Source organism: Streptomyces sp. NPDC029292 (assembly GCF_055569295.1).
The window spans coordinates 499,053-555,388 of the sequence record NZ_JBVHXR010000001.1 but is presented as its reverse complement, the minus strand read 5'-3'; the positions used below and the strand labels follow the sequence as shown (position 1 = coordinate 555,388).

Below are 56,336 nucleotides of genomic sequence, written 5' to 3'. Positions count from 1 at the left end.
GCCCCCACGCCGCGGCGCAAGCGGATTTCGGTGCGTCGGGAGCGCTCTCACGGCCCGAGCGACCGCGCGGTTATCCTGATCCGCAACCGCCGATGAGGAGCCCAGAGGTGACCGAGACAGCGTCGCGCCCCACGTTGGAGGCCGTGGCCGCGCGGGCCGGGGTCTCCCGGGCCACCGTGTCGCGCGTCGTGAACGGCGGGGACGGGGTGCGGGAACCCCTCGTCGAGCGGGTGAGGCGGGCCGTCGAAGAGCTCGGATACGTGCCGAACCAGGCCGCGCGCAGCCTCGTCACCCGGCGCCATGACGCGGTGGCCGTGGTGATCGCCGAACCGGAGACCAGGGTCTTCGCCGACCCGTTCTTCGCGCTCCAACTCCGCGGCATCAGCAAGGAGTTGACGGCTCACGACTCGCAGCTCGTACTGCTGCTCACGGAGGGCCGCGACGACCACGTCCGGGTCGGCCGCTATCTCGCCGGCGGTCACGTGGACGGCGCGCTCGTCTTCTCGCTGCACCTCGACGACCCGCTGCCCGGCCTGATCCACGGTGCGGGCGTGCCGACCGTGTTCGGCGGCCGGCCCGGCTGGGGCGACGGCGCCCGCAACTCCGTACCCACGGTGTACGTCGACTGCGACAATCGGGGCGGGGCCCGCGAGGCGGTACGTCACCTCGTCGGACTCGGCCGTACGCGGATCGCCCACATCACGGGCGCCCGGGACCAGACCTCCGCCGTCGACCGGCTCGACGGGTTCCGGGACGTGATGGTCGACGTCGACCCGGGGCTCATCGCCGAGGGCGACTTCACGCCCGCGGGCGGCGAGCGCGCGATGCGGGAACTCCTGGCGCGCTGCCCCGACGTCGACGCGGTGTTCGCCGCGAACGACCTGACGGCCGCGGGAGCCCTGCGCGTGCTGCGCGAACAGGGGCGGCGGGTGCCCGACGACGTCGCCGTGATCGGCTTCGACGACATGCTGCCGGTCGCCGAGCAGACCGACCCGCCCCTCACGACGGTCCGTCAGGACATAGAGGAGATGGGCCGTTTGATGGCCCGACTGCTGCTGCGTCGCCTCGACCGAGGGGCCGGCGAGGACGACCTGGGAGGCGCACCTTCCAGTGTGGTGCTGCCGACGACGCTCGTGCGACGGGTCTCCGCCTAGGTCACAGGGCTCCCCTCAGCCTCGGTGCGGGCCCAAGTTCCCCAGCACGTCGCCGAGTTGGGCCGGGGTGAGAGAGGGCTCGGGCAGCCGCGCGGCGGCGGGCGAGGCGCGCAGGCCGTCCAGGAGGAGCGCGAGCGCACGGCGCCAGGCGTCCGGCGCCGTGGCCGTGAGCGCGGGGACGGCGCGGCAGAGCGCGGCCAGCGCGAAGAGGAGGTCCTCGGTGGTGAGATCGCCGCGCACGGCGCCCTGTTCGCGGCCACGGCGCAGCAGCACGTCCACCGTCTCCCTGTTGTGGGCGTGGACGGCCTCCAGTGAGGCGACGCCCTCCAGGCGCGTGGTCATCAGGTCGATCGCGCCGCGGTCGGCGACCAGCCCCGCGAAGACCGCCTCCATGTAGCCCACCAGGCCCGTCCAGGCGTCCTCCGCGGTCCGAGCCCGCTCCCCGGCCGCCATGGTCTCCGCCAGTGCGTCCCGGAAGACTTCGTCGACGAGTGCGGCACGGGTCGGGAAGTGCCGGTACAGCGTGGCGTTTCCCACCCCGGCGCGGCGGGCGATCACATCGAGCGGCGCGTCAAGACCCTGCTCGGCGAACACCTCACGGGCCGCCGCGGCGAGCCGCTCGCGGTTGCGCCGGGCGTCGCGCCGCCGCCGTACCGGATCCGGGCCGCCCTCGCCGATCGTCACGACCTCACCCTTCCGTAGTACCGGGGACCACTCCCCAGTACCGATGCTATCGTCGGAGCCCGAAACGGGGAGTACTCCCCATTTGAACGGGGAGGGCGGACGATGGCGGACACGGCACTGGTGCTGGGCGGCGGCGCGGCGGTCGGCGGAGCGTGGATGGCCGGGGTGCTCGCCGGACTCGCCGAGGCCGGAATCGATGTGGCCCGCGCCGACGTCGTCATCGGCACCTCGGCCGGGGCGATCCTCGGCTCCCGACTTGCCTCCGGGGTCACCGCGGCCGAGCTGTACGAGCGCCAGCTCGCCCGAGCCGACGCCCTCGACGTCGCCGTCACCCTGGGGCAGACGGCCCGCTTCCTGTGGGCGGCATTGGGCTCCCGGAACCCGCGGCGCTCCGTCGAACGCCTTGGCCGAGCCGCGCTCGCGGCCCGTACCGGCCCCGAGTCGGAGGTCTTCGACGCGGTCGGCACCCTGCTGGGCGACGTACGGCAGTGGCCCGAACGGGAGGTGCGGATCACGGCGGTCGACGCCCGGACCGGGAGCCTCGAGGCGTTCGACGCGACCTCGGGCCTGACCCTCCTCGAAGCGGTCGCGGCGAGCTGTGCGGTGCCCGTGGTCTGGCCGCCCGTCACCGCCGGCGGCCGCCGCTGGATGGACGGCGGCAGCCGCTCGACCACCAACATCCACCTCGCCCGCGGGCACCGTCGCATCGTGGCGATCTCACCGATCCCCAAGGCCGTCGGCCCGCACCCGAGTGCCCCGCGGCAGGCCGCCGAACTGGCGGCGGCCGGGGCCCGCGTCAGCCTCCTCGCCCCGGATGGCGCCGCCCGCCGCGCGATGGGCCGCAACATGCTGGACGACACCCGCCGTCCGGCCGCCGCCCGCGCCGGCCACGCCCAGGCCACCGCACTCGCGGAGTCCGTTGCCCAGGTGTGGCACGGCTGACGCCCGTACGGACCGTACGAGCGGATGCGAGGCTTTACGAGCCGACGGTCACCGTGAACCGTCGTGGGTTGCCGTCGTGCGCCGCGCCGGACACGTCCGGCTGGTCGTCGGGGCGTACGTCGTCGTACGGGAAGGCGTACCCGATGGGGGAGTTGGCGTGCACGACGCGTGCCCAGTGGTTGGTGGTGTCGCCCTGGTAGTAGTCGGCTGTGGTCGTGCCATTGGGCTGGTCGGGGTGGGTGAGCATGATCGAGCGGTTGAAGCCGGCGGCGAGGCGGGCGAGGAGACCCTTCTTGTCGTCGGGGTCGCCCGGGTTGTTGGCGAACGGGCCGTGGTTGCAGGTGAAGACGTCCTTCGAGGCCGGCTTGGCGAAGGTGTGGCCGCCGGTGAAGGTGAGGGTGTCGCCGCTCACCCGGCCGGTGAACACGCCCCGGCCGCCCTGGAGGTCGATTCGCAGATCGGTGCCCCGGTACTTCTCCCACACCTGGTCGATGTAGCTGTCCCAGACGGTGCGGAACGGCATCTGGTCGGGCCGGTCGAAGTACGGGGCCATCAGGTTCTGCGGGGAGATCACGCGGAGCACCTCGCCCCCGTCGCCGCGGATCACCAGCTTGTCCCACGGCTGACCGTCCTTGGCGGCCTGCGCCGTGAGGTCCGAGGCGATCTTGTCCACGGCGCCGTCGGGCAGCGGAGCGACGGTGTGGGTGGCGTCGCCCTCCAGGGTCAGCCCGATCGGCAGGGCCGTCACCAGGTCGACGTAGCTGATATTGGCGTACAGCTGGTCGGAGTTGAAGGTGAACTCGCAGAACGACCACGTCTTGCCGTAGTTCGGGTCGGCGGCCGTGGCGAACGCGGGCTCGACCAGTGACGGGCCGGGGTTGAGGAGGAAGTCCAGGGTGTCGTCGCGCACGAAGTAGACCCGGGCGCCGTACATCTGAGGGAGCGTCAACACGGTGGCCGCGGAGCCGGCCGGGCCGAGCGGGATGGCGCAGTCGACGGGCAGCGGGGTCCCCGGGGCCGAGGGGGAGTCGGGGCGGTAGACGGTGCCGTCGGGGCGCAGCAGGACCCAGTTGCCGGTCGACTGCTCGTGCCCGGTGACGTAGGCGCGGACTGTTCCGGGCAACGAGGCATTTTGCAGGGCGAGTTGACAGGTCGCCGGTGCCGCCTTGGCGCCGGGGCTGAGGGCGCTTCCCCAGACGGGATAGGTCGCGGCGGTGGCCGCGGCGGCGGCTCCGGTCAGGAACGTTCGGCGGGATATCACAGAAGGACTCCTGGGGTGTGGGGGACGCAGGAGGAAGCCGTTGCCTGTGGGGGGTCGGCTCCTGCGGTGCACCACTGTTCCCAGGGGGAGTTGAAGCGTCAAGGGTTATGACTGAGAGCGCTCTCGAAATGTTGTTGCGTTCAAGAGTTGGCGATGGGCGAGAGCTGGCGATGGATCGGTAGTGGGTGATGGGCCGGTGGTGGGTGAGGGACCGGTAGCGGGTGACGGGCCGGTATGGGGTGCCGGATCGGCAGTGGGCGATGGATCGGTAGGGCCCCGCGCGCCCGGGGCCCTACCGATCGGGGCCTCGGCCCGCCGCGTCTCAGCTCTGCTGCGGCGCGCTCTTGATCACCGCGAAGCGTGCCCCGTACGGGTCGGCGAGCTTCGCCATACGGCCCACGCCCTCCAGGTCCGTCGCGGGCATACGGACCTTGCCGCCCAGCTCCTGGGCCTTGCCGACCACGGCGTCCGTGTCGGTGACCTCGAAGTACGGCAGCCAGTACGCGCCGGACTCGGCCTCGGTCGGGTCGTCGGCCAGCGGGACGACTCCGCCGAACATGTCCTGCTGCTCGGCCCCTGCGGGGTTGATGCAGGTGTAGGTGCCGCCGGGGAACGGCACGGCCGAGGTCTCCCAGCCGAACACGGAGTTGTAGAACGCCGCGGCCGCCGCGATGTCCGGGGTGTAGAGCTCGACCCAGCACAGTGAGCCCGGGTCCCCGGCCACGTCCAGGCCCTTGGTGCGGCCCGGCTGCCAGATGCCGAAGGGCACGCCCGCCTCGTCGCCGAGGATCGCCATGTGGCCCTCGCCCATCACGTCCATGGGCTGCATGAGCACGGTGCCCCTGGCCTGCTCGACCGCCTTGGCCGTGGCCTCCGCGTCAGCGCTCTGGAAGTACACGGTCCAGGAGGGCGGGCCCTGCTCCGCAGTGGTCTGCATGCCGCCTGCGACGGTCTTTCCGTCGAGCTGGAAGAAGCCGTAGCCGCCGGCGTCGGGCCCCGCCGACTGGAACTGCCAGCCGAAGAGGCCTCCGTAGAAGGAGATGGCGCCGTCGATGTCGGATGTGCCGACATCCAGCCAGTTCGGGGCGCCGGTGACAAAGCGGGTGGTGAGCATCATTGCCCTCCTTTGAGGGGTCCCGTTGTCTGCACTGCCGAGTCTTGCACCGCCCACTGACAATCGCTGCCGGAGCGCTGCCGTCGGCCTGAGCGACCGTCGCGGTTACCCGGGGTGACCAGGAGAGTCCTCCTTGTCGTCAACTTTCCCGCGCGCCGCCGTGCGCTTCCGTGTGTGCCGGGGTCATCATCAGTGGCCGCCCGAGGTCTCGGAACGTGGCGTTGATCGCGCGTTGATCGAACGTTTTTCGCCGCAGGGCACGATCTCGCCCATGCACATCGAAACGATCACTCCGGCCGACATCAGCTGGCAGGAGCAGGCGCTGTGCGCGCAGACAGGGGCTGACTTCTTCTTTCCCGAGCCGGGCAGCTCGGTGCGGGAGGCGAAGCGCATCTGCGGCATGTGCGAGATGCGCTCCGCCTGCCTCGAGTACGCCCTGAACAACGACGAGCGCTTCGGGGTCTGGGGCGGTCTCTCCGAGAAGGAGAGACTGAGCCTCACGCGTACGACACGGTGAACTGCCACGTCCCGGCCGGTACCTGCACGTCGTTCCCCGTCACCGCCAGCTGCCGCCCATCGGCGGACGCCGACCGCACCGCGCCGAACCGGCACGGATAGACGAACCGCACCCGCTCGGGCGCCTGTGTGATGTCCACCGTCACCATGCGCCCGACCGGATCGTGCGTGAGCCGGTACCCGAACGGTTCCCCGAAGAGCGTGGGCGCCGCGTCCACCGCGACCCTTTCGCCTTCCGGCACCCAATGCGGACGCACGCCCGGCGCGATGTACACATGCGGATCGCGGTCCTCGTCGGCCTCGAAGAAGAGGATGTCGCGGATCAGCAGCAGATACTCGGCGGCCGCCCAGCCGTGCGGCATGTCACCCATGTACCAGTGCCGGTACGGGACTTCGGCGAAGTCCGAGGCGATGGGGAACGCGTGCTGTTCGTTCCACGCGCCCAGCGCGGCGGGCCGCCCCGCCGTCACCGGGAAGCCCGCGCCGACCACCCAGCCGAGCAGCGCGTCCATCCGCTCCGGATCACCGGCGAGGAGATAGGCGTGCGCCAACTGCATGGTCAGATAAGGCCCGTACGCGTTCCACGCCGCCTCGTGCCGGTAGCCGCCGGTCACGAAGTGCGCGTACATCGTGTCGAGCGTGAAGCGTGCCGCGCGGTCCACGTCCTCGCCGAGCTTGCTGCCCATGTGCAGCCGCAGCGGATGGAAGTACGCCGCCGCGCCGATCAGCGTCGAGTCGAGCCGCCCGACGTCGTCGGGGCCGGTCGGGATGTACGTCTCCCACGCGCCGCGCGAGCGCTGCTCGCCCAGCACCCAGCGGACGGCGTCGACGGTGGCCTGCTTCAAGTCGTCGAAGGCGCCCCAGAGCTCGGGGATCTCGGGTGCCCCGATCCGCTCGGCGAGGCGGGCCGCCTCGTACAGCCCGGCCAGCGCCCAGAAGTCGTCCCAGAAATGGCGCTTGTCGCGTTCGCCGAGGTGTTCGGCGCTCCAGCCCTGGTGCAGCAGACCGTATCCGTCACGGTTGTCGCGGATCCAGCGCGCGGCGTCGCGTACGTAGGGCACGTACAGCTTCGCCCCGAAGGACGTGGCGGCCCCGCTCGTACGGTCGAAGCGGCCGATCGCCCACAGCGCCTGGCCGTTGCTGTCCCACTCGCGGTCGTCCTTCTCGTGCGGCCCGCCGTAGAAGCCGTACTCGGCGCACGGCCCGATCCGTCCGCCGCCCCGGTTGAACTTCATTGGGTAGTGCGTGCCCAACTGCCGCTCCGCCAGGGCCGAGTCACCGACCAGCGAGCACGCGGTCGCCTCCACCGACGAGTCGCGGATCCAGAACGAGTCGTACACGGTGGGGCCCGGGTGGATCTCCCCCTGGTCGGAGAGGATCAGCAGCTGCGAGCGGGCCTGCCGGAAGAGGTCGGTCAGATGCCCCACCGGGCGCGGGAGTTGGGGTTGCAGCCCCTGCCTCATCAGCTTCGCCGTCCAGAAGTCCCGGTTGGCCGCCTCCAGTTCGCCCGCCGGAGTCGCCCGCAGCTCCGCCAGGTCGGCCGGTCCGCTGTACAGGTCCACCGGCAGGCGTACATCGATCTCGAAGACCTCGTCCTCCGCCACCCGGAACGGCCAGGCGAACACCGCGCTGCACAGGCCCGCCACTTGGTCCTGCGCCTCCGCCGCGCCGTTCAGCTTCCCGCCCATGACCAGGTCGTGGAACGGACTGTGCGAGACATACGCGTCCGGGTCGAACGAGAAGTCCGGATTGCCGTACACCCCGTACTGGTCGGGCGCGGTGTCGAAGACCGGCCCCCAGCCCGAGTTGGTCTCCACGCGCTGCTCGTCCGGCAGATGGCGCAGATAGGTGAGCCTTCGGTCGGTGATCTCGCGGCCGTTGCGGTCGTGCCGCTGGAAGCCGCTCGGCCCGGCCGGCATCAGCGCCGCACACAGCAGCCCCTCGCGCGGCTGCCCGGTCGGACTGCCCACCGTCACCCGGGTGACGACCAGGTCGCGTTCACGCGGGCCGACCGTCGTGGCGAAGGTGCGCTGCACGAATTCCACGTCTTCCGGCGTACGGAAGGTCGTCAGCACGACCGGCAGATGCGGTGCCTCCATACGCTGTTCGACGCTTCCCGCGTCGGGCAGCTGAGGCAGCCGCAGCGCACCCGTCGCCGGGTCGTGGAGGAAGAACGAGAGACAGTCCTCCGTGCTGGGGCGCATGCCGCACGGCGGGCCCGTCCTTCGTGCCCGTAATTCGGTACGGCGGTTCGGTGGGCGTGTGATTAAGATCCGGTGGCGCACCCGGGCGTTGAGCCCCGTTCGGGGGCCGGGAAACAGGGTCCTGTAGAGCAGAGGCAGACTCGCCGCCTTGCCAAGGCGGATACGCCGGTTCGAATCCGGCCGGGGCCACAGCGGTGCACACGCGGGGCGGGGACATGGGTGAGGGTGGCGGGATCACGGAGGGCGAACTGGCGGCCTTCCACCGTACGGTCGGAAAGCTGCGGGCGCTGCCCGTGGACGACCCGGTGCGGCTGCGGGCCGAGCAGGTCGCCGCGTCCTTCGCGCGTGACGGGCGGCTGCGCAGGCGCAAGGCGCGCGGCTCCGAAGTATCCGCCGCCGACGCGGCCGCGATGGCCGCGACCGCGACCGGCGCGCTCGACCGGCGGGAGGACGCGCCGCTGGCCCACCCCGGAGCGAGGGGCGTCTTCGCGAAGCCCCGCAGCTGCTATGTCTGCAAGACGCCCTATCGACAGGTCGACTCCTTCTATCACCGGCTGTGCCCGGACTGCGCCGCCGACAACACCGCCCGGCGCGCGCTCAGTACCGACCTGAGCGGCCGCCGCGCGCTGCTCACCGGTGGCAGGGTCAAGATCGGCTTCCAGCTGGCGCTGATGATGTTGCGCGACGGCGCCGAACTCCTGGTCACCAGCCGGTTTCCGCACGACACCGTGCGCCGCTTCCGCGCCGAACCGGGGAGCGGGAAGTGGCTCGACCGGCTGACCGTCCTGGTCGTGGATCTGCGCGACCCGCGCCAAGTCCTGGGACTGTGCCGACAGCTGACGCAGGAGGGCGAGCCGCTCGACATCCTGGTGAACAATGCCGCGCAGACGGTGCGGCGCCCTGTGGAGTCCTACGCGTTGCTGGCCGCGGGGGAGTACGGCGAGCTTCCCGAAGGTGCCCGGCAGGCACCGGGGTTCACGCCGATGCGGGCACTGGAGGGCGGCCCCCCGGCGCTGCCCGCGCTGCTGCGCGAGGCCGACGAGGCCGGGCTGCTCCCCGACCCTTCTCCGGACAACTCCTGGTCGGCCCGCCTCGGCGCACTCGACCCCGCCGAGGTCCTGGAGACGCAGTTGGTCAACGCGCTCGCCCCGGCGCTGCTCTGCGACCGGCTGCTGCCGCTGCTGCTCGCCTCGCCCCATCCCCGCCGCTATGTCGTCAACGTGACGGCCGTCGAGGGCCGTTTCGCCGTCCGCAACAAGACGGCGGGCCATCCGCACACCAACATGGCCAAGGCCGCCCTCAACATGCTCACCCGCACCAGCGCCGCCGAACTGGCCGAGCAGGGCGTGCACATGTGCGCCGTCGACACCGGCTGGATCACCGACGAGAACCCCGCTCCGAAGAAGGAGCGCATGGCGGGTGCCGGATTCCGTACGCCGCTGGACATCGTCGACGGGGCGGCCCGGGTGTACGACCCGATCGTGCGGGGTGAGGCCGGCGCGCCCGTCTCCGGGGTGTTCCTCAAGGACTACCAGGAGGCGGAGTGGTGAGCGAGTCCGGCTTCGCGGCGGGCACGGCGCCGCCCGAGGACGGCTGACCGCCCGGCAGGCCGTACTCAGCGCCGCATCCCCACGAATATCTCCGTCCAGAACCGCTGCTGGTCCTCCGATGCCCCCACCAGATACGTCGCCCGCAGCTTCGGCGGCAGCAGGGGTACCAGGCGGGCCACCACCGCCCGGTGCTTCTTGAGCTGGGACAGCTCGGCGTTGGCGAGGATCTGGTGGACCACGTCGCTGTCGTCGGCGCCCTCGTCGGAGTGCTCCGCGGCGCGCCGCAGCCGGGCCTCCCAGGCGTCCGCCTCGCGGGCGAGCTCGCGCAGGCCGGTCACCGGGCGATCACTCAGCCGGTCGACGAGTGCGGTGAGCGGCACCGGGGCGTACTCGCCGTCGCCGAGGTAGACCGTCGCCATCTCCAGCGGAAGCCCGCGCCGGTGCAGCTTGATGAGCCGCTCCAGGGTCCGCTTGGTGATCCAGGCGCGGCCGTCGTCGTCGATGTCGTGCTTCCACCACTCGAGGACGGTCTCGGCGTCCGCCCCGTACTGCGCGAGCAGCCACTCATTGGCCGGGATGTCCTCGGGCTCCACCGTCAGCGAGGCCGTGAAGCGGGTCGCCTGCGCGATGTTGTTCCGCGAGACCAGGAGCTTGCGGCCCAGGTGGTACGGCGGATTCTGTACGGCTATCTGCGCCCGCAGGTTCTCGATGCGCCGACCCGCCAGTGACCACTCCTGGGTGATCTCCATCAGCTTGGCGAACGCGGCCTTGTCCTTGGGCCGGTTGTACTCGTCCCAGACGATCACCTTCGGCTCGGGACCGGTGAAGTTCGCCGCGAGCAGGTTGTCCAGTGTGCCGTCGGCGGACGGGATCGGCGCGCACAGGTCCTCGACATTGGTCACCGGCAGCGAGAAGTACAGCGGCTCCCGGCCGAGACCCTCGCGCACCGTCTCCCGTACGAGCTCCGTCTTGCCGCAGCCGGGCGGGCCCTGGAGCAGCACCGTCCAGCGATTGCGCAGGGCGGCCCGTACGACCTGGCGCACCGGATCGGGAAGCGTCGACGGATTGGACACGCCCACGTACTCGGCGATCCGGTTCAGGATCTCGGCCGTGCGGTCCTGTCCGGGCTTGCCGTCCGGGCGGGGCTCGACGAGCCGCAGCCGCTCGCCGCCCACCAGCGGCAGGCCCCAGCGCAGCGGGAACCCCTCCCGGGCGTTGGCCAGGACGTGGTCCAGCGTGCGCGGCGACAGCAGCTCGCGCAGGGTGGGGGAGAGGGACGCCCACAGGGAGAAGACCGGACTCAGGTCCCATGCACGGTACTTGGCCGCCAGGTGCCGACGCCACGAGGTGTCGTTCGCCGTGATCCGCATCGTGACCATGCGGTCCAGGAGGGCGAGGTCGCTGCGCCGCGCCGAGGTCTCGGAGAGCGACTCGTTGTCGGTGAGGAAGACGCCGATGCAGCCCAGGGGGCGCAGATCGTGTTCGCCCAGCGTCCAGTTGCAGGCGATCTGCATCAGCTGCGACTGGATCGTCTCGCCCGCCTGGAGCGAGTCGTCGATGAGCAGCACGAACGGCGTTCCCGGCTTGAGCTGGCTCATCACGAGCTGGCGCAGCACGAGTTCGCCGGTGTGCGGGTCCCGTACCGGCGCGTTGACGAGCAGGTCGTCCGGGGTGAGATTCGCGGCGGGCACATAGACCAGCGCGGCGTCGGGGTGGGCGCGCGCCATGTGCGAGAAGAACGTCGCCGTCTTGCCGATGCCGTGCTCGCCGAAGATCTGGCCCGTCTGCCCCATGTCGATCATCGCGTCGATGAACGACTCGAGGCGGGAGGGCTCGGGGAGGGGCCGGTCGGTGCGGCTGGGGTCGGTCGCGGTGGTCATCTGTCCTGGTCCTGGGGTGGCGTGGGCGGTTGTCCGGCGCGATCGTGCGGTGACGTGAGACGCATCAGTGGTGGTCCCGCGGTGACGTGAGGGGCGTCGGTGGTGGTCCCGCGGTGCTGCGGGCGGTCATCTATCGCGATCCCGTGGTCACGCGATGGCAGTCCATCGCCGGTATGTGCGTTTCGGGCCACTCGTGGCCGCCCTCCGTGATCAGCCAGATCCACTTGTCGGGCTCGGCGGGCGTGATGGGTGGGGCGTATCCGTCGGTGAGCATCACCACCGCGTCCGGAGTCACCTCGCAGCGGCGGCCGTTCACCTCGGTGCGCCCCTCCACATAGTCCGCGACCGCCTGGAAGCTCGTGCCGCCTCCGCCGTAGACCCGGCCGCCCTGTTCGAAGGGCATCACCTCGGCGTCGAAGGACAGCCAGTGCGCCTCGACCCCGTCGATCCGACCGACGAGTTCGGTGAGCCAGTCGATCACCCGGCTGGGCATGGAGCCCGAGGTGTCGTAGGCGATGACGAGCGCCTTGTCCCGCACCGGGCCGCGCCGCGCGAGCATCGGGTCCTGGCCGAGCGCGGCGAGCAGCGCACCCCGCTTCTTCGGGTACACCAGGCGCTCACCGTCGCGCAGCTTCGAACCGAGCACATCCACCAGCCAGCGCTGCCACCAGCCGACCGTCCGGGTCCGCGCGGTCTCGCCGCGCAGCACGCCGGCGCCCAGCCGCCCCCAGACCTTCGCGGCCCGCGCCGAGGCGTCTTCGGTACGGCCCATCAGGTCCAGCAGTTCCTGCTCGGCCCCGGCATGCCCGCGACGGGCCGCGAGCAGCGCGTTGAGCAGCGCGGAGGAGGCCACCTCGTCGACGGTCTCCTGGTCGGCGGGCACGTCGGACGTCAGATGCACGCACAACGGCCGTGCGGGGACCGGCGGTCGGCGCATTCTCTTCAGCTCGCCGTACACCGTCATGTCGGTGTCGGTGAACTCGTCGTACGCGACCGGCTCCAGCCCCTGCGCGAGCAGGTCCTGCCGGTACATCTCGTGCACCTTGCGCGGATCGACGCCGGTGGGACGGCCGTCCAGCAGGGGCAGTTCCTTCCTGCCGAGGCGCACCAGCGCGACATGGTTGATGGACACCTCGGTGGCCACCTCGAAGACCGGGTCGGCGCGCAGCTCGGGGTCGGCGAACAGATGCCGCTGCACCAGGTGCCGGGCCTCGTGGAACAGGACGAACTTCACGCCGTCCAGGCCGAGTCGTACGAAAAAGTCCGGGTTGTAGAGCAGCAGGCAGGAGCCGTCACCGGAGGCCACCACGGCGGCCGTGTCCACCGCTGTCGTCGCCATCTGGTGGTGGCACTTCGCGTACAGCCAGGAGGCCACCGCCGACTCCGTCAGTCCGAAGTCCAGCAGCGCTGCCTCCTTGAGCCGCCGCGCCCGCTCGATCACCTCGGGGTCGGCCGGGCGGAACCGCTCCAGCGCCCTGCGGTCCGCCGACGCGACCACGGGCCGCCGCCCCCGCTCTCCGTACCCCATGTCCCGCCCCCCGTGTCGCGTCTCCCCCATTGCCTCTTTGGTACCAGGCCCCACTGACATCGGCCCAAGGCATTACGCTCGGCCACAGGGCGGGGCCGTAGCGCAGAGGCAGGCGCACCGGTCTCCAAAACCAGAACACGCTGGTTCGAATCCAGCCGCCCCGCCCGCCTTTCCCCTGCGCCTTTTCCCTGCCGCTTTGGGGGAGAAGTCTCTCAGGCGATCGCTCCCGCGGTGATCACCAGCTCCGGAACCGTACCGTGGTACGTCCCGAGCAGCTGGGCGAGCACTGCCCAGGCCTCCTCGCGGCCGCCCAAGTGCTCCCGTACAAGCGGCCGGAGCGCGTCCTCGGCCTCCCGGACACGGGCCGGGAACATGGTCCGGCCCAGGGACAGCACCTGGAGCACCCGGCTCGCGGGGCTCCATCCCGTCGCGTACGGTGCGGGCCCGTCGATGACGCCCGCCTGCCGCACCCGGTGCGTGAACTTCGTGTGCGAGCCGAACTGGGCGCGCAGCGCGGGCGGGCAGTCGGGGCGCACGGCCAGTGCCCACCGCATATAGCCAGGCAGCGGACGTTCCTCGTCCGCTCGGGCGACGGACTGCCAGCCGGGGCGTCCCAGGACCATGGACGAGGCCTTCTTGGCCAGCTCCATGGACGTGGCGGCCCGCAGCGCGCCGATGAGTCCGTACCGGGAGAAGTGCTCGGGCACCGGCGGCTCCTGGTCTGGGCCCAGCGGCGTCGCCACCCGTACGGCACCGGTGCGGCCGGGGCCGTAGGGGACACCGCGCACGATGGCGCGGCGCATCGCGTCGTCCGTCGACTTGTGCCGCCACACGACGGCGTTCAGTTCCGGATCGTCCTCCTGCAGAACCCACAGCAGCACGGAGGACGGCACGGCGGTCTGCGTCCACCAGGAGAACAGCTTGCGCCGCGTGTCCAACGACTCCTCGGCCGGGAGCGGTTGCAGCCCGATCCGTCGACGCGCCCGCTCGGCGTCGTCGGTCTCGATCAGGCCCAGCAGGAAGCCGACCGCCCCTGCTGACATGCTGTTGTCATGCATGGCGGCATGATGCCGCAGGGAACCGGCGGCCCGCACCGGCAAATCGCCGCGTCGGCCCGCACCGAGAAATCGGTACGCGGAACGGCTGTCAGCAGGCACAATCCCCGCATGGCCCGCACCCCCCAGCAGTACGCCGAGAGTCTGCTGAACGCGCTCGATCCGCTTCCGTTCCCGCAGCGTATGCGCGAACTCGCCCTGCGAGTGGGAGAGATGACGCCCCTGCGGCCGGTGCTGGAAGTGCTTGAAGCCCGTGGTCCCTACGAACGGGGGATCGCCGTCGTCGCGGCTGCCGTCGGGCGCGACGCCGAGTGGATCGCGGACCGCATCGCCGACCCGGACAGCTTCGTACGAGGGCACGCGCTGCGCGTCGCCGACAGCCTCCAAGTACCCGATTCCGTCTATGAGTCGGCGCTCGACGACGCGCCGGAGGCGATCCGCAGAGAGTTGCTGCGCGCGATCGTCGCGGGACGGCGCACCGCGCTCGCCGACCGGCTGGTGGACGGGCTGCGGCGCGACTGGGGCGACGCGGAGGCGGCGCGTCTGCTGCCCGGCTGCGCGCCGGAGACGGTCGCCGGGCTGCTTCCCGGGCTTTTCCACGCCGTCACCGGCTGGAAGACGCTCGCCAAGCGGCATCCCGGCATCCTTCTCGACGTGGCGGAAGGGGAGTTGGCCGCGCTGCCCGAGGCCCTGCGCGGCACCTGGTGGGGCCGGTACGCGCCGGGCGTGACCGCCACCGTCGGAGCGGAACCGCTGCGCGTGCTCGACCTGCTCGAACGCTTCGGGCCCACGAGCCTTCCGCACCAACTCCACGACCGATTCGGCGAGTTCGCCGCGGCCGACGCCGGTCGGTTCCTGAGGCTGCTGCTCACCCAGGCCGGATTCGCCGCGCGTCGCAGCCGGGCCCTCAGCCCTGGCGTGCTGCGCAGGCTGGCCCGCTCCGGGGCGCCCGAACTCACCGAGTACGGACGGACCTTGTCCGAGTGGGGTGATCTCGCGCCGCTGGTGAAGGCGCTGCCGCCCGCGCGGCGGCACTCCTTCTACCGGGCTGTTCAGGAAGGCCGGGGAGCGGGCCATGTGACCATCGATGCGGTCATCCTCGACGTACTGCCCCGCAGTTGTGTCGCCGAGGAGGCCCGACGGATGGCCGCCGCGGCGCGCGAACGCGGCGCCTTGTGGAACTCCCTGCTGCTCGCCGAATCCTTCCTGCCCGTCGCCGAGGTGCGCGCACGGATCGTCGAGGCCACCCGGCGCCCGGCCGCCGAAGACCGCGCCGAGGCCTGGCCGTTGCTCATCCGCAACGCCGCCCGATCCGGCGATCCCGCGGCCGTCACCTCCGTACTGGAGGAGATGGAACGGCTGCGCAATGAACAGGACCCGGTGCGCTCGGCCGCGCTCGGCGCCCTGTCCGGGGTCCGGCCCGCGCTGTTCACCGAGGACGCCGAGCCGCACCTCGACCGGATCGCGGTGGACGCCGTCGAGGCCCGCGACTCCTCGCCCGCCACCCGGCAGAACCTCAGCCGACTCGCCCTCTCCGTCCTGCGTGAGCACGCGGCGGGCGGGCGACGGGAGTTGGTGAACTGGGCACTGCGCACCCTGGTCCGGATATCCGGCAACACCGGCGGCGCCGACCTCGGCCGGCTCGACGCGAGGCTGCGCCGCGGCCAGGAGCACCAGGTGTACGAGGCCCTGCGCCCCTGGATCGAGGCGGGCGCCGAGAAGGCCGACTACAGCCTCGCCTTCGCGCTCGCCCGCGCCGTGGGGCGCCGTGCTTCGGGCATGCCCGAGCTGCAGGAACTGCTGTGGCAGGCCATCCGGTACGGCAGTGACGTGACCGTGCGCGCCGCGGTGGAGCTGTGGCTGGAGCCGCCCGCGACACGGGACGAGCGGGTGGCGCGGATCCTCGCGCTCGAACCGTCCGCGGGTGCGCTGTGGCCCGTCCGCCAGGTCGTCACCCGGCGCCGCACCGATCTGCTCGACCCGCTGCTGTCCGAGGCCCCGCCGTACGGCCGTTTTCTGACCAAGGGCACGCCCTGGGCCGTACCCGTGGACCGTGACGTACGACGCTGGGTACCGCGCCAACAGCTCGCCGTGACACGGCAGTTGGCGAGGCAGGCCGAGGACGCCGGGTTGCCGCTGTACCGGCGGGCCGCGGCCGTGGCCCGCGGCGCGCTCGTCCCGGGCACAGGTGCCGGTCTGGTGCTCCGCTGGGCGGGATCCCCGGACGTGGTGCTCGCCGAGGCGGCCCTCGCCGCGCTCGCCCGCACCGACCGGCCCGCCGACGCGCTGCCCGAGCTGCTGGCGCACGCGGGCGGCGACCGGGCACGGGTCGCCGTGTACGCGGCCACGCAGGCGTCCCGCTACGCGGCGCCGTCACGCCTTGCCGAGCAGCTGCGCGCGGTGCTGCTCGCGCCGCGTGCCAAGGTGACCAGCCGCAAGGAGGCCGCCCGGCTCGGCGCCGTGCGGCTCCCGGTCCCGCGAGCGGCGGCGCTGCTGACGGAGGCGTACGCGGCGCCGGGCGCCCACGTCGACGTGCGCGCCGCCTGCGTGGCCTTCGCGGGCGGCCTGCTCGCCGAGGAAGCGGTCTGGGGCCTGCTGCGCGACGCCGCCGGCGCCGAGCCGGTACTCCGCACCGCGGTCCTGCGCGCATCCCCGCTGGACCTGCCCGAGCCCCACCGCGAGCGATACGCCCGCCTGGTCCGCGACGTGTGCTCCACCGACGACCCGGAGACCGCCACCCTCGCCTTCGACGCGCTGGCCCGCTGGGCGCCCTGGTCCCCGGACGCCCCGACGGTCCTCGCCGACGCCACCACCGACCTGTCGGAACGCACGAGCTGGCGAGCGGCGGCCAACGGCCTGGTGACCGCGGCGGCGGGATCGCCACGAGGCGCCGCTGGGCTTCAACGGGCGCTGCGGACGCTGGCGGAAGCGGAGGCGGGGGCCCGGTGCGGGGATCCTGCCGCCGAGTTCGGCGGTGAGGCACGGCACGAGGCCGGTGCAAGGGGCGTGGACACCGGGTCCGGGCCCGTCGAGGCGGGTGCCTTCCCGGAGCGGACCGAGACCGTCGCCGCAGCGGAAACGGTCGGCCGCGCCGACGCCGACCGCGACGCCGACGCCGACGCCGACGCCGACGCCGAGGAGCGTCGCGACCGTCCGGCCCGGCAGCGTGTCGGATACCTCGTCGCCCGCCTCGCCCAGCAGGCCAGGACGGCGCCGGGACCCATCCGCCCCGCGGCCCTCGCCGCCGGCGAGTTGCTCGCCGGGTACGACGCCTTCGTACCGCAGGCCGCCGAGATCACGGCGTTCCACCTGGACCTGGACGCGGAGCCGGGGCGGCTGGATCGCCTGGCGACTCTCACCGAAGGCCGCCCGGCGCTCGCCGCCCGGACGGCCGCGGAGCTCGGGGCCCGGCTGGAACGGCAGGCGCACGAGGGCGATCCGCAGGTCCTGCTCGAAGCGGTCCGGCGGCTGACCGCGCACGGCGGGCACGGCGAGGGGCTGCTCGCCGTGGCCGTCACCGAGGCGATCGGTGCCCGTACGGGCTGGGCCGCGCCCTGGCGGGAGCGGCTGAGAGCACTGCGCCGCCACCCGGTGGCCGACGTGCGGGACGCGGCGTTGGACCAGGTGACGGCGTACGAGTGAGACGAGCGCCTGTCTCTGTCTGCGGGGCGCCTGTCTGAGAGGCGCGTGTCGGAGGGGCGCCCGTCTGAGGGCGCCCTTCTGAGGAACTACGCGCTTGCGCGCGCCGCCATCCGCGCCTTGCGCGCGGCGAGCTTCTCGTCGAACTTCGAGGCCTCCGCGTCCAGGCCGCCCATGAAGAAGCCCAGCTCCTCCTGGGCCTGGAGGCCCTCGGGGCCGAGGCCGTCCATCTCCAGGACCTTGAGGTGGCGCAGCACCGGCTGGAGCACGTCGTCGTGGTGGATGCGCATGTTGTAGACCTCGCCGATGGCCATCTGCGCGGCGGCGCGCTCGAAGCCGGGCATGCCGTGACCGGGCATCCGGAAGTTGACGACGACATCGCGCACGGCCTGCATGGTCAGGTCGGGGGCGAGCTCGAACGCGGCCTTCAGGAGGTTGCGGTAGAAGACCATGTGCAGGTTCTCGTCCGTCGCGATGCGCGCCAGCATGCGGTCGCAGACCGGGTCGCCCGACTGGTGACCGGTGTTGCGGTGCGAGATGCGGGTGGCGAGCTCCTGGAAGGCGACGTACGCGACCGAGTGCAGCATCGAGTGGCGGTTGTCCGACTCGAAGCCCTCGCTCATGTGCTGCATACGGAACGCCTCGAGCTGGTCGGGGTCCACGGCGCGCGAGGCGAGCAGGTAGTCGCGCATCACGATGCCGTGTCGGCCCTCTTCCGCCGTCCAGCGGTGCACCCAGGTGCCCCAGGCGCCGTCACGGCCGAAGAGCGAGGCGATCTCGTGGTGGTAGCTGGGCAGGTTGTCCTCGGTGAGAAGATTGACGACCAGAGCGATCCGGCCGATCTCGGTAACCTTGGACTGCTCCTTGCCCCAGGCCTCGCCGTCCTCGAAGAGGCCGGGGAAGTTACGGGCGTCGCTCCACGGCACGTACTCGTGCGGCATCCAGTCCTTGGCCACCTTCAAGTGACGGTTGAGTTCCGTCTCGACCACTTCTTCCAGCGCGTACAGCAGCCGAGCGTCGGTCCAGGCGGCGGACGGGCTGCCGAGGTGCGGAGAAGTGATCGTCACAGGTGCTCCAGGGGGGACGTGAATGCCGAGCGGGGGAGAAACCTACGGCATCGTAGGCTACGTATCCGTAGGTTACGAAACCGTAGGTTAAGTGTGCTGTAAAGACCCCCTGATCAGCGGGGGTCTCCCAGGGGATCCGCGCACCCGTGCCGCGCTCGGCCGGGGTCGCCCCGGACCCCCAGGTCCCAGCGCCGAACGAGCGTCTCGGCCACTCGTTCAGACGTACAGCTCCCGAAGCCGGACTGAGAGGCATGTCACACAGCCTTCGAGTTTCTCGAATTCGCTGATGTCGACGATGACCGGCTCGTGGCCGAGGTCCGCGAGCAGCTCCGCCGTCTTCGGGGCGCTCGCCGCCATCAGCAGTTTTCCACCGCCCAGGAGCACCACGTGCGCGCCGGACTCCTCCGGCACCGGCAGGAAACGCGGGAACAACGACGGCGTGTCCACCTGGGGAATGTGTCCGAGCACAGTCCCGTCCGGCAGCGCGGTGACCGCCGACTTCAGGTGCAGCACCTTGCTCACGGGTACGGCGACGACGCGCGCCCCGAGCGGTTCGAAGGCCGCCCGCAGCTGCTGGACCCCGGCCGCGTTGGTGCGCCCGCCGCGGCCCACGTACACCGTGTCGCCGACCTTCAGGACGTCGCCGCCGTCCAGGGTGCCGGGATCCCAGATCCAGTTCACCGAGCAGCCCAGGCGTGCCACGGCCTCCTCGACCCCGGCGATCTCGCCGCGCCGGGACTCGGCGCCCGGGCGGGAGATCAACGCGACATTGCGGAAGACGACCACCGTGTCCTCGACGAACACCGAGTCCGGACAGTCGTCGGCCGGGTCCACCTCGACGGTCTCCCAGCCGTGCGTGCGCAGCGCCTCCGCGTACGCCTCCCACTGCTCGACCGCCAGGTCGACGTCCACCTTCACGCGCTCGACGTGCGTCACCAGCCCCTCGGCTAGACGGGGGCTGGGTCGTCGGATGAGGGCCTTCTGGCTGGGCACGTGCGGGTCTCCGAATCGGCAGGGTGTGTCGGCGGACATCATGCAGCGCGGGTCCACACGCACGAAAGCCCCCGTCGGGGAGCCGGGCGGCGCCCGTGGCTGTGCCGGGTGGCCCGAGGGGCGTTGCCGGGTGGCCTGAGGGTGCGACGCCGGGTGGCCCCGGCGGGGTCTTTGGCGTGGTGTCGGGCGGGTTTGTGTGTCGTGGCCCGGCGGCCTTCGGTCAGACGTTGGGTGGCTTCTGGGCGCGATGGCAGGTGGCCTGGGGTCTCGTGCCGGCGAGAGGGGGTCTCGCGTCGGGCGGGCCCGGGTCTCGCTCCCGGCGGCCTGCGGGCGCGATGCCGGGTGGCCCCGGCCGCAGGTGCTGAGCGGGCTCCCAGGTCCTGCGCGGGGCGGGCCCGGGCCTCACGCGGGGCAGCCTCCGGGCGCGGCGCCAGGCCGTCCTGGCCCCCAGCGCCGGGCGAGCCTCCGTGTCCCGCGCCAGACGCACCCGGTCTGGCGCCGAGAGCGGCTCCGTATCTCGCGTGAGGCGCACCGGGGCCTGGCGCTGAGGGGCTCCGTGTTTTGTGTCAGGCGCACCCGGGCCTGGCGCTGAGCGGCCCCATGCCCTGCGGCAGGCGGCCCCACGCCCTGTGTCAGGCGCGCCCGGGCCCGGCGCCGAGCGGCCCCACGCCCCGCGCCAGGCGGCCCCGGCCCGGCGAGGTGTCGGCCCCGAGGCCCGAGGCCCGACGCCCCCGGCACCTCCGCCCGACAGTGACAGTCCCGAGGTCCTTCGACAGCCCCTCGCCGAGCCCCGCCACCGCCGCCGCTAGGCCGGATACCGGACAGCCTCTGGCGTGACTGCCTTCAGCTCGCCTCCCTCCAGCTGCAGCCAGCGTGTGATGCCGATCGACTCCAGGAACGGCACGTCGTGGCTGGCGACGATCAGGGCGCCCTCGTAGGACTCCAGCGCCGTGGTGAGCTGCCGGACGCTCGCCATGTCGAGGTTGTTCGTCGGCTCGTCGAGCATCAGGAGCTGCGGCGCGGGCTCTGCCAGCATCAGTGCCGCGAGCGCGGCCCGGAAGCGTTCGCCGCCGGAGAGGGTCGCCGCGCGCTGATCGGCGCGCGCCCCCTTGAACAGGAAGCGGGCCAGGCGCGCCCGGATCCGGTTGTTGGTGGCGGCCGGCGCGAACCGGGCCACGTTCTCGGCGACCGTGAGCTCGTCGTCGAGGACATCGAGCCGCTGCGGCAGGAAGCGCAGCGGCACATGGACCCGCGCGTCGCCGGACACGGCGTCCAGCTCTCCGGCGATCGTCCGCAGCAGCGTGGTCTTGCCCGATCCGTTGCGCCCGATCAGCGCGACCCGTTCGGGTCCGCGCAGGTCGAACACGCCGCGCACACGCGCGCCGTACTTCAACTCCAGGCTGTCGAGGGTGAGTACGTCGCGGCCCGGCGGCACGGCCGTGTACGGCAGGTCGACGCGGATCTCGTCGTCGTCCCGTACGGCCTCCACCGCGTCGTCGAGCCGCTCCTTGGCCTCGGCGAGCTTCTCCTCGTGCATGATGCGGTGCTTGCCCGCGGACTCCTGCGCCGCCCGTTTGCGGGCACCCATGACGATCTTCGGCTCGCGCTTCTGCTCGAACATCTTCTGGCCGTACCGCTTGCGGCGGGCCAACTTCACCTGGGCGTCGACCAGTTCGCGCTTCTGCTTCTTCAGGTCGGCCTCGGCGACGCGCACCATGCGCTCCGCCGCCTCCTGTTCACCGGCGAGGGTCTCCTCGTACGCGGAGAAGTTCCCGCCGTACCAGGTGACCTCGCCGGAATGCAGATCCGCGATCTGGTCGACCAGGTCGAGGAGTTCGCGGTCGTGGCTGACCACGACCATGACCCCGGACCAGGCCTCGACGGCCGCGTACAGCCGTCGCCGCGCGTACAGGTCGAGGTTGTTGGTCGGTTCGTCCAGCAGGAGTACGTCGGGTCGGCGCAGCAGGAGCGCGGCGAGCCGCAGCAGCACCGACTCGCCGCCCGACACCTCACCGATGGTGCGGTCCAACTCGATGTGGCCGAGTCCGAGTTCGGCGAGCGTCGCGAGCGCCCGCTCCTCGACGTCCCAGTCGTCGCCGACCACGTCGAAGTGCTCCTCGGCCGCGTCGCCCGCCTCGATGGCGTGCAGCGCGGCGCGGGTGGCGGCGATGCCGAGCGCCTCGTCGACCCGCAGACCGGTGTCGAGCGTGACGTTCTGCGGCAGGTAACCGACCTCGCCCGCGACGCGGACCGTGCCGTCAGCAGGGGTGAGTTCCCCGGCGATCAGTTTCAACAGGGTTGATTTCCCTGATCCGTTGACGCCGACGAGCCCGGTCCTGCCGGGGCCGAAGGCGACCTGGAGGTCGTCGAAGACGACGGTGCCGTCCGGCCAGGCGAAGGAGAGGGAGGTACAGGTGATGGAGGTGGGGAAGGTAGTCATAAAGGCCTCGCGGTTGCTGGGTGCGGTCAGGGGCACGCGTTCGGGACACCGCGAGGTGACGACAATCCAGGGTCCGAGGCGGATCCAGGTCCGGGAGGAGCGGAAAAGCCCCGCACCGGAGGACGGCTCGTACGCCGAGGTCGCACGCTGCGCACACAAAGGCCAGGAAGAACTGGCTGTGTGTGACGCGGTGTCTCAGACCTCAGACGAGCAACGTCCTTCTCCAATCGACGGCAACAGGACCGCTATACACCGTAGGGACGGCCCTGAACGCTGTCAAAGGATTAACGTGGCCCCCGACGACGCGAAGGAGACCCCGTGCCGAACGGCTCGCTCTCGCTGCCCGCCCGGCTCTACCTCCTGGCCTGGGACACCGCCGAGCTGAAGGTCACCGGAGCGCCCCATCTCCACCACTTGGTGCGCGCCGGCGCGCTCACCGAACTCGCGCAGCGCGGCCTCCTGACGGACGTGGAGGGCATCGCCACCCCCGTCGACATCGACGCCCGCACGGGGGATGTCGTCCTGGACGGGCTCCTGGAACTCGTCGAGGAGTCCCGGCCGCGGAAGTGGAAGGCATGGGTGACATTGCGGGCGCGCGTCACCCTGGACGCCGTACGCGCGCAGCTCGCGGCGGAGGGATATCTGCGGGCGGAGAAGAAGCGGGTCCTCGGGCTCTTCCCGTCCGTGGAGTACGAGCTGGAGGGGGTGCCCGTCGTCGACGGACTGCGCGCCGAGGCCCGACGGGTGCTGGAGGGGCCGCTGCCCGTCGCGGAGGTCTCCGACCGCGACGCGGCCCTCGTCGCCCTCGCCGCCGCGGCCGAGCTGCGCACCCTCGCAGGGGCCAAGGACCGCAAGCTCCACAAGGACCGCATCGAAGAGCTGACCGAGCGCGGCGGCGCGGCGGCTCCGGCCCTGAAGAAGGTCATCCATGAGGTGCGCACGGCGGTGATCGCGACGGTGACCACAGCATCGGCGGGGGCGGCGACGGGGAGCTGAGGAGGCGACCACACCTCGACGCTTCACCGCGGGAGTACCTGGGCCCTCCCCGACGGTCCCTCGCCTCACGTCTCGCCGCGGGCGTGCGCGGCCCCCCACCAACCGCGAGCATGCTCGTACCCCCTTCTCCTCGAACCGTCGCCCGCCCCTCCCATGTACCTCACGTGAACGTCGATTTTTCGCCAGACTCAACTCCCGCCCACTGCTTGGCTCGTCCCCATGACGAACCCGAGCCACCTCCAGGAAACCGCCCTCGCCTTCCGTGCCCTGCACGTGCCAGGCCGTCCGCTTGTCCTGCCGAACGCCTGGGACACGGCGAGCGCGCGGATCGTCGAGGAGGCGGGGGCGGCCGCCGTGGCGACCACCAGTGCGGGGCTCGCCTGGGATCTGGGTACGGCGGACGGGGACCGGCTCGACAGGGAGCGGGCGCTCGGTGCCGTGGGGCGGATCGCCGCCGCGGTGCGGGTCCCGGTCAGCGCGGACCTCGAGGGCGGTTACGCCGAGGACGCGCGGGGCGTCGCGGACACGATCCGGGCGGTGATCGCGGCGGGCGCGGTCGGCGTGAACATCGAGGACGTGCGGTACGACGGCGCCGCGCCGTTGCGTCCGGTCGCCGAGCAGGCCGAGCGCATCGCGGCGGCCCGCGCGGCAGCGGACGCGGCCGGGGTGCCGCTGTACGTCAACGCCCGCGTCGACACCTACCTGCGGCGCGCGGGCGGGATCGAGGAGACCCTGGAGCGGGCGGCCGCCTTCCTCGCCGCCGGGGCCGACGGTGTCTTCGTCCCCGGAGCCGTCGATCCGGTGACCGTCAAGACTCTCGTCGCGGGCGTCGATGGCCCGCTGAACGTGCTGGTGGGCCCTGGCGCGCCGGCCGTCGCCGAGCTGGCCGCGCTCGGAGTGGCCCGGATCAGCGCGGGTTCGAGCATCGCGCAGGCCGCGCACGCCGTGGTCCGTCGCGCCGCGCGGGAGCTGCTGGGCGCGGGGACCTACGACTCACTGACCGACGGGCTCGACTACACCGAGCTCAACACCCTGATGGACAACAGCCGCTGAGAGCGGGGGCACCGTTCAGCAGGTGCCCCGCATGAGCTCGGCCAGATCGTGGTCCAGGTCCACCTGGAGGTGCTCAAGGCCGACGGGCACCAGCTCCGTGGTGCGCTGCAAGAAGCGCCGCACCTCGCCCGAGCGCACATGCACCACGGCGGTGCCCTCAGGGGCGTGGAACTCCAGAACGGTGCGGTCGAAGCCGTACGGCCGCACCCGTACGTCGCCCCAGCCCACCGACTCCTCCAACCCGGACGCGAGCAGGTCGCGCGCGAACGTCCAGCAGACCTCCACGCCCTCCAGGGTGGCCGGGGCGGGGAAGGTCATACGGACGGCGAAGGGATCGCTTCGGTCGTAGTGGAGCGTTGCGGGAATGCTCGGCATCCGCGGCGCGGCGGCGACGAGGCGGGCCTCTACGGGCTGCTCGATGACGGTGGACAACGCCTTGCTCCCTTGTGACGGCTGAACGAACTCCGGGCGGATGAGGCCGGTCAATTGAAGAGACGAGAAAATGAGCCAATCCGTGCACCTGAGATCCGAGTGACCTCTGTCACCGAGACCATTCACTGTGGTGATCGATTTCACGTCCCGTCGTGCCGGGGATACCGGAGAGGACACCAACCACCGTCTCCGGGTTCCCGGAGAACGCCATCTGGACGGCACCGGGGGAGTGGGCTAGCTTCGCCCGCCATGAGGGGCTTGGGGAAGTCGAGACGTACGAGTCGGATGGTCACCGTGGGACTGTGCGCGGCCGCGCTCGCCGCCGCGCTGACGGCACCCGCGCAGGCACAGGAGGCGGGCGGGTCGCCCCACTGGGAGCTGAAGGACAGCGGCACGGACGGACGGTTCCGCGGGCTGTCGGCCGTCAGCCGGGACACCGCCTGGGTGGCCGGTTCCAAGGGCACCGTGCTGCGCACCACCGACGGCGGCGCGCACTGGCGGAACGTCTCGCCGCCCGGCGGTGCGGAGTTGGAGTTCCGCGACATCGAGGCCTTCGACGCGCGGCGCGCCGTGGTCCTGGCCATCGGCGAGGGCGAGGCCTCCCGCGTCTTCAGGACCGAGGACGGCGGCGCGACCTGGACCGAGTCCTTCCGCAACTCCGACGCGAAGGCCTTCTACGACTGCCTCACCTTCTTCGACCGGCGCCACGGCCTGGCGATGAGCGACCCGGTGGACGGCAAGTTCCGCATCCTGTCGACCAGTGACGGCGGGCGGTCCTGGAAGGTGCTGCCCAGCGACGGAATGCCAGCGGCGCAGGACGGCGAGGCGGGCTTCGCGGCGAGCGGGCAGTGCCTGGTCGGCTCGGGGCCGCGTGATGTGTGGCTGGCCACCGGCGGAGGGGCCCACGCGCGCGTGCTGCACTCCGCGGACCGGGGACTGACCTGGACGGCCGCCGACACACCGATCCCGGCCGGCGACCCGGCGCGCGGCGTCTTCGCCCTCGCCTTCCGCGACCGCACCCACGGCCTCGCCGTCGGCGGCGACTACCGCGCCGACCAGGCCTCACCCCAGGCCGCGGCGCTCACCCCCGACGGCGGCCGCACCTGGACGCCCGCCGACCAGCCCCCGCCCGCCTACCGTTCCGGCGTCACCTGGCTGCCGCACAGCCGCACCGCCGCGCTCGCGGTCGGCCCGACCGGCACCGACCTGACGACGGACGGCGGCCGCACCTGGCGGACCGTGGACACCGGCTCGTACGACACCGTGGACTGCACCCCCGACCTGGCCTGCTGGGCCTCCGGTGAGAAGGGTCGCGTGGCGCGCCTGGAGGGATGACGCGTGCTGTGTATGCCCTGCAGCGGGGTACTCGTTTCGCGCAAGGCAGTGATCCGCGAAAGGGAGTGATCAGCCATGCCACGCGGTGCGAGCCCCAAGCGGGAACGCCAGTACGAACACATCAAGGAGAGCGCACTCGACAGGGGCGAGAGCAGGCAGCGCGCCGAGGAGATCGCCGCGCGCACGGTGAACAAGGAGCGCGCCCGGTCCGGTGAGTCGAAGACGGCCAGCCGTACGTCCATCGAGGACATGTCGTCCGGCAAGCGAGGCGGTCAGCGCTCGCACCAGGGCTCCCAGGGGCCCACTTACGACCAGCTGTACGAGGAGGCCAGGCGGCGCAACATCCACGGCCGTTCGGAGATGAACAAGCAGCAGCTCCAGCGCGCACTCGGCGGCAAGTGAGCACAGACGCCGACCCGAGCGTCCCGGCACCGCTCGATCATGATCACGAGACCTGCCCCTGGCCGTCGGGCCCGCGCCCTGGGCCCTTAGGCTCGTCACCACCATGACGACCGTAAGGATCCCGGCGGGCTGGCCCGCCACCGAAGAGCAAGCCCGCGCCGTGCAGGACGAGTTGCGGGGGCGGGTGGTGCTCGACGAGCCGGGGCCGCGGCCCGGCACCGGCCGGGTGACGGGGGTCGACGTCGCCTACGACGACGAGCGCGACGTGGTCGTGGCCGCGGCCGTGGTGCTCGACGCGGCGACCCTCGACGTCGTGGCGGAGGCCACCGCGGTCGGCCAGGTCTCCTTCCCGTACGTTCCCGGGCTGCTCGCCTTCCGCGAGATCCCGACCGTCCTGGCCGCGCTCGACGCCCTGCCCTGCGCACCCGGCCTCGTCGTCTGCGACGGCTACGGACTGGCCCACCCGCGCCGCTTCGGCCTCGCCAGCCACCTCGGCGTCCTCACCGGGCTCCCCACGATCGGGGTCGCCAAGAACCCGTTCACCTTCTCGTACGAGGAGCCCGGCACCCGGCGCGGCAGCGCGTCCCCGTTGCTCGCGGGCGAGTCCACAGGCGCTGAGGAGGTCGGCCGCGCGCTGCGCACCCAGGACGGCGTCAAGCCGGTGTTCGTGTCGGTCGGCCACCGGGTGAGCCTCGACAACGCCTGCGCGCACACGCTCGCGCTCACCCCGAAGTACCGCCTCCCGGAGTCCACCCGAAGGGCGGACTCCCTCTGCCGACGCGCCCTTCAGGAGGCAACTCCCCGAGGGGCCGGACGCGTTGACTGAGTACGCGGTCTGAGTACCCGTACGGATGTGGCGGCACCGCCGTGATCGGCAGGCTGTGCCGCATGACGACGCACCGTGCCCCGAAGCCCGCCGCCACCCCCGCCCAGTCCACCCAGCCCGTCGAGCGCGCGGTGACGGCCGCCCTGGTCCTCGCCGTGATCGCCGGGCTCGCCTGGATAGGCGGGATGATCTACACAGTCACCGGGTGGTCGATCTGAACTCTCAGAGGTCTGAACTCTCAGAGGTCTGAGAGTTCAGAGGCCCGAGCTCTCAGCGGGAGGCCGCCACCCGGAACGTGATCCCCGCCTTCTGGAGGCGCTGCGTGAGTGCGTCACCCATCGCCACCGCCGTTGTGACCTGCCCGGACGTCTTCGGCAGGTCGTCGAAAGCGAGGGCGAGCGCAGACTCCGCGAGTATCTTGGCGGTCTCGTCGTAGCCCGGGTCACCGCCCGCGACCTCCGTGAAGACGCGGCGTCCGCCGCCCTCGCCCACGAACCGCACCGAGAACCAGCTCTTCGCCCGCCGTGCGGCGCTCGGCCCGTCCCCGGGCTTGACCCGGTCGGACAGCCAGCGGCGCGCGGGCGGCAGTTGGGCCGCCGCGAAGACCGCGCTCACCGCGGCGACCCCACCGAGGGCGACGGGCAGTCGCTCGACGGCGGCGTAGTGGCGGTAGCGGAAGTCGGGCCCGTACCGCTCCAGGACCCGCGCGGACCGCTGCACCACCTGAGCGTCGATGGTGGGCAGCGGCAGCGCCCACGCCCCGACCTCCTTGGCGAACCGCGGCGCGCTCAGCGGCGCCTCGGCCCGCCGTCCCACCAGCCGCGGCTCGTGCCGCTTGCGGTCCCGCGCCGCGGCCAGCATGTGCCGCCCGCGCGCGAACTGGTTGAGCGCCGAGGCGAACGTACCGCCCGAGAACATCGCCTGGGAGCGCACGAATCCGTCGACCCTGAGCGGCACGCCCTCGGGCAGCTGCCGCACCGTGAAGTACGCGCCCAGGTCGTGCGGAACCGAGTCGAAACCGCAGGCGTGCACGAGCCGTGCCCCGGTCTCCCGCGCGCGTGCGTCGTGCCGTACGTACATCAGGTCCACGAACTCGGGCTCACCGGTGAGATCCACATAGTCGGTCCCGGCGTCCGCGCAGGCGGCCACCAGCTCTTCGCCGTACGTGATGTACGGCCCGACGGTCGTGGCCACCACGCGCGCGTGCCGGGCGAGTTCGCGCAAGGAGTCCGGATCGGACACGTCCGCGTGGAGCACGCCGGGGTCACCGGCAAGCCGCTCCCTCAGCCGCTCCAGCTTCTCCGCGCTGCGCCCCGCGATCGCCCACCGCAGCCCCTCGGGCGCGTGCGCGGCGAGATACTCCGCGGTGAGTGCCCCGACGAAGCCGGTGGCTCCGAAGAGCACGATGTCGTACCTGCGATCCGTCCCGTTCATCCTGCTCATGACACTCCCCCACTCTCGGCTGCGCTCGAGCGGGTGGGGCCCCACTGCCGTGCGCGAAGCGCCGTTGTCGGTGGCTGAGGCTAGCGTGAGGTACGAGCAGGCGAACGATGAGGTCGGACGAAGAGGTCGGAGGTAGCCGTGGCCGTGCCGAAGAACGCCCTGAAAAAGTGGGAGAAGGTGCGCGAGTTCGCCCTCGGCCTGCCGGGCGCGGCCGAGGAGTTCCCCTGGGGCGAGGCTGTCGCCAAGGTCAACAAGAAGGTGTTCGTCTTCCTCGGTATGGACGACGGCAGCCATCCGCTCGGCGTCACCCTGAAGCTCAAGGACGAGGCCGCGCACGCGCACGCCCTCACCTCACCGGGCGCCGAGCCCGCCGGATACCGCCTCGGCACGTCCGGCTGGGTGCGCATACCCCTGGCGGAGCGGGGCGCTCCGGCCGCGGAGCTGCTGTGCGACTGGGTCGAGGAGAGCTACCGGACGATCGCGCCGAAGAAGCTGATCGCGGAGCTGGACGAGCGCTGAAACGGCCCGTTCTGGACCGTTTCGCCCTACTCTGTCGACCGGAATTTAACTAAGCGCTTGCTCGTTCAGGGCTTGCCCGACGTGGAACACGTTCTTAACATCGCTGATGTCACATCAGTAGTGTCACAGTGCTGGGGGCTTGATGGCAGTGGCAGGGACGCCAGGGCACGGCCCGCTGTCCGGGGTGCGCGTGGTCGAGCTGGCGGGCATCGGCCCCGGCCCGTTCGCCGCCATGCTCCTCGCCGACCTGGGCGCGGACGTCGTCCGCGTGGACCGGCCCGGCGGCGCCGGGCTCGCGATCAACCCGGAGTACGACATCACCAACCGCAACAAGCGGTCGGTGGTGATCGACCTGAAGGCCGAGGACGGGCCGTCCCGCGTCCTCGACCTGGTCGAGCGCGCGGACATCCTCATCGAGGGCTACCGACCCGGTGTCGCCGAGCGCCTCGGCGTCGGCCCCGAGACCTGTCACGCCCGCAACCCCAAGCTGGTCTACGGGCGGATGACCGGCTGGGGCCAGGAAGGCCCGCTCGCCCAGCGCGCCGGGCACGACATCGCCTACATCGCCCTGACCGGCACCCTCGGCATGATCGGCAGGCCGGACGAGCCGCCGACCGTCCCCGCCAACCTCGTCGGGGACTACGCGGGCGGCTCGCTGTATCTCGTCGTCGGCGTCCTCGCCGCGCTCCACCACGCGCGCGCGACCGGCGCCGGACAGGTCGTGGACGCGGCCATCGTCGACGGCGCCGCGCACCTCGCCGCGATGATCCACGGCATGCTCGCCGCCGGCGGCTGGCAGGACCGGCGCGGCGCCAACCTTCTGGACGGCGGCTGCCCGTACTACGGGACCTATGAGACGGCCGACGGGCAGTACATGGCGGTGGGCGCCCTGGAGCGGCAGTTCTACGAAGAGTTCTGCGAGCTGCTCGGCATCGAGGAACTGTCTTCCGCCCGCAAGGACCTGGCCCGATGGGGCGAGCTGCGCGAGACCGTCGCCGCCCGCTTCAAGACCCGTACGAGAGACGAGTGGACCGCGGTCTTCGAGGGCTCCGACGCGTGCGTGGCACCGGTCCTGTCGCTCCGCGAGGCCCCCGCTCACCCGCATCTCGCCGCCCGCGGCACCTTCGTCGACCACGGCGGCATCACCCAGCCGGCCCCCGCGCCCCGCTTCTCCGCCACCCACACCACCGTCCGCGGCGGTCCCGCCCAGCCGGGCGCCGACACCGAGGCCGTGGCCCGCGACTGGGGCGTACCCCGACTGATGAAGGACGACGACTGATGGAGCTCTCCCTCCCGCTCGACTACGCGGGCGACCCCCGGCAGGCCGCCGACGACGTGGCCGCCCTGGAGTCCGCGGGCCTGGACGCCGTCTGGGTCGCCGAGGCCTACGGCTTCGACTCGCCCACGATCATGGGCTACTTGTCCGCCCGCACCGAGCGCATGAAGATCGGCGCCGCGATCCTCAACGTCTACTCGCGCACGCCCGCGCTGATCGCGCAGACGGCCGCCGGGCTCGACGCGATCTCCGGAGGCCGCGCCATCATCGGCCTCGGCGCCTCCGGCCCGCAGGTCGTCGAGGGCTGGCACGGGAAGCCGTACGACAAGCCGCTGGGCCGGACCCGCGAGGCCATCGAGCTGACCCGCCGTATCCTGCGCCGCGAGGTCATCGACCACCACGGCATCACGGACATGCCCCGCCCCGGCGGCCTGGGCAAGCCCCTGAAGATCCTCACCAAACCCGTACGCCCCGAAGTGCCCCTGTACGTCGCCTCGCTCGGCCCCGCCAACGTCCGCATGACCGCCGAACTCGCCGACGGCTGGCTGCCCACCCTCTTCATCCCGGAGAAGGCCCACCAGGTGTGGGGCACGCCCCTGGCGGAGGGCGCCGCACGCCGGGACCCGGCCCTCGGCCCGCTCCGGACCGTCGCGGGCGGGCTGCTCGCCATCGGCGAGGACGCGGCGGCGGTACGGGACCTCGCCCGCCCCAAAATCGCCCTCTACGTAGGCGGCATGGGCGCGCCCGGCAAGAACTTCTACAACGACCTCGCGGTGGCGTACGGCTACGAGAAGGAAGCCCGGCTCATCCAGGAGCTGTACCTCTCCGGGAGGAAGAAGGAGGCCGAGGCCGCCGTACCGGACGAGTTCTGCGAGCTCATGTCGCTGTGCGGGCCGGAGAGCTACGTCCGCGAGCGCGTCGAGGCCTTCCGGGAGGCCGGGGTCACGATGCTCAACGTCATTCCCGTCGGCCCGGAACCGGCCAGGCTGATCGAAACCGTCAAGGGCTGGCTCTAGAAAGGCGTTTCCGCATGAACTGCAGGAGGGCGTTTCCCGCATGAAGCGGCAGATCTTCACCGCCGAGCACGACGCGTTCCGCGAGACCGTGCGCACCTTCCTCGCCAAGGAGGTGCTGCCCCACTACGAGCAGTGGGAGAAGGACGGCATCGTCTCCCGCGACGCCTGGCGGGCGGCCGGGAAGCAGGGGCTGCTCGGGCTCGCCGTGCCCGAGGCGTACGGAGGCGGAGGCGACACCGACTTCCGCTACAGCGCCGTACTCGCCGAGGAGTTCACGCGTGCGGGGGCCGCCGGACTCGCGCTGGGGCTGCACAACGACATCATCGGGCCGTATCTGACCGGCCTGGGCACCGAGGAGCAGAAGCGGCGCTGGCTGCCCGGCTTCTGCGACGGTTCGCTGATCACGGCGATCGCGATGACCGAACCCGGCGCCGGATCCGACCTCCAGGGCATCAAGACGCACGCCGAGGACCAGGGCGACCACTGGCTGCTCAACGGCTCCAAGACCTTCATCTCGAACGGCATCCTCGCCGACCTCGTGATCGTCGTGGCGAAGACGACTCCTGAAGGCGGTGCTCACGGGCTCTCCCTGCTCGTCGTCGAGCGGGGCATGGCGGGCTTCGAGCGAGGCCGCAACCTCGACAAGATCGGCCAGAAGGCCCAGGACACGGCCGAGTTGTTCTTCAACGACGTACGCGTCCCCAAGGAGAACCTGCTCGGCGAGCTGAACGGCGCCTTCGTCCACCTGATGACGAACCTCGCTCAGGAGCGCATGGGCATCGCCGTCGCCGGGATCGCGGCCGCCGAGTACCTGCTGGAGATCACCACCGAGTACGTCAAGGAGCGCGAGGCCTTCGGACGGCCGCTCTCCAAGCTCCAGCACATCCGCTTCGAGATAGCCGAGATGGCCACCGAGTGCGCCGTCACCCGCACGTTCCTCGACCGCTGCATCGTCGATCACTCGAACGGGGGACTCGACGCGGTGCACGCCTCGATGGCCAAGTGGTGGGCCACCGAACTGCAGAAACGGGTCGCGGACCGCTGCCTCCAACTGCACGGCGGCTACGGCTACATGACGGAGTACCGCGTCGCCAGGGCCTTCACCGACGGACGTATCCAGACCATCTACGGCGGGACCACCGAGATCATGAAGGAGATCATCGGCCGTTCCCTGCTCGGCTGACCCTCCCAGCCCCGCACAGCCCTCCCAGCCCTCTTGAAAGGCTTACCAGTGAGCACCGAAGCGTACGTGTACGACGCGATCCGCACCCCGCGCGGCCGCGGCAAGGCGAACGGCGCCCTGCACGGCACCAAGCCCATCGACCTGGTCGTCGGGCTCATCCACGAGGTCCGGCGCCGCTTCCCGGGCCTCGACCCGGCCGCGATCGACGACATCGTGCTCGGCGTCGTGGGTCCGGTCGGCGACCAGGGCTCCGACATCGCCCGCATCGCCGCGATCGCCGCCGGCCTCCCGGACACGGTGGCCGGCGTCCAGGAGAACCGCTTCTGTGCCTCGGGTCTGGAAGCCGTCAACATGGCGGCGATGAAGGTCCGTTCGGGCTGGGAGGACCTGGTGCTCGCGGGCGGCGTCGAGTCGATGTCGCGCGTGCCGATGGCCTCGGACGGCGGCGCCTGGTTCGCCGACCCGATGACCAACCTGGACACCAATTTCGTACCGCAGGGCATCGGCGCCGACCTCATCGCCACGATCGAGGGCTTCTCGCGGCGTGACGTGGACGAGTACGCGGCGCTGTCCCAGGAGCGCGCTGCCGCCGCCTGGAAGGACGGGCGTTTCGAGAAGTCCGTCGTCCCCGTGAAGGACCGCAGCGGCCTCGTCGTCCTCGACCACGACGAGCACATCCGCCCCGGCACCACCGCCGACTCGCTCGGCAAGCTGAAGCCGTCGTTCGCCGACATCGGCGAACTCGGCGGCTTCGACGCCGTGGCCCTGCAGAAGTACCACTGGGTCGAGGAGATCGACCACGTCCACCACGCGGGCAACTCCTCCGGCATCGTGGACGGCGCGTCGCTGGTGGCGATCGGCTCGAAGGAGGTCGGCGAACGCTACGGCCTCACCCCGCGCGCGCGGATCGTCTCCGCCGCCGTCTCCGGATCCGAGCCCACCATCATGCTCACCGGGCCCGCGCCCGCGACCCGCAAGGCGCTCGCCAAGGCCGGGCTGACCATCGACGACATCGACCTCGTCGAGATCAACGAGGCCTTCGCGGCCGTCGTCCTGCGCTTCGTGAAGGACATGGGCCTGTCCCTGGACAAGGTCAACGTCAACGGCGGCGCCATCGCGCTGGGCCACCCGCTCGGCGCCACCGGCGCGATGATCCTCGGCTCCCTCATCGACGAACTGGAGCGCCAGGACAAGCGCTACGGCCTCGCCACGCTGTGCGTGGGCGGCGGCATGGGCATCGCGACCATCATCGAGCGCCTGTAACTCCCCAGCGGACCCCAGACTTCCACGGCTTAAACGGCTTCTACGGAGACCCTCCTCATGACCGAGAGCACCACCATCCGCTGGGAACAGGACGAGACCGGCGTCGTCACCCTCGTCCTCGACGACCCCAACCAGTCCGCCAACACCATGAACCAGGCCTTCAAGGACTCGATCGCGGCGATCGCCGAGCGCGCCGAGGCCGAGAAGGACTCCATCCGCGGCATCATCTACACCTCCGCCAAGAAGACCTTCTTCGCGGGCGGCGACCTCAAGGACATGATCCAGGCCGGTCCGGAGAACGCCCAGCAGGCCTTCGACACCGGCACGGCCATCAAGTCCTCGCTGCGCCGCATCGAGACGCTGGGCAAGCCGGTCGTCGCCGCCATCAACGGCGCGGCGCTCGGCGGCGGTTACGAGATCGCCCTCGCCTCCCACCACCGGATCGCGCTCGACGCGCCCGGCTCCAAGATCGGCCTGCCCGAGGTCACCCTCGGCCTGCTCCCGGCGGGCGGTGGCGTCACCCGCACGGTCCGCCTCATGGGCATCACGGACGCCCTCCTGAAGGTGCTGCTCCAGGGCACCCAGTACGCGCCGCAGCGCGCCCTGGAGAACGGCCTGGTCCACGAAGTGGCCGCCACGCCCGAGGAGATGCTCGCCAAGGCCCGCGCCTTCATCGACGCCAACCCCGAGTCCCAGCAGCCCTGGGACAAGCCCGGCTACAAGATCCCGGGCGGTACGCCGTCGAACCCGAAGTTCGCCGCCAACCTGCCCGCCTTCCCGGCCAACCTGCGGAAGCAGCTCAACGGAGCGCCCTACCCGGCCCCGCGCAACATCATGGCGGCCGCCGTCGAGGGCTCCCAGGTCGACTTCGAGACCGCGCTGATCATCGAGGCGCGCTACTTCACCGAGCTGGTCACCGGGCAGACCGCCAAGAACATGATCCAGGCGTTCTTCTTCGACCTCCAGGCCGTCAACTCCGGCGCCAACCGCCCCAAGGGCATCGAACCGCGCCCGGTCCGCAAGGTCGCCGTCCTCGGCGCCGGGATGATGGGCGCGGGCATCGCCTACTCGTGCGCCCGCGCGGGCATCGACGTCGTCCTCAAGGACGTGTCGGCGGAGGCGGCGGCCAAGGGCAAGGCCTACTCCGAGAAGCTCTGCGCGAAGGCCGTCTCCAGGGGCCGTACGACCCAGGAGAAGGCGGACGCCCTGCTGGCCCGCATCACGCCGACCGCCGACCCGAACGAACTCGCCGGCTGCGACGCCGTGATCGAGGCCGTCTTCGAGGACACCTCGCTCAAGCACAAGGTGTTCCAGGAGATCCAGAACGTCGTCGAGCCGGACGCGCTGCTGTGCTCCAACACCTCGACCCTGCCGATCACCGTCCTCGCCGAGGGCGTGGAGCGGCAGAACGACTTCATCGGGCTGCACTTCTTCTCGCCGGTCGACAAGATGCCGCTCGTCGAGATCATCAAGGGCGAGCGCACCGGCGACGAGGCGCTGGCGCGCGCCTTCGACCTCGTACGCCAGATCAAGAAGACCCCGATCGTCGTCAACGACTCGCGCGGCTTCTTCACCTCCCGTGTCATCGGGCACTTCATCAACGAGGGCGTCGCGATGGTCGGCGAGGGCATCGAGCCCGCCTCGGTCGAGCAGGCCGCCGCCCAGGCGGGCTACCCGGCCAAGGTCCTGTCCCTCATGGACGAGCTGACGCTCACCCTGCCGCGCAAGATCCGCAAGGAGTCGAAGCAGGCCGTCGAGGACGCGGGCGGCACCTGGCAGACGCACCCGGCCGAGGCGGTCATCGACCGCATGGTCGACGAGTTCGGCCGTACGGGCCGCAGCGGCGGCGCGGGCTTCTACGAGTACGGCGAGGACGGCAAGCGCGCCAAGCTGTGGCCGGGGCTGCGCGAGCACTTCACCAAGCCGGGCTACGAGATCCCCTTCAAGGACATGCAGGAGCGGATGCTCTTCTCCGAGGCGCTGGACACCGTCCGGCTCGTGGAGGAAGGCGTGCTGACGTCGGTCGCCGACGCCAACATCGGGTCCATCTTCGGGATCGGCTTCCCGGGCTGGACCGGTGGCGTCCTGCAGTACATCAATGGGTACGACGGTGGGCTGCCCGGATTCGTGGCGCGCGCGCGTGAGCTCGCCGAGCGCTACGGGGAGCGGTTCACGCCGCCGGCGCTGCTCGTCGAAAAGGCGGAGAAGGGCGAGAAGTTCAGCGACAAGTAGGGCGAGGGGTGCATCCTCGCGCCACGTGTCGCTGAGTGGTATGCGGGGCTTGCTCCGCGGGGGCGGGCACCGGACGCTGACCCGCGAACCGGTACTCGCCCCCACCGAGGAGCTCCCATGGGTCGCCGCCCCGCCCTCGCCCTGCTGGACATCCTGTGCGGCGAGGGCGTGGACCGCGTCTTCGGCAACCCCGGCACCACCGAACTGCCGTTCCTGGCCGCCCTCATGGATGCCGAGGACGCACCCGAGTACGTCCTCGGCATCCACGAGGGTGCCGTCGTCTCCATGGCCGACGGATACGCCCGCGCCACCGGCCGCCCCGCCTTCGTCAGCCTGCACATCGCGGCCGGGCTCGCCAACGGGCTCATCGGCCTCCTCAACGCCCGCCGCTCACGCACCCCGTTGGTGGTGATGGCGGGCCAGCAGGACCGCCGCCATCTCCAGCAGGACCCCATGCTGTCGGGTGACCTGATCGGACTCGCCGCGCCCGCCGTGAAAGCCACGTTCGACGTCCAGCACGCCCGTGACCTGCCCCTGGCCGTGCGGCGCGCCTTCGCCCTCGCCGTACGTCCGCCCGCGGGGCCGGTGTTCCTCTCCGTCCCCATGGACCTGCTCACCGAGGACACCGAGGTCGACGTCCCGGCACGCACGCCAACACCGCGCACAGGAGCGGCCCTTGGCCTGGAACGCGCAGCCGTCCTGCTCGGTGCCGCCGCCCGTCCCGTGATCGTCGCCGGGGACGGCGTGGGCCGCGACAACGCTGTCCCCGCACTCGTGCGCGCCGCCGAGACCTGCGGCGCGCCCGTCCATCACCAACCGATGAGCGATTGCCTGAACTTCCCGACCACGCACCCCCTGTACGCGGGCATGCTGCCGCCGCGCCACGAGGCGATCCGCGACGCGCTGACGCCGTACGACACCGTCCTGATCGCCGGGGCGCATGCCTTCACCCCGCACCACTACAGCCCGGGTCCCGCCCTGCCGCCCGGTATCACCGTCGTCCAGCTCGACTCCGACCCGGACGAGATCGGCCGCAACTTCCCCGCCGGACTCGGGCTGGTCGGCGGGATCGCCCCGTCGCTCGACCGGCTCGCCGAGCTGCTGCGCGAGCGGGTGCCCGCGCACACCGCGAAGGCCAGGATGCTGCGCGCGGGCGAGCGGCACACGGCCGAGCGCAACCGCGCCGAGGCCGCCGCCCGTGCGGCGTACTCCCCGGCGCCGCTCGCGCCCTGGGCGGCGGCCCACGCCGTGGCGCGCGGACTGCCACCGGACGCCGCGGTCGTCGAAGAGGCCATCACCGTGGGCCTGTTGCTGCGGCGGCTCGTCCGCCTGGACCGGCCCGGCAGCTATACGCACACCGTCGGGGGCGGCCTCGGCTGGGGGATCGGGGCCGCCGTCGGCCGTGCGCTCGCCGAGCCGGGGCGGCCGGTGGTCGCCGTCCTCGGTGACGGGTGTGCGCTGTTCGGACTCCAGGGACTGTGGAGCGCGGCGCGCAGTGCGGCGCCGGTGCTGTTCGTGGTGATGAGCAACGGCGCGTACCGCACACTTCAGGACACCTACGAGGCGATGGGAGGCCACGGGCCCTGTCCCGGGACCGAGTTGGGCGCACTGGACTTCACGCAGGCGGCGCGTTTCTTCGGGATCGACGCGGTGCGAGCGTCGAGTGCGGACCATGTGCGCGAACTCGTTTCCGGGGCGGGTGAGTTGACCCGCCCGATGCTGGTCGACGTACCCCTACGGTAGGCGGCCGCCGACTCACAGTGACCCGCACCTTGTCAACCGGCCCCGGGCGCCCGACCATCGGTCCATGACGGACGGTCCGGCGCCGAAGTCGGTGCTCGCGCGCGGGGCGGCCCTGCTGCGTGCCTGCGGGGACGCCGAGGGCGCGCTGAGCCTCGCCGAGCTGGCGCTGCGCACCGGGCTGCCCAAACCTAGCGCGCACCGCCTGATCGGCGAGCTGGTCCGGCTCGGGCTCGTCGAGCGCACCACCGACGGCCTCTACCGGATCGGGCTCGCCCTCTTCGTGCTCGGCCAGTCGGCGCCGTCCGCCCGGGAGCTGCGGGACGCCGCGCTGCCGTACCTCTGCGACCTGCACGAGGAGACCCGCGAGAACGTGCACCTCGCCGTCCCCGACGGCTCCGACACCCTCTTCCTGGAGAAGATCACCGGCCGCCGCGCCACCCCGATCGTCTCGCGCACCGGGGGCCGGCTGCCGGCGCACTGCACGGCCACCGGCAAGGTCTTCCTCGCCCACGACCCCCGGCCACCGCACCCCTCCCTGCCCCGCCTCACCCCGCGCACCCTCGTCCTGCCGGGGCAACTGGCCCGTGACCTGGCCGCCACACGCGCCCGCGGCTACGGCGTCAACCTGGAGGAGGCCGAGGTCGGCATCTCGGCCGTCGCGGCCCCTGTCTACGAACACGGCCGTGGCCCGCACCCGATCGCCGCGATCTCGGTCACCGGAGGCACCCGCCGACTCGACGTCGACCGCATCGGAGCGAGGGTGTGCGCGGCGGCGCGAGCCCTGACTCGCACGCTGTCGGCGTGACAGAGGGTTTTCGACCCCGCCAGCCCTACCCTCCGCTGCAATCAGCCCGGCCGCGTCACCCCCGACTGCATCGCCACCGCCAGTGCGTGCTCCGTGAGCCGCTCCCCATGCACCTCGCCCACGACCCGCCCGCGCACGAACACCAGCACCCGGTCGCACACCTCGGTCAGTTCCGCCAGGTCGGTCGAGGCGATCAGGACGGCCGCGCCGCCCGCCGCCAACTCGCCGACGATACGGTGCATTTCGGCGCGTACGCCGACGTCGACGCCCCGGGTCGGATCGTCGAGGACGACGATGCGGGGCTCGGTGGCGAGCCACTTGGCGAAGACGACCTTCTGCTGGTTGCCGCCGGAGAGGCGGGCCACGATGTCGTACGGGCCGCCGCGCAGCCGGAGCCGTTCGGTCAAGTCGCCGGTGCGGCGGACCAGTTCGGCGCGCGACGGAAGCATGCCGCCGCGCCCCAGGGCCAGCCAGCTCACCGCGGTCGCGTTCTCCCACACCATGCGCTCCGCCATCAGCCCGAACCGTTTGCGGTCGCTGGGGACGAACGCGACGCCCGCGCGCACCGCGGCACGCAGCGAGTGCGGCAGGCCCCGGCCGCCCACGTCGACGCGCCCCGCCGAGATCGCCGTACGCCCGCACACCACTTCCAACGCGTCGAGATGGCCCGCCCCTTGGAGCCCGGCGACCCCCACCACCTCGCCCGCGCGCACGGTGAAGGTGACGTCGGCGAGCCGCCCCGGCACGCTCACCTCGGACAGTACGACCGGCGGTGGCCCCTCGGCGACGGAGCGCGTGCGGCGTACGGCCGGAGGCGGCTGACCGCCCAGCATCGCCGTCACCAGTTCCGGCACGTCGACGTCCTCCCGCCGCGTCCCGGCCAGCGCGACCCGCCCGTCGCGCAGCACGGTCACGCGCTGCGCGAAACGCATCACCTCCTCCAGGAAGTGGGTGACGTACAGGACCGCGATGCCCCGCCCCGTGAGGGTGCGCAGCACCTGTTCGAGGCGGTCCACGGCGGTGGCAGGCAGTGCGGAGGTCGGCTCGTCGAGGACCAGCACCTTGGGGCGCCGCAGCAGCGCCCGGGCGATTTCGGTCAACTGCTGGTCGGCCAGCGGCAGTTCCCCGAGGATCGTGCCTGGTTCGGCGTCGAGCCCGAGCTCGGCGAGGACCGGGCGGGCGGCGCGGTCCATGGCGCCCCGGTCCAGCAGGCCGAAGCGGCGCGGCGGGCGGTAGGGGTAGAGGTTCTCGCGGACGGTCAGGTCGGGGAAGAGGCTCAACTCCTGGGACACCACGGCGATTCCGCCCGCCCGCGCCTCCTTCGCGAGCCGCACCGTCCCGTCGTCAGGCGCCACCGTGCCCGAAAGGATCTGCACCAGCGTCGATTTGCCCGCGCCGTTCTCGCCCACCAGCGCGTGCACTTCGCCGCTCCGCAGCCTGATGCCCGCTCCGTCGAGCGCCCTGACCCCGCCGTACGACTTGACCAGGTCCCGGGCCACGAGCATGTCGCCTTCACTCATCTCAGCGCGCGTCCTTCAGGGGCTTGAGCTGGGCTTTCTGGTCGCCGAGCAGCTTGTCGATCGTGGGCTTGTACCAGTCGTACGCCGCCTTCGCGGACTTCTGCCGTGTGATGATCTCGTCGATGTTGGACTGGTCGACGACCCCGCCGGGGGACAGGAACCAGCCCTTGAGCAGCTTGCCGTCGTTGTCGCGCACCGCCTGGATCAGCATCGCGGTCGACAGATAGCCCTTGAGGAAGTGCTGCGGGTCGATGGTGACGAAGTTCGAGCCGTCCTTGACCGCGTCGAGGGTCTTCGGGTCGACGTCGAAACCCGCCGTGAGCCAGGTGCCGTTCTCGGCCTTCTTGATCTTCGCGAGGTTGTAGCTGTCCGCGTCACCGACGCCGAGGAAGGCGAGCGCCTTGGGGTGCGCGTTCACCTGCGCCGACCAGGAGCTGTAGTTCTGCCCGGGATCGCTGTACGTCTGGAAGGGGCCGAGCACCTTCACACCAGGGGCTTCCTTCTTGAAGGTGTCGGCGATGCCCTTGGCCCGGTTGTCGAGCACGGGCGTCCCGGGGTTGGGCACGCCGATGACGATCTGCCCCTGCGGATCCTTGCCCAGCCGCTTCAACGCCTCCTTCGCCATCAGCTCGCCGAGCGCGTAGTTGTCGTTGCCCACATAGAAGTCGACCTTGCTGCCGTCGGTCGGCGAGGTGTCCAGGGCGACGATCGGAATGCCCTGGTCGACGGCGCGCGCGGCGGGCCGGGTGAAGATCGGCGGGTCGAGGTTCTCCAGGACGATGCCGTCCTTGGCACGGGCGGTCAGATTCTGGAAGAGCTGCACCTCGGCGGGCCCGTCCGTGTTGGGCGGCCCGACCGCCTTGAAGTTCACGTTCCCCTCGTGGCTCGCCGCGCTCTCGGCGCCGAGGACCATCTCATGGGCGAAGTTGAGGCTGATGTTGGCCACGGCGATACCCATATTGAGCTTGCCGTTCTTGCCGCCGGAGCCGTTCCCGCTGCCGCAGCCGGCGGCGGCGAGCAGGGCCAGCGCGCCGAACGCGGCGGACAGCGTACGCAGTCGGGGGTGCATCACGGCCTCCAAACAGGCTCTGTACAGGGGGACTTCAGCGGCGTCGGCGTCCCGTACGGCGCAGTGCGCTGTCCGCCGCGACGGCGACGAGGATCACCCCGCCCGTGGCGAACGACGTCCAGTTGATGGGTACTTCGAAGAAGACGAGCCCTGAGGCGACGACGGACAGGATCATCGCTCCGGCCACCGCCCCGACCACCGATCCGCGTCCGCCCGCGAGCGGGGTGCCGCCGATGATGCACGCGGCGATGGCCTGCAACTCGTAGCCCTGGCCCAGCGTCGGGTCACCGGCCCCGTAGAAGGCGAGCGCGAGCGCCGCCGCGCAGGCCGTGGTCAGTCCGGACACCGCGAGCGCCTGGATCCGGGTGCGGACGACGGGGATGCCGCTGAACGCGGCGGCGTCGGGGTTGGACCCGATCGCCCGCACCCGCGCGCCGAAACGCGTCCGGGCCAGCACGACCGCCAGCACCACGACCGCGGCGAGCAGCACCCACAGCGCGAACGGAACCCCCGCCGCGTCGCCGCCCGCGAGCGTGAAGAACGAGTCGTCGAGCGGCAGGTCGGTGATCTGCTTGCCGTCGGCGAGCGCGAGCCCGACGCCCCGGTACAGCATCAGAGTCCCCAGCGTCACGATGAACGAGGGCAGCGCGAGCAGCGTCGTGACCAGCGCGTTGAAGACGCCCAGAACGATCCCGGTGACCAGCATCACCGGAACCGCCAGCCAGGGCGCCGTGCCGTCCCGCACCAGCAGGGCCCCGACGACCAGGCACATCGCGTAGGTTCCGCCCACGGACAGATCGACCTCGCGCATGGCCAGCGCGAAGACCATCCCGCACGCCATCAGCGAGATGTAGACGGAGTTGTGGGCGGTGGTGAGCAGGTTGTCGCTGTCGAGGAAGTCCGGGTAAGGGATGCCGATTCCGGCGATCAGCAGCCCGAGGACGATGAGCACACCCAGCTCGTCACGGATCAGCCGCCGGGGGAGGGCCCCGAACTGCCGTCGTCCGCCGCCCTGTTCGCGGGCGCGCTCGGCGTCGTCCACGGCACGCTCGGTCTCGGTCATCGGGCACGGCTCCCGTACGGCTGACGCTGGGCGGTCGCCCCGCAGCGTGGGCCCCGCGAACGCCCGCGGCAACAGGGCCGTTCCGGCGAGTGGAATGCGCTCTTGCCGAGCGCCTGACGGCTCATCACACTCGGCGCATGGAGACACGTACCGCCCTGGTGACCGGAGCGGCACAGGGCCTCGGGCAGGCGTTCGCCGTCGCGCTCTCGGGGCGCGGATTCCGGGTCGCGGGGATCGATCTCGTTCCGCAGCCCGAGACGGCCGAACGGGTGCTGGACTACGTGGAGTTGATCGCCGACGTCACCGACGAGGACCAGATCGGGGCGGCGCTGGAGCGTGTCATCGACCAGTTCGGGACACTGCACGTACTCGTCAACAACGCGGGCGTGTACCCGGAGTCGGCCTTCGAGGACACCACGCCCGAGGAGTGGCGGCGGGTCATGCGCGTCAACCTGGAGGCGCCGTTCCTCGTGACCCGCGCCGCGCTGCCGTATCTGAAGGCGGCGGGCTGGGGCCGGATCGTGAACATCACCTCGGCGGCCGTCCTCACCGCGCCGCCGACGATGGTCGCGTACGTCTCCTCCAAGGCGGGCCTGATCGGCTTCACGCGCGCGCTGGCGTCCGCGCTCGGGCCGCACGGCATCACCGTCAACGCGATCGCGCCGAGCATGGTGCGCACCGCCACCGCCGAGCGGACCGTCGGCGCGGACGGCGGCTTCGAGAACGTCCGCGCCCAGCAGGCCGTCCCGAAGACCCAAGTGCCCTCCGACCTCGTCTCCACCCTCCTCTACGTGGTCGACGAGGGCAGCGGGTTCCTGACCGGCCAGACCCTCAATGTGGCGGGTGGATCCGCCTACTTGTGAGGGTTTCCTGTAGGGACGGCGGGGACGCAACCGGACGTGTCCCTCCGGCGTCCTAGGCTGCCGTAGATCATGATCACGTCAACGGAGGGGCCGTACGTGCGGTGCACCACCAAGCGAGTGCTGCGAGGAGCCGGAGTCGGCGTTCTCGTCCTGTCGCTCGCGCTCACGGGATGCCAGGGCAAGAAGAGCAAGAAGAAGAGCCGGGGGAAGTCATCCACATCCCGCAGCCGCACCATCGGCGGGACGAGCGGCGGATCGAGCAACAAGGGCGGCGGGTCGCTGAGCGGCGCCCAGCAGGCGCAGTCCGTGCTGCCGCCCGCCGACAGCATGCCCACCGCCCTGCGCACGGTCAGCGAGGCGCTCTCCAGCCGCGCCAAGGCACCGACGAGCTGCAAGGAACCGTCCTCGAAGTGCAAGAACGCCGTCGCGCACGGTGACGTCGGCTACCGCGGCACCGCCCTCGCCGGCTTCGAGGTCATCGTGTACAGCAACGCGCGGGCCGCGAAGAAGGCCTTCCGCTCCTGGGACAGCTACGTCCGCAACAGCGCGAGCAAATATCAGGTCCTCAACACGGCGACGTACGACGCCGGAAGCGTCACGTTCCAGTTCAAGTCCGGGTCCGATGCGAATGTCCAGGAGACGGTGATCCTCCAGGGGAAGTTCATCGGCACCCTGGACTACCGCGACGACGCCAACTTGGCGAAGCCGGGCGCCGCCGGCACGCTGACCGGTCTCGCGCAGATGTACGCCGAGCGGCTGCGGCAGATCGCGGCCGACGAGACGCCCACCGCGTCGGCGGCGGGGCTCAAGGTCTCCTAGGCCGTGGGGAGTGGCTCAGGAGTCCTTGAGCCACTCCCGCAGTTCCTCCTTCAGCGAGCGCTGGAACGTGGTGAGCAACGCCTGCACCACCAGCGGCTGCATGTGCGCCGACAGCGACTTCACCGCCGCCACGGACTCGCGCTCGCCCACCGCGTCACGCAGCAGCGTGGACAGCTCGTGGGCCGCCGCGCGCGAGTGCTCCAGCAGGACGGTCCGGGCGGCGAGGATCGTCTCGTGCGCGAGCGGCACGTCGAGGAGCTGTACGCCGAGCCGCAGCAGCGCCGGGTCCACGCGGAACGAGTCCGCGGCCCGCTCTATGACGTTCATCGCGGCGAGCCGGTCCAGATCCTCCTCGCCCAGCAAGCGTCCGGCGCGCCGCTCGAGTTCCTCGCGCGTCACGTCCTCCGCCGCGTCGGGCGCCCAGGAGGCCACCACGGCACGGTGGATGGCGAGATCCTGGGCGCTCAGGCCGGGCGGCAGCTGCTGGAGATAGCGCTCGATCGCGGCCAGCGTCATGCCCTGGCGCTGCAACTCCTCGATGAGCGCGAGCCGGGCGAGATGCTCCTGGCTGTAGTGACCCACGCGCCGGGGGCCGATCACGGGCGGCGGCAGCAGGCCCTTGGTGCTGTAGAAGCGGACCGTACGGACCGTGACGCCCGCACGCGCGGCCAACTCGTCGACCGTGAGCGTCGGCTCCTCGGTGTCCGTCGTCATGGCAGGTCCTCGCCTTTCGGGTCGTGCGGCGTTCGCCCTCCGGGGCCGGCGGCGACGCGGTGCAACAGTATTGCTGTCTCACCAGTGTTGTGAAAGCGTCCGACGAGGCACGCCCAGCCCACGGCGCCAGGAGGCGGTCATGACCACGATCCTGCGACTTCCCGGGGAGCCCGCCGAACTCACCCTCCCCGCCCTGCTGCTGCGCAACGCCGAGGACCACGGAGATCTGCCGGCGCTCTCCTGGCGTACGGGGGACGGCTGGACCACGCTCACCTGGAGCGAGGTGCGCCAGGAGACCGCCGCCCTCGCCGCCGGATACGCGGCGCTCGGCGTCGGACGTGGCGACCACGTCCTCATGATGCTGAGCAACCGACCCGAGCACTGGCTCAGCGACCTGGCCCTGACGCACCTGGGCGCCGTCCCGGTCACCGTCTACGGCACCGCGGCCCCCGAACAGGTCGCCCACATCGCCCGGCACAGCCGCGCCCGCCTCGCGCTGGTGGAGGGCGCGCGTGAACTGGCGCGCTGGGAGCCACTGCTGAGGGATCCCGGCGCGCCTTTGGAGCGGCTGGTCGTGGCGGAGGCGTCCGCGGCGGGACCCCATCGGACGTATGAGTCGCTCAAAGGGCACGCTTTCACAGAGCACGCCCTCACAGAGCACGCCCTCACAGAGCAGGCCCTCACAGAGCGCCCCCTCACAGAGCACTCCGCCAAAGAGCACTTCCTCAAGGGGCACGACACCGTCGACAAGGCCTGGCGCGAGACCCGCTCCACCGACCCCCTCACCGTCGTCTACACCTCGGGCACCACGGGCGACCCCAAGGGCGTACGCATCACCCACCGCAACGTCGTCCTCAACGCACTCGCCCTCGACCGCCTCGTCGAACTCCCCGACCACGTGGAGCACATCTGCTACCTCCCCTTCGCGCACATCGCCGAGCGGATGCTCGGGATCTATCTGCCGGTGTTCCGCGCGTCGCACGTGTACCTGTGCGCGGACCCCGCGGAGGTGGGCGCGATCGCACGGGAGTTGCACCCCGCGCAGTTCTTCGGGGTCCCGCGCGTGTGGGAGAAGCTCGCCTCCGCCGTACGGGCCGCGCTGGCCGGACTCCCCGAGGAGCGGCGCGCGGCGGTGGAGGCCGCGCGGGAGACGGCACGCGCGCGCGTGGCCTGTCGCGAACGCGGCGAGGAGCCGTCCGCGGAGCTGGAACAGGCGTACCGCACGGCGAAGGAACAGGTGCTCAACCCGATCCTCGCGCTCGCCGGATTCGATCGCCTGGTGTGGACGGCGAGCGCCTCGGCCCCGATGCCGCCGGATGTCGTCGCCTTCTGGGCGGGCTTCGGCTTCGCGATCATGGACGCGTGGGGCCTGACGGAGACGATCGGTGTCGCCACCACCAACAGCCCCGGCGCGTTCCGTCTCGGCTCGGTCGGCAAGCCCCTGGACGGCCTGGAGATCCGCGTCGCCGAGGACGGCGAGATCCTGGTGCGCGGCGGGACCGTCTTCGACGGCTATCTGCGCGCGGACGGCTCGGTCGAGGACGCCCGGGACGCCGACGGCTGGTTCGCCACCGGTGACATCGGGCGGATCGACGAGGACGGCTTCCTCTGGCTCACCGACCGCAAGAAGGACATGATCATCACCTCGACGGGCAAGAACGTCTCCCCGGCGCTCGTCGAGAACGCGCTCAAGGAGAACCCCTTCGTCGACCAGGCCTATGTACACGGCGACGGCCGCTCGTACCTGGTGGCGCTGCTCGTCCCGGATCCCGCGGCGGGCGCCGACCCGGCCGCGCTGCGCGAAGGGATCGCCCGCGCCGTGGAAGAGGCGAACGCGCGCCTCAGCCGCACCGAGCAGATCAAGCGCTACCGGGTGCTCGACGCGGAGTGGAGCCCCGAGACGGGCGAGCTGACCCCCTCCCTGAAACTGCGCCGCAGGGCGATCCACGAGCGCTATGGACACGTCATCGAGGAGTTGTACAGCCCCTGATCACCATGTGAGATGTACTGCTATGTGACGTGTGCCACCGCATACGGGGTGATCTCTGGGGGAAGGTGGCGCCTGGGCCTGTGCCGCGTCAGGGGCGGTGCGGACCAAGGCACATCCGGACACCCGCGTACGCCGTGCGTCGGGCGCACCAGAGAGTAGATCCACCCGTGAGCAAGGACGCCGTAGACACGGCCAAGGCCGCATCCCGCACCGATGCGATGCAGACGTCCCCGTCGCCCGCGGACGCGGGCGACGCCGGTTACAGCAAGGACCTCAAGGCCCGTCACGTCAACATGATCGCGATCGGCGGCGCGATCGGCACCGGACTCTTCCTCGGAGCCGGCGGCCGCCTCCACAACGCGGGCCCCGCCCTGGCGATCGCCTACCTCGTCTGCGGCATCTTCGCCTTCTTCGTCGTACGCGCCCTGGGCGAGCTGGTCCTCTACCGGCCCTCCTCCGGGTCGTTCGTGTCGTACGCGCGCGAGTTCCTCGGCGAGAAGGGCGCGTACGTCGCCGGGTGGATGTACTTCCTCAACTGGTCGACGACCGGCATCGCGGACATCACCGCGATCGCGCTCTACACGCACTACTGGAGCTTCTTCACCGACATCCCGCAGTGGGTGCTGGCCCTGATCGCCCTTGCGGTGGTCCTGGCGGTGAACCTGATCTCGGTGAAGATCTTCGGCGAGATGGAGTTCTGGTTCGCGATCATCAAGGTCGCCACTCTCGTCGCCTTCATGCTGATCGGCATCTTCCTGCTGGCCACGCAGCACGAGGTCGGCGGGACCACGCCCGGCCTGAGCGTCATCACGGACAACGGCGGGATCTTGCCGCACGGCATGATGCCGGTCGTCCTGGTCATGCAGGGCGTGATCTTCGCGTACGCCGCCCTGGAACTGGTCGGCGTCGCCGCGGGCGAGACCGCCGAGCCGGAGAAGGTCGTTCCGCGCGCGGTGAACTCGATCATGTGGCGCGTGGGCCTCTTCTACGTCGGCTCGGTCGTGCTCCTCGCGCTGCTGCTGCCGGGGTCCGTCTACTCCGCCGACCAGAGCCCCTTCGTCACGGTCCTGTCGAAGATCGGCGTCCCCGCGGCCGGCGACGTCATGAACCTGGTCGTCCTGACGGCCGCCATGTCGTCGCTGAACTCCGGTCTGTACTCCACCGGCCGCATCCTGCGCTCCATGGCCATGGCGGGCTCGGCCCCCAAGTTCACCGCCAGGATGAACCGCAGCCAGGTCCCGTACGGCGGGATCCTGCTCACCTGCGCGGTGTGCGTGCTCGGCGTCGGCCTCAACTACCTCATGCCGAGCCAGGCCTTCGAGATCGTCCTGAACGTGGCGTCCCTCGGCATCATCAGCACCTGGGTGATCATCATGATCTGCCACCTGGTGTTCGTTCGCCGCGCCAAGGAGGGGCTGGTGACCCGCCCGTCGTTCCGCCTTCCCGGCAGCCCGGTCACCGAGATCGTCACGATCGCCTTCTTGCTCGCCGTGCTCGGCCTGATGTGGAACGACCCCGAGGTCGGCCGCAAGACGCTGCTCCTCATCCCGGTGATCGCGGTCCTGCTGGTCGGCGGCTGGTTCGCGCTCCGCCGCCGGATCTCGAAGGCCGAGGACCAGGAGCTGAGCAAGCTCACGAAGTAGCAGGTCACGGGCGACTGTCAGTGGCAGCGCCTACGGTGGCGTCATGTCGGGGATCATGTATGTCCGGGGTGACGCCACCGTTCCGTCGGTCAAGGGCGTCAAGGTGATCGCCCATGTCTGCAATGACATAGGGGGATGGGGGAAGGGCTTCGTGCTGGCGCTCTCGCGCCGCTGGCCGGAGCCGGAGGCGGCGTACCGCGCCTGGCACCGGGACCGCGCGCACAACGACTTCGGCCTGGGAGCGGCCCAGTTCGTCCAGGTCGACCGGTATGTGTGGGTGGCGAACCTGGTGGGACAGCGGGGGATCCGCACGGGCAGCAAGGGGGTGCCCGTGCGCTACGAGGCCATTGACACGGCGCTCGGATCGCTGGGGGACAAGGCCGCCGAGCTCGGCGCGTCCGTCCACATGCCGCGGATCGGCTGCGGGCTTGCGGGCGGCAGGTGGTCCCGCGTGGAGCCGCTCGTCATCGAGCGGTTGGTGAAACGGGGGATAGCCGTGACCGTGTACGACCACGGGGACTGAGCGCGTTTCGGTCATTTATGGCGACGCGTACTCGACGCCCTCCGGATGTTCACGGCCACGCGCACTTGGCGCGCTCCGGCTGCTTACCGCCACGCGGACTCGGCGCGCTCCCGATGTTCACGGCACGCGGACTCGCCGTGATCCAGCTGTTCACGGCCGTGGCGGCCGAACTCGCCCCCGCTCCTGACCTCCAAGGACAGGCACGCGGGTTTCGCGTTGGCCGCGGCTGACAGTTCTTGCAGAAAGTTTCGTCAACTCCTTGCAGGCGATGTCGATCAGCTGTTTAACTCGGCGCTCGGTGACCGCAGTTGACGGAGACCGGTCCGAGGGCCGGCCGATCCGAGGAGTGTCGTGACGGCGCAGACATCCGTTGTCGAGCCCGGGGTCCGAGGCGACGACAGTGGCTTCACGCTCCATGCACCCGAAGGGATTTCGTACCGCGTAGACCTGACCAAGGACGTGCTCGCCCCTGACAACCCACTGCTGGCCGACTACTGCGAGGGCCGCCGGGTCGTCGCCTTCCTCGGCCCGACCGTCGAACGGCTCTACGGCGAACGGCTCCGGAGGTACCTGGCCGCCCGACTCGCCCCGGGCAGTTGGAGCGTGGTCGTGACCGGCGGTGGTGAGGACCGCAAGACCATGGAATCGGTCGAGGAGATCTGCGCCCAGGCCAAGCTCGCGGGCCTCGACCGGCGTGGCGTGATGCTGGCCGTCGGGGGCGGCGTCACCTGCGATCTGGTGGGCTTCGCCGCCGCGATCTACTGCCGGGGCGTGCGCTACATCAAGGTCAACACGACACTGGTCGGCCAGGTCGACGTCGGTGTCGGCGTCAAAACGGGCGTCAACGCCCTCGGCACCAAGAACATGCTCGGCGCGTACCACCCCGCGCATGCGTCGATCAACGACCCCGGCTTCCTCCATACGCTGCCGTCGCGTCAGATCCGTTGCGGGCTCGGTGAGATAGCCAAGATGGCGATCATCAAGGACGCACGGCTCTTCCGCGTGCTGGAGGAGCGTCCGGACGTCTTCCGGCACTTCGGCCGGAGGGCGGCACACGACGCGCGGGACGTCATGAACGTCCTCGCCATCGACGACGTCGAGGACTACGTGCTGCGCACCGCCATGGCGCTCATGCTGGAGGAGCTCTGCCCCAACCTCCGTGAGCGCGACCTGGCCCGGCTGGTCGACTTCGGGCACACCTTCGGGCCGGTGATCGAGACGGCCAGCGAGTACCGGGTCGCGCACGGCGAGTCGGTCGCCGTCGACATGGCCCTGTCCACCCAACTCGCCCGTGTGCTCGGCCTGATCGACGATGAGGACTGCGCGCGGATCATCAGTCTGATCAGCGGACTCGGCCTGCCGATCCACGACCCCGAAACCTGCACGCCCGAGCTGATGGAGCGAGCGCTCAGAGCCTCCTGGGAGCGGCGCGGCCGCCGTCTGCACCTCGTCGTGCCCGACGGAATCGGCTCGGCGGTGTTCGTGGACGACCTGGAGGACATCCCCGCCGCCGCCCTGACAGAGGCGCTCGCCGCCCTCGCCGCTGACGCGCCGCGCTCGGTGGCAGCCGCTCGCTGAGGCCGGGGGCCACCTCACTGCACGGCCCCCGGCCGTCACCCTCACCCACCGGGGGACGCCAGGCCGCCATGCGTCGGCGCATCACGTGCGCACGCACCAACGCACGCACGGAGCGCACGCACGAGTCCACGCACCGCCGCATGCACCACCGCACGATCAACCCCCGCGCCCAAGAACGATCCCGCACATCGCGACAGGAGCCGCCCGAGATGAGTCCCACAGAACCGCCCCCGGCCCCCGGCCCGACCCGCACCAGGATCTCCAACCTGCACGAGGGCCTGCTGCGCGGGGTGACGGCCGACCACGGCGGAGTCGGCACGATCCTGGCCCACCGGGCCTACCGCCGAGAGGACGCACCGGCCGGCATCGCCTTCATCGACCTGGTGGTCCTGCCGCCGCACACCTCCATCGGACTCCACCGGCACGCCGACGACCAGGAGACGTACGTGATCCTCGATGGCCGGGGTCGGATGACCCTGGACGGTGAGGAGTTCGAGGTCCGCACCGGCGACGTCGTCCCCAACCGCCCGTATGGTGAGCACGGCCTGGCCAACGACTCGGACGGCGACCTGCGCCTGCTGGTCTTCGAGGTCGGCCCGCTGGAGGGCGGCCGATGACCGGTCCCCGCCAACTCGCCCTGCTGGCCCAGGAGTCCGCCCATCTGGCGCCGGGCGCGTCGGAGGAGGCCGAGCTGGGCCGCCGCGTCTTCGTGTCGGGCAGCGGAGCCGTCCTCACCGACCTGGACGGTAACCAGTACATCGACCTCGCGGCCGGCACCCTCACCCAGTCCCTCGGCCACTGCCACCCCGAGGTCGTCGCCGCGCTGACCGAACAGGCCACCCGGCTGTGGAACGTCCACGACTTCGCCACCGTCGACCGCGCGGAGCTGTGTGAGCTGCTGGCCGGCCTGCTGCCGCCGGAACTGGACACGTACTCCTTCTTCTCCACCGGCGCCGAGGTCGTCGAGGCCGCGCTGCGCGCCGTGCAGGCCGTCGCCGAGCCGGGCCGTAACCGTATCGGCGCGCTGCGCCACGGTTTCCACGGCAAGACCCAGGGCGCCCGAATGCTCGTGCACTGGGACATCGGGAACCAGGCCTTCGCCGGCAACAGCGTCCTCGGCTACTCCCCGTACTGCTACCGCTGTCCACTCGAACTCCAGTACCCCTCCTGCGGGGTGCGCTGCGCCTCGCTGGTCCGCAAGCACATCGCCGAGAAGCCCAACGTCTCGGCGCTGGTCTTCGAGCCCGTGCTCGGCGCGGCCGGAGTCATCGTGCCGCCGCCCGGTTACTGGGAGCAGATCGCCGACAGCTGCCGTGAGCACGGGGTGCTGCTGGTCGCCGACGAGGTACTGACCGGCGGCGGGCGCACCGGAACCTTCCTGGCCAGTGAGCGGTTCGGCATCGAACCGGACCTGGTGGCGCTCTCCAAGGGCATGGCCTCCGGATTCCCCTTCGCCGTGCTGGCCGGGCGCTCCTCGGTGCTGCGCCACCCGCAGGCGGGCCGGGCCGGGTCCACCGCCTCCACCTACTCCAACAACCCGCTGGGCATCGCCGCCGCCCGGGCCACGCTCGAAGTGGTGGCCCGCGACACCCTGATCGAGCAGGTCCACGTCCTTGGCGAGCTGCTGGACGAGCGGCTTGCCGAACTGCACCGCAAGTACGAGGTGTTGGGCGACGTGCGGGGCATCGGCCTACTGTACGGGCTGGAGTTCGTCCGCAGTCGTACGACCCGGGAGCCCGCGCCCGACGTCGCCCGCGAGGTCTACCTCGCCGCACTCGACCTCGGTCTGCGCACCTCGCTCGGCGGCCACATCATCCGCCTCGCCCCGCCGTTCACCATCGACCGGGGACTCCTGGAAGAGGGCGTCACCCTGCTCGGCCGCGCCCTGGAACGGGTCACGGGGGCCCACCGGTGAGCGTCGACCGTGTCGCGGAGGGTGTCCGTTGATCGTCGCGGAGAACCTCGTCAAGGAGTTCAAGGTCTACGAGCGGAGGCCCGGCCTGCTCGGCAGCCTCGGCACGCTGTTCAGCCGCGAGCACCGCATCGTCCGAGCCGTCTCCGGTGTCTCCTTCGAGATCCCGGCCGCCACGAAGGTCGCGTACATCGGGGCCAACGGCGCCGGGAAGTCCACCACCGTCAAGATGCTCACCGGCATCATGAGCCCGACCTCCGGCCGCTGTCTGGTGGCGGGCCTGGAGCCGTACCGGGAGCGGCGGCGCAACGCCGCCAACATCGGCGTCGTGTTCGGCCAGCGCAGCCAGCTCTGGTGGGACCTGCCGGTGCCGGACTCCTTCCGGATCCTGCGCCGCATCCACGAGATCCCGGACGCGGTGTACCGGCGCAACATGGCGCTCTACCGCGACCTGCTCGACCTCGACGGCCTTGGCAACACGCCTGTACGGCAGTTGAGCCTCGGCCAGCGGATGCGCGCCGAGGTGGCCGCCAGTCTGCTGCACGACCCGACCGTGGTGTTCCTGGACGAGCCGACCGTCGGGCTCGACCTGGTGCTCAAGGAGGCCGTCCGCGCGCTGGTCAACCACGTCAACGCGGAGCTCGGCACCACCGTCATGCTCACCAGCCACGACATGGGCGACATCACCGCCATCTGCGATCAGGTGCTGGTGGTCAACCACGGAGAGGTGGTCCACCAGAGCACCATGCACGAGCTGCTCCGCACCGCCGACACCCGTGCCGTCGTCTTCGAGCACCAGGGCGGTCCGGGCCCGGAGCAGGCGATCGCCCTGATAGAGCGGGAACTTGACGGTGTATCAGCCACGCAGGTCGAGGGCGGGCGCCTCAAGGCGGAGTACCCGGCCGACCGCTGGTCCGCCCGGCAGGTGATGGGGTTCCTGCTGGAGCACTTCGACCTCACTGACTGCGTCGCCCCGGAACCCGACCTGGAGATGGTGCTCCGCCGTATCTACACCGGCCGGGCCGGGAACCGGGAGGTCGCCGTATGACGGCCGAGGCCTCCCGCGTACCGAGGGCGGCGTCCGCCCTGCGCCGCTACACCCCGTTCGCCGCCTCCAGCCTGCAGAGCCTGCTCCAGTACCGCTCGACCTTCCTGATCAACGCGGTCACCGCGACCGCGGCGGTCGGCGTGCAGATCTTCCTGTGGCGCGCGGTGTACGCCGGCCGCGCCGGTGGCCCGCCCGGCGGCTTCGACCTGCCGCAGCTCACCACGTATGTCCTGCTGGCCCAGGTGCTGGGGCTGCTCCAGGCCAGCCGCGTCGACGAGGAGGTGGCCGGGGAGGTACAGCGCGGTGACATCGCCGTCTCGCTGCTGCGCCCCGTCAGCTACCCGCTGGCCCGGTTCGCCGCCGGCCTCCCGGTCTCGCTCTCCAATGCCGTCCTGGTCGCCGTACCCGTGGTGCTGCTGTACGCGCTGCTGCTGCCGCTCGCCGCGCCGGCCTGGACGGGCGTGCTGCTGTTCGCGCTGTCCACCGGCCTCTCCCTGGTGATCGGCTTCGGCGTGAACCTGCTGGTCGGCCTCGCCGGTTTTGTCACCACGAACATCTGGGGCGTACGGGTGGTCAAGGACAGCCTGGTCGCGTTCTTCGCCGGTCAGGTCGTCCCGCTCGCCCTGATGCCGGGGCCGCTGGCCGCCGTCGCCCACGCGCTGCCCTTCCAGGGCATGATCGACGGACCGCTGCGGCTGCTCCTGGGCCGCTACGACGGGGCCGCCGACGCCGCCGGGATCCTGGCGGGCCAGGTCGCCTGGGCAGGGCTGCTGACCGGCCTCGCCGCCGTGGCGTGGCGCGGGGCCGTACGCCGGGTGGAGGTGCTCGGCGGATGAGCCCCCGACCCGAGGCCGTACGCTCCGACGCCGTACGTTCCGAGGCCGTAAGTTCTGAGACCGTACGTTCCGAGGCTGTACGTTCCACCCTCGTCCGCCCCACCGGTGTACGGTCCACCGTCGTCCGCTACACCCGGCTCACCTGGTATCTGAGCGGCGTCAGCCTGCACCGGCTGACCGAGTACCGGATGGACTTCCTGCTCGGCGCAGGGGGACTGCTGCTGCGCGTGGTGTGCCAGGTCGCCGTGATCGGCATGGTCTTCCGGCAGGTCCCCGTCATCGCGGGCTGGAACTACTCCCAAGTGCTCTTCCTGCTGGGCTTCTCGCTCCTGCCGCGCGGCCTCGACCGGCTGTTCACCGACCAACTGTGGATCCTCGCCAGGAAGTTGGTGCAGAACGGCGAGTTCTTCCGCTATCTGATCCGGCCGGTCCACCCGCTGTTCTCGTTGCTCTCCGAGCGCTTTCTGTACCCGGACGGCTTCGGTGAACTGCTCACCGGAGTGGCCCTCACCTGGTACGCCGCAGACCGCGTCGACCTGGACCTCAGTGCCGGACAGCTCCTGCTCGCCCCGCTGCTGGTGCTGTGCGGCACCCTGATCCTCGCCTCGATCAAGACGCTCTTCGCGTCCCTCGCGTTCTGGACCACCAGCAGCTTCCCGGCCCTGTACGCGGCCAACCAGCTCGGCGACTTCTCCGGCTACCCCCTGGACCTCTACCACCCGTCCCTGCGGTGGCTGCTCACCTGGCTACTGCCGTACGCCTTCACCGCCTATGTCCCCGCGTCCTACCTCCTCTTCGGGCACGCCGCCATGCTGCCGTGGCTGTTCGTCGTGACCGTCGGGCTGGTGACGCTCGCCCTGGTGGTCTGGCACCGGGGCGTCGACCGCTACGAGATGACCGGGAGCTGAATTTGGACACCCTGCTGCTCGGCAGCACCCCGCCCGCCACGGTCCGCCTCCTGCGCGAGGCCCCCTGGATGGACGAGACGGGCCGCCGCACCGGACACTTCGACCTCGTCGACCAGGCCGCCCTCGGCACCGTCCAACTGCTGATCGTCGCCTCGGCCGAGGACCCCTCCGCCCGCTGGTTCGTACCCGTGCCGCACACCGACCCCGGTCGCACCGCCGACCGCACCGCGGAGTACGACCGGTTGGTCGTGGAAGCCCTGCGCGAGGGACTGCGCCTGCCCACCCAGTGCGGCAACCTGATCGAGTTCCGCGGCGCGCCCGCCGCGTACCTGGCACAACTGCCGTACGACTTCGGCTGGTCCTCCAACGCCCTGTCCCTGCTCGACCTCGGCGGCAGCGCCCACGCTCACAAGACCTACCGGCGCATCGGCGTCGGCACCCGGGAACCCGAACTGCTCAGGCTGATGGCGGGAGGCGGCCGGACCCAGCAACCCGTCGGCGACTACACCTACGTGGACTCCACCACCGGCCGGCGCGAACCGCTCGGCGTGCTCTACCGCTACGCCGAAGGGGACGGTCTGAACGTCCCGCTGCGGGAAAGCATCCGGGCCCTGTGGCCGCTGCTGACCGCGGGCGTCGACGTCGAGGCCGCCGTCACCGAGTCGCAGCGCGGCCTCACGGCACCCTTGCGCGAGACCGGCCGCTTTCTGCGCGACTTCCACCGGGACATGGCCGAACGGCTCGGTCCGCAACCGGAGTTCCCGGCCGAGGGCTTCCTCGCCGAGGCCACCGCGCGCATCGACGCACTGCGTCCGCTGATCCTCGCCGACCCCCGCATCCCGCTCCCCGTCCGCCGAGCCGCCGTATCCGGCCTGGACCGCGAGCTCTCCGCGACAGCCACCCTGCCTCCGCAGCCCTGGCCCACCGGCCCCTGCCACGGCGACCTGCACCTCTCCCATCTGCTGCGCCGCGAACACCCCGACGGCAGCTGGGAGTTGTGCGTCATCGACCTCTCCACCCCACGGTCGGACCCGGCCGACCCGGCCACCGCCCAGTCGCCCTGGCAGGACCTGGCCGCCCTGCAGCGCGGCATGGAGATCTTCACCGCCGACGAGTTCTCCGACCATGCCGCGCTCACCCTCGGCATGGACCCGGACGACACCTGCCGCATGGCGCTGCTGCTCGCCTCCGGCGAGGCACCCGACACCCCCGGCTGGACCCCGCACCGCCTCGCCGAACTCGACCGGCTGCGCGCCGCCGCCCGGCTGTGGGCGGCCCGGGTGAGCCAGCTGCTCATCG

The 56,336-nt window shown here is 71.3% G+C and carries 47 protein-coding genes and 2 tRNA genes (1 of these 49 only partly in view); 33 read left to right on the top strand and 16 right to left on the bottom strand.

All coding sequences use genetic code 11. The annotated features are described in order from the left end of the window. The first annotated feature begins 107 nt into the window (after nucleotides 1-107). Nucleotides 108-1,154 carry a LacI family DNA-binding transcriptional regulator gene (locus ACZ4WS_RS02550; RefSeq protein ID WP_467976418.1) on the top strand — a complete coding sequence of 349 codons (1,047 nt, stop codon included), beginning with the start codon at nucleotides 108-110 and terminating at the stop codon, nucleotides 1,152-1,154. A gap of 15 nt (nucleotides 1,155-1,169) precedes the next feature. On the opposite strand, the gene ACZ4WS_RS02545 is transcribed toward ACZ4WS_RS02550, so the two are convergent. Continuing rightward, nucleotides 1,170-1,838, bottom strand: coding sequence for a TetR/AcrR family transcriptional regulator (locus ACZ4WS_RS02545; protein WP_467976417.1), 669 nt, complete (start codon nucleotides 1,836-1,838; stop codon nucleotides 1,170-1,172). A 102-nt stretch (nucleotides 1,839-1,940) separates the two neighbouring features. Here ACZ4WS_RS02545 and ACZ4WS_RS02540 point away from each other — a divergent pair, with 102 nt between their 5' ends. After that, the gene (locus ACZ4WS_RS02540) at nucleotides 1,941-2,780 is read left to right on the top strand and encodes a patatin-like phospholipase family protein (RefSeq protein WP_467976416.1); all 840 of its coding nucleotides are present in this window, start codon (nucleotides 1,941-1,943) and stop codon (nucleotides 2,778-2,780) included. A gap of 34 nt (nucleotides 2,781-2,814) precedes the next feature. On the opposite strand, the gene ACZ4WS_RS02535 is transcribed toward ACZ4WS_RS02540, so the two are convergent. Then, the gene (locus ACZ4WS_RS02535; protein ID WP_467976414.1) at nucleotides 2,815-4,041 is read right to left on the bottom strand and encodes a glycoside hydrolase family 64 protein; all 1,227 of its coding nucleotides are present in this window, start codon (nucleotides 4,039-4,041) and stop codon (nucleotides 2,815-2,817) included. Between the two features lie 322 nt (nucleotides 4,042-4,363). Next, complete coding sequence (locus ACZ4WS_RS02530; protein WP_467977146.1) at nucleotides 4,364-5,155, bottom strand: VOC family protein; 792 nt, start codon at nucleotides 5,153-5,155, stop codon at nucleotides 4,364-4,366. A gap of 271 nt (nucleotides 5,156-5,426) precedes the next feature. On the opposite strand from ACZ4WS_RS02530, the gene ACZ4WS_RS02525 reads away from it, so the two are divergent. Then, nucleotides 5,427-5,672, top strand: coding sequence for a WhiB family transcriptional regulator (locus ACZ4WS_RS02525; RefSeq protein ID WP_467976413.1), 246 nt, complete (start codon nucleotides 5,427-5,429; stop codon nucleotides 5,670-5,672). Here ACZ4WS_RS02525 and ACZ4WS_RS02520 read toward each other — a convergent pair. Next, nucleotides 5,653-7,875 (bottom strand): prenyltransferase/squalene oxidase repeat-containing protein, encoded by a 2,223-nt coding sequence (locus tag ACZ4WS_RS02520; RefSeq protein ID WP_467976411.1) that lies wholly within the window; start codon nucleotides 7,873-7,875, stop codon nucleotides 5,653-5,655. The two genes, ACZ4WS_RS02525 and ACZ4WS_RS02520, sit on opposite strands and share 20 nt — an antisense overlap. 117 nt (nucleotides 7,876-7,992) lie before the next feature. Between ACZ4WS_RS02520 and ACZ4WS_RS02515 the strand changes: the two genes are divergently transcribed. Beyond that, nucleotides 7,993-8,064: transfer RNA gene (locus tag ACZ4WS_RS02515), tRNA-Gly, on the top strand. 26 nt (nucleotides 8,065-8,090) lie between these two features. Further along, entirely contained in the window at nucleotides 8,091-9,425 is a 1,335-nt protein-coding gene (locus ACZ4WS_RS02510; protein WP_467976410.1) for an SDR family oxidoreductase, read from the top strand. Nucleotides 9,426-9,490: 65 nt separating this feature from the next. On the opposite strand, the gene ACZ4WS_RS02505 is transcribed toward ACZ4WS_RS02510, so the two are convergent. Both ACZ4WS_RS02505 and ACZ4WS_RS02500 read right to left on the bottom strand, forming a co-directional pair. Next, nucleotides 9,491-11,305 carry an AAA family ATPase gene (locus ACZ4WS_RS02505; protein ID WP_467976409.1) on the bottom strand — a complete coding sequence of 605 codons (1,815 nt, stop codon included), beginning with the start codon at nucleotides 11,303-11,305 and terminating at the stop codon, nucleotides 9,491-9,493. Nucleotides 11,306-11,435: 130 nt separating this feature from the next. Further along, the gene (locus ACZ4WS_RS02500; RefSeq protein WP_467977144.1) at nucleotides 11,436-12,833 is read right to left on the bottom strand and encodes a DUF2201 family putative metallopeptidase; all 1,398 of its coding nucleotides are present in this window, start codon (nucleotides 12,831-12,833) and stop codon (nucleotides 11,436-11,438) included. Between the two features lie 89 nt (nucleotides 12,834-12,922). On the opposite strand from ACZ4WS_RS02500, the gene ACZ4WS_RS02495 reads away from it, so the two are divergent. After that, nucleotides 12,923-12,998 (top strand) — tRNA-Trp (locus tag ACZ4WS_RS02495). 47 nt (nucleotides 12,999-13,045) lie between these two features. Here ACZ4WS_RS02495 and ACZ4WS_RS02490 read toward each other — a convergent pair. Next, entirely contained in the window at nucleotides 13,046-13,891 is an 846-nt protein-coding gene (locus tag ACZ4WS_RS02490; protein ID WP_467976407.1) for a hypothetical protein, read from the bottom strand. Between the two features lie 108 nt (nucleotides 13,892-13,999). On the opposite strand from ACZ4WS_RS02490, the gene ACZ4WS_RS02485 reads away from it, so the two are divergent. Next, nucleotides 14,000-17,530, top strand: a complete 3,531-nt coding sequence (locus ACZ4WS_RS02485) for a hypothetical protein (RefSeq protein WP_467976406.1) — start codon at nucleotides 14,000-14,002, stop codon at nucleotides 17,528-17,530. An 86-nt stretch (nucleotides 17,531-17,616) separates the two neighbouring features. Here ACZ4WS_RS02485 and ACZ4WS_RS02480 read toward each other — a convergent pair whose 3' ends face one another. The 3 genes from ACZ4WS_RS02480 to ACZ4WS_RS02470 all read right to left on the bottom strand — a co-directional run bounded on the left by ACZ4WS_RS02480 (nucleotide 17,617) and on the right by ACZ4WS_RS02470 (nucleotide 22,027). Next, complete coding sequence (locus ACZ4WS_RS02480) at nucleotides 17,617-18,594, bottom strand: acyl-ACP desaturase (protein WP_467976405.1); 978 nt, start codon at nucleotides 18,592-18,594, stop codon at nucleotides 17,617-17,619. 216 nt (nucleotides 18,595-18,810) lie between these two features. Beyond that, nucleotides 18,811-19,587, bottom strand: coding sequence for a dimethylargininase (gene ddaH, locus ACZ4WS_RS02475; protein WP_467976403.1), 777 nt, complete (start codon nucleotides 19,585-19,587; stop codon nucleotides 18,811-18,813). A gap of 805 nt (nucleotides 19,588-20,392) precedes the next feature. Continuing rightward, complete coding sequence (locus tag ACZ4WS_RS02470) at nucleotides 20,393-22,027, bottom strand: ABC-F family ATP-binding cassette domain-containing protein (RefSeq protein WP_467976402.1); 1,635 nt, start codon at nucleotides 22,025-22,027, stop codon at nucleotides 20,393-20,395. 318 nt (nucleotides 22,028-22,345) lie between these two features. On the opposite strand from ACZ4WS_RS02470, the gene ACZ4WS_RS02465 reads away from it, so the two are divergent. Further along, nucleotides 22,346-23,023, top strand: coding sequence for a GOLPH3/VPS74 family protein (locus ACZ4WS_RS02465; RefSeq protein ID WP_467976400.1), 678 nt, complete (start codon nucleotides 22,346-22,348; stop codon nucleotides 23,021-23,023). A gap of 219 nt (nucleotides 23,024-23,242) precedes the next feature. After that, a complete protein-coding gene (locus tag ACZ4WS_RS02460; protein ID WP_467976399.1) occupies nucleotides 23,243-24,076 on the top strand; it encodes an isocitrate lyase/PEP mutase family protein in 834 nt (277 codons plus the stop codon). Between the two features lie 15 nt (nucleotides 24,077-24,091). On the opposite strand, the gene ssgD is transcribed toward ACZ4WS_RS02460, so the two are convergent. Continuing rightward, nucleotides 24,092-24,508 carry a spore wall synthesis regulator SsgD gene (ssgD, locus tag ACZ4WS_RS02455; RefSeq protein WP_467976397.1) on the bottom strand — a complete coding sequence of 139 codons (417 nt, stop codon included), beginning with the start codon at nucleotides 24,506-24,508 and terminating at the stop codon, nucleotides 24,092-24,094. Between the two features lie 249 nt (nucleotides 24,509-24,757). Here ssgD and ACZ4WS_RS02450 point away from each other — a divergent pair, with 249 nt between their 5' ends. The 4 genes from ACZ4WS_RS02450 (at nucleotide 24,758) to mmpA (ending at nucleotide 27,289) form a co-directional block, all read left to right on the top strand. Then, nucleotides 24,758-25,843 carry a WD40/YVTN/BNR-like repeat-containing protein gene (locus tag ACZ4WS_RS02450; RefSeq protein ID WP_467976395.1) on the top strand — a complete coding sequence of 362 codons (1,086 nt, stop codon included), beginning with the start codon at nucleotides 24,758-24,760 and terminating at the stop codon, nucleotides 25,841-25,843. A gap of 75 nt (nucleotides 25,844-25,918) precedes the next feature. Next, on the top strand, nucleotides 25,919-26,245 hold the full coding sequence (locus ACZ4WS_RS02445; protein WP_467976393.1) for a plasmid stabilization protein: 327 nt from the start codon (nucleotides 25,919-25,921) through the stop codon (nucleotides 26,243-26,245). 103 nt (nucleotides 26,246-26,348) lie between these two features. Continuing rightward, nucleotides 26,349-27,071, top strand: a complete 723-nt coding sequence (locus tag ACZ4WS_RS02440; RefSeq protein WP_467976392.1) for an endonuclease V — start codon at nucleotides 26,349-26,351, stop codon at nucleotides 27,069-27,071. A gap of 62 nt (nucleotides 27,072-27,133) precedes the next feature. After that, nucleotides 27,134-27,289: a morphogenic membrane protein MmpA gene (gene mmpA / locus ACZ4WS_RS02435; protein WP_467976391.1), complete on the top strand. Its 156-nt coding sequence runs from the start codon at nucleotides 27,134-27,136 to the stop codon at nucleotides 27,287-27,289. A 52-nt stretch (nucleotides 27,290-27,341) separates the two neighbouring features. On the opposite strand, the gene ACZ4WS_RS02430 is transcribed toward mmpA, so the two are convergent. Continuing rightward, entirely contained in the window at nucleotides 27,342-28,514 is a 1,173-nt protein-coding gene (locus tag ACZ4WS_RS02430) for a saccharopine dehydrogenase family protein (protein ID WP_467976390.1), read from the bottom strand. A gap of 138 nt (nucleotides 28,515-28,652) precedes the next feature. Here ACZ4WS_RS02430 and ACZ4WS_RS02425 point away from each other — a divergent pair, with 138 nt between their 5' ends. From ACZ4WS_RS02425 to ACZ4WS_RS02390, 8 genes are all read left to right on the top strand, one after another. Continuing rightward, nucleotides 28,653-29,033, top strand: coding sequence for an MmcQ/YjbR family DNA-binding protein (locus ACZ4WS_RS02425; protein WP_467976389.1), 381 nt, complete (start codon nucleotides 28,653-28,655; stop codon nucleotides 29,031-29,033). A 142-nt stretch (nucleotides 29,034-29,175) separates the two neighbouring features. Continuing rightward, complete coding sequence (locus tag ACZ4WS_RS02420; protein WP_467976388.1) at nucleotides 29,176-30,312, top strand: CaiB/BaiF CoA transferase family protein; 1,137 nt, start codon at nucleotides 29,176-29,178, stop codon at nucleotides 30,310-30,312. Further along, nucleotides 30,312-31,325 carry an LLM class F420-dependent oxidoreductase gene (locus ACZ4WS_RS02415; RefSeq protein WP_467976386.1) on the top strand — a complete coding sequence of 338 codons (1,014 nt, stop codon included), beginning with the start codon at nucleotides 30,312-30,314 and terminating at the stop codon, nucleotides 31,323-31,325. The genes ACZ4WS_RS02420 and ACZ4WS_RS02415 overlap by 1 nt, the downstream gene beginning before the upstream one ends. Before the next feature lie 40 nt (nucleotides 31,326-31,365). Next, nucleotides 31,366-32,508, top strand: a complete 1,143-nt coding sequence (locus tag ACZ4WS_RS02410; protein WP_467976385.1) for an acyl-CoA dehydrogenase family protein — start codon at nucleotides 31,366-31,368, stop codon at nucleotides 32,506-32,508. Between the two features lie 48 nt (nucleotides 32,509-32,556). Further along, the gene (locus ACZ4WS_RS02405; RefSeq protein WP_467976384.1) at nucleotides 32,557-33,771 is read left to right on the top strand and encodes an acetyl-CoA C-acetyltransferase; all 1,215 of its coding nucleotides are present in this window, start codon (nucleotides 32,557-32,559) and stop codon (nucleotides 33,769-33,771) included. Between the two features lie 57 nt (nucleotides 33,772-33,828). Beyond that, nucleotides 33,829-36,003, top strand: a complete 2,175-nt coding sequence (locus ACZ4WS_RS02400; RefSeq protein ID WP_467976383.1) for a 3-hydroxyacyl-CoA dehydrogenase NAD-binding domain-containing protein — start codon at nucleotides 33,829-33,831, stop codon at nucleotides 36,001-36,003. A 117-nt stretch (nucleotides 36,004-36,120) separates the two neighbouring features. Further along, nucleotides 36,121-37,746 carry a thiamine pyrophosphate-binding protein gene (locus ACZ4WS_RS02395; protein WP_467976381.1) on the top strand — a complete coding sequence of 542 codons (1,626 nt, stop codon included), beginning with the start codon at nucleotides 36,121-36,123 and terminating at the stop codon, nucleotides 37,744-37,746. A gap of 64 nt (nucleotides 37,747-37,810) precedes the next feature. Then, a complete protein-coding gene (locus ACZ4WS_RS02390) occupies nucleotides 37,811-38,551 on the top strand; it encodes an IclR family transcriptional regulator (RefSeq protein ID WP_467976379.1) in 741 nt (246 codons plus the stop codon). Nucleotides 38,552-38,592: 41 nt separating this feature from the next. On the opposite strand, the gene ACZ4WS_RS02385 is transcribed toward ACZ4WS_RS02390, so the two are convergent. From ACZ4WS_RS02385 to ACZ4WS_RS02375, 3 genes are read right to left on the bottom strand one after another with little or no spacing between them, the layout of a single operon-like run. Beyond that, a complete protein-coding gene (locus ACZ4WS_RS02385; RefSeq protein WP_467976377.1) occupies nucleotides 38,593-40,071 on the bottom strand; it encodes a sugar ABC transporter ATP-binding protein in 1,479 nt (492 codons plus the stop codon). A 1-nt stretch (nucleotide 40,072) separates the two neighbouring features. Then, nucleotides 40,073-41,140, bottom strand: a complete 1,068-nt coding sequence (locus ACZ4WS_RS02380) for a sugar ABC transporter substrate-binding protein (protein ID WP_467976375.1) — start codon at nucleotides 41,138-41,140, stop codon at nucleotides 40,073-40,075. 34 nt (nucleotides 41,141-41,174) lie between these two features. Further along, entirely contained in the window at nucleotides 41,175-42,203 is a 1,029-nt protein-coding gene (locus tag ACZ4WS_RS02375) for an ABC transporter permease (protein ID WP_467976374.1), read from the bottom strand. A 137-nt stretch (nucleotides 42,204-42,340) separates the two neighbouring features. On the opposite strand from ACZ4WS_RS02375, the gene ACZ4WS_RS02370 reads away from it, so the two are divergent. Continuing rightward, on the top strand, nucleotides 42,341-43,066 hold the full coding sequence (locus ACZ4WS_RS02370) for an SDR family NAD(P)-dependent oxidoreductase (RefSeq protein WP_467976372.1): 726 nt from the start codon (nucleotides 42,341-42,343) through the stop codon (nucleotides 43,064-43,066). A 69-nt stretch (nucleotides 43,067-43,135) separates the two neighbouring features. Further along, entirely contained in the window at nucleotides 43,136-43,885 is a 750-nt protein-coding gene (locus ACZ4WS_RS02365) for a hypothetical protein (protein WP_467976370.1), read from the top strand. A gap of 15 nt (nucleotides 43,886-43,900) precedes the next feature. On the opposite strand, the gene ACZ4WS_RS02360 is transcribed toward ACZ4WS_RS02365, so the two are convergent. Beyond that, nucleotides 43,901-44,599 (bottom strand): MerR family transcriptional regulator, encoded by a 699-nt coding sequence (locus ACZ4WS_RS02360; protein ID WP_467976368.1) that lies wholly within the window; start codon nucleotides 44,597-44,599, stop codon nucleotides 43,901-43,903. Nucleotides 44,600-44,738: 139 nt separating this feature from the next. On the opposite strand from ACZ4WS_RS02360, the gene ACZ4WS_RS02355 reads away from it, so the two are divergent. The 10 genes from ACZ4WS_RS02355 to ACZ4WS_RS02310 form a co-directional block, all read left to right on the top strand. Beyond that, nucleotides 44,739-46,589, top strand: a complete 1,851-nt coding sequence (locus ACZ4WS_RS02355; RefSeq protein ID WP_467976366.1) for an AMP-dependent synthetase/ligase — start codon at nucleotides 44,739-44,741, stop codon at nucleotides 46,587-46,589. A gap of 167 nt (nucleotides 46,590-46,756) precedes the next feature. Beyond that, nucleotides 46,757-48,232 carry an amino acid permease gene (locus ACZ4WS_RS02350; RefSeq protein ID WP_467976364.1) on the top strand — a complete coding sequence of 492 codons (1,476 nt, stop codon included), beginning with the start codon at nucleotides 46,757-46,759 and terminating at the stop codon, nucleotides 48,230-48,232. A 43-nt stretch (nucleotides 48,233-48,275) separates the two neighbouring features. Further along, complete coding sequence (locus ACZ4WS_RS02345; RefSeq protein WP_467976362.1) at nucleotides 48,276-48,755, top strand: macro domain-containing protein; 480 nt, start codon at nucleotides 48,276-48,278, stop codon at nucleotides 48,753-48,755. Nucleotides 48,756-49,106: 351 nt separating this feature from the next. Beyond that, nucleotides 49,107-50,333 carry a sedoheptulose 7-phosphate cyclase gene (locus tag ACZ4WS_RS02340; RefSeq protein ID WP_467976361.1) on the top strand — a complete coding sequence of 409 codons (1,227 nt, stop codon included), beginning with the start codon at nucleotides 49,107-49,109 and terminating at the stop codon, nucleotides 50,331-50,333. Between the two features lie 209 nt (nucleotides 50,334-50,542). Continuing rightward, the gene (locus tag ACZ4WS_RS02335) at nucleotides 50,543-50,950 is read left to right on the top strand and encodes a cupin domain-containing protein (protein ID WP_467976359.1); all 408 of its coding nucleotides are present in this window, start codon (nucleotides 50,543-50,545) and stop codon (nucleotides 50,948-50,950) included. Continuing rightward, nucleotides 50,947-52,248, top strand: a complete 1,302-nt coding sequence (locus ACZ4WS_RS02330) for an aspartate aminotransferase family protein (protein WP_467976358.1) — start codon at nucleotides 50,947-50,949, stop codon at nucleotides 52,246-52,248. The genes ACZ4WS_RS02335 and ACZ4WS_RS02330 overlap by 4 nt, the downstream gene beginning before the upstream one ends. 28 nt (nucleotides 52,249-52,276) lie before the next feature. Then, entirely contained in the window at nucleotides 52,277-53,293 is a 1,017-nt protein-coding gene (locus tag ACZ4WS_RS02325; protein WP_467976357.1) for an ABC transporter ATP-binding protein, read from the top strand. After that, complete coding sequence (locus ACZ4WS_RS02320) at nucleotides 53,290-54,129, top strand: ABC transporter permease (protein ID WP_467976355.1); 840 nt, start codon at nucleotides 53,290-53,292, stop codon at nucleotides 54,127-54,129. Before ACZ4WS_RS02325 ends, ACZ4WS_RS02320 begins: the two co-directional genes overlap by 4 nt. Next, nucleotides 54,126-55,037: an ABC transporter permease gene (locus tag ACZ4WS_RS02315; protein ID WP_467976354.1), complete on the top strand. Its 912-nt coding sequence runs from the start codon at nucleotides 54,126-54,128 to the stop codon at nucleotides 55,035-55,037. The genes ACZ4WS_RS02320 and ACZ4WS_RS02315 overlap by 4 nt, the downstream gene beginning before the upstream one ends. Nucleotides 55,038-55,039: 2 nt before the next feature. Beyond that, nucleotides 55,040-56,336: the 5' portion of a phosphotransferase gene (locus ACZ4WS_RS02310; RefSeq protein ID WP_467976352.1), read on the top strand. Its footprint extends 254 nt past the window's final position; 1,297 of the gene's 1,551 nt are visible here — the first part of the coding sequence; it begins with the start codon at nucleotides 55,040-55,042; its stop codon lies off the right edge, out of view.

Excerpts from the sequence above, each read along its gene's own strand:
- ACZ4WS_RS02540 (WP_467976416.1), top strand. The coding sequence starts at position 1,941 with ATGGCGGACACGGCACTGGTGCTGGGCGGCGGCGCGGCGGTCGGCGGA.
- ACZ4WS_RS02530 (WP_467977146.1), bottom strand. The coding sequence starts at position 5,155 with ATGCTCACCACCCGCTTTGTCACCGGCGCCCCGAACTGGCTGGATGTC.
- ACZ4WS_RS02525 (WP_467976413.1), top strand. The coding sequence starts at position 5,427 with ATGCACATCGAAACGATCACTCCGGCCGACATCAGCTGGCAGGAGCAG.
- ACZ4WS_RS02520 (WP_467976411.1), bottom strand. The coding sequence starts at position 7,875 with ATGCGCCCCAGCACGGAGGACTGTCTCTCGTTCTTCCTCCACGACCCG.
- ACZ4WS_RS02510 (WP_467976410.1), top strand. The coding sequence starts at position 8,091 with ATGGGTGAGGGTGGCGGGATCACGGAGGGCGAACTGGCGGCCTTCCAC.
- ACZ4WS_RS02505 (WP_467976409.1), bottom strand. The coding sequence starts at position 11,305 with ATGACCACCGCGACCGACCCCAGCCGCACCGACCGGCCCCTCCCCGAG.
- ACZ4WS_RS02500 (WP_467977144.1), bottom strand. The coding sequence starts at position 12,833 with ATGGGGTACGGAGAGCGGGGGCGGCGGCCCGTGGTCGCGTCGGCGGAC.
- ACZ4WS_RS02490 (WP_467976407.1), bottom strand. The coding sequence starts at position 13,891 with ATGCATGACAACAGCATGTCAGCAGGGGCGGTCGGCTTCCTGCTGGGC.
- ACZ4WS_RS02485 (WP_467976406.1), top strand. The coding sequence starts at position 14,000 with ATGGCCCGCACCCCCCAGCAGTACGCCGAGAGTCTGCTGAACGCGCTC.
- ACZ4WS_RS02470 (WP_467976402.1), bottom strand. The coding sequence starts at position 22,027 with ATGACTACCTTCCCCACCTCCATCACCTGTACCTCCCTCTCCTTCGCC.
- ACZ4WS_RS02460 (WP_467976399.1), top strand. The coding sequence starts at position 23,243 with ATGACGAACCCGAGCCACCTCCAGGAAACCGCCCTCGCCTTCCGTGCC.
- ACZ4WS_RS02450 (WP_467976395.1), top strand. The coding sequence starts at position 24,758 with ATGAGGGGCTTGGGGAAGTCGAGACGTACGAGTCGGATGGTCACCGTG.
- ACZ4WS_RS02445 (WP_467976393.1), top strand. The coding sequence starts at position 25,919 with ATGCCACGCGGTGCGAGCCCCAAGCGGGAACGCCAGTACGAACACATC.
- ACZ4WS_RS02440 (WP_467976392.1), top strand. The coding sequence starts at position 26,349 with ATGACGACCGTAAGGATCCCGGCGGGCTGGCCCGCCACCGAAGAGCAA.
- mmpA (WP_467976391.1), top strand. The coding sequence starts at position 27,134 with ATGACGACGCACCGTGCCCCGAAGCCCGCCGCCACCCCCGCCCAGTCC.
- ACZ4WS_RS02430 (WP_467976390.1), bottom strand. The coding sequence starts at position 28,514 with ATGAGCAGGATGAACGGGACGGATCGCAGGTACGACATCGTGCTCTTC.
- ACZ4WS_RS02420 (WP_467976388.1), top strand. The coding sequence starts at position 29,176 with ATGGCAGTGGCAGGGACGCCAGGGCACGGCCCGCTGTCCGGGGTGCGC.
- ACZ4WS_RS02415 (WP_467976386.1), top strand. The coding sequence starts at position 30,312 with ATGGAGCTCTCCCTCCCGCTCGACTACGCGGGCGACCCCCGGCAGGCC.
- ACZ4WS_RS02410 (WP_467976385.1), top strand. The coding sequence starts at position 31,366 with ATGAAGCGGCAGATCTTCACCGCCGAGCACGACGCGTTCCGCGAGACC.
- ACZ4WS_RS02400 (WP_467976383.1), top strand. The coding sequence starts at position 33,829 with ATGACCGAGAGCACCACCATCCGCTGGGAACAGGACGAGACCGGCGTC.
- ACZ4WS_RS02395 (WP_467976381.1), top strand. The coding sequence starts at position 36,121 with ATGGGTCGCCGCCCCGCCCTCGCCCTGCTGGACATCCTGTGCGGCGAG.
- ACZ4WS_RS02390 (WP_467976379.1), top strand. The coding sequence starts at position 37,811 with ATGACGGACGGTCCGGCGCCGAAGTCGGTGCTCGCGCGCGGGGCGGCC.
- ACZ4WS_RS02385 (WP_467976377.1), bottom strand. The coding sequence starts at position 40,071 with ATGAGTGAAGGCGACATGCTCGTGGCCCGGGACCTGGTCAAGTCGTAC.
- ACZ4WS_RS02380 (WP_467976375.1), bottom strand. The coding sequence starts at position 41,140 with ATGCACCCCCGACTGCGTACGCTGTCCGCCGCGTTCGGCGCGCTGGCC.
- ACZ4WS_RS02375 (WP_467976374.1), bottom strand. The coding sequence starts at position 42,203 with ATGACCGAGACCGAGCGTGCCGTGGACGACGCCGAGCGCGCCCGCGAA.
- ACZ4WS_RS02370 (WP_467976372.1), top strand. The coding sequence starts at position 42,341 with ATGGAGACACGTACCGCCCTGGTGACCGGAGCGGCACAGGGCCTCGGG.
- ACZ4WS_RS02365 (WP_467976370.1), top strand. The coding sequence starts at position 43,136 with ATGATCACGTCAACGGAGGGGCCGTACGTGCGGTGCACCACCAAGCGA.
- ACZ4WS_RS02360 (WP_467976368.1), bottom strand. The coding sequence starts at position 44,599 with ATGACGACGGACACCGAGGAGCCGACGCTCACGGTCGACGAGTTGGCC.
- ACZ4WS_RS02355 (WP_467976366.1), top strand. The coding sequence starts at position 44,739 with ATGACCACGATCCTGCGACTTCCCGGGGAGCCCGCCGAACTCACCCTC.
- ACZ4WS_RS02345 (WP_467976362.1), top strand. The coding sequence starts at position 48,276 with ATGTCGGGGATCATGTATGTCCGGGGTGACGCCACCGTTCCGTCGGTC.
- ACZ4WS_RS02335 (WP_467976359.1), top strand. The coding sequence starts at position 50,543 with ATGAGTCCCACAGAACCGCCCCCGGCCCCCGGCCCGACCCGCACCAGG.
- ACZ4WS_RS02330 (WP_467976358.1), top strand. The coding sequence starts at position 50,947 with ATGACCGGTCCCCGCCAACTCGCCCTGCTGGCCCAGGAGTCCGCCCAT.
- ACZ4WS_RS02320 (WP_467976355.1), top strand. The coding sequence starts at position 53,290 with ATGACGGCCGAGGCCTCCCGCGTACCGAGGGCGGCGTCCGCCCTGCGC.
- ACZ4WS_RS02315 (WP_467976354.1), top strand. The coding sequence starts at position 54,126 with ATGAGCCCCCGACCCGAGGCCGTACGCTCCGACGCCGTACGTTCCGAG.